Annotated in this window: 46 protein-coding genes and 1 pseudogene (1 of these 47 running past the window's edge); 33 read left to right on the top strand and 14 right to left on the bottom strand. The window is 52.7% G+C overall.

Going from position 1 to position 57,671, the window contains the following annotated elements:
• From FE845_RS00235 to aroC, 3 genes are all read left to right on the top strand, one after another.
• Nucleotides 1-535 carry the 3' portion of a patatin-like phospholipase family protein gene (locus tag FE845_RS00235; protein WP_200360663.1) on the top strand. The gene continues 614 nt to the left of window position 1, outside the view, so the window shows 535 of its 1,149 coding nt (coding positions 615-1,149); its start codon lies off the left edge, out of view; it ends in the stop codon at nt 533-535.
• Nucleotides 536-629: 94 nt separating this feature from the next.
• The gene (gene prmB, locus FE845_RS00230) at nt 630-1,532 is read left to right on the top strand and encodes a 50S ribosomal protein L3 N(5)-glutamine methyltransferase (RefSeq protein ID WP_200360661.1); all 903 of its coding nucleotides are present in this window, start codon (nt 630-632) and stop codon (nt 1,530-1,532) included.
• 37 nt (nt 1,533-1,569) lie between these two features.
• Nucleotides 1,570-2,664 carry a chorismate synthase gene (gene aroC / locus FE845_RS00225; protein WP_200360658.1) on the top strand — a complete coding sequence of 365 codons (1,095 nt, stop codon included), beginning with the start codon at nt 1,570-1,572 and terminating at the stop codon, nt 2,662-2,664.
• Nucleotides 2,665-2,818: 154 nt separating this feature from the next.
• Here the strand turns inward: aroC and FE845_RS00220 are convergent, their stop codons facing one another.
• The gene (locus FE845_RS00220) at nt 2,819-3,715 is read right to left on the bottom strand and encodes a LysR family transcriptional regulator (protein WP_200360649.1); all 897 of its coding nucleotides are present in this window, start codon (nt 3,713-3,715) and stop codon (nt 2,819-2,821) included.
• A 175-nt stretch (nt 3,716-3,890) separates the two neighbouring features.
• On the opposite strand from FE845_RS00220, the gene leuC reads away from it, so the two are divergent.
• The 20 genes and pseudogenes from leuC to cobA all read left to right on the top strand — a co-directional run.
• Nucleotides 3,891-5,309 (top strand): 3-isopropylmalate dehydratase large subunit, encoded by a 1,419-nt coding sequence (gene leuC / locus FE845_RS00215; protein ID WP_200360647.1) that lies wholly within the window; start codon nt 3,891-3,893, stop codon nt 5,307-5,309.
• Nucleotides 5,310-5,330: 21 nt separating this feature from the next.
• A complete protein-coding gene (leuD, locus tag FE845_RS00210) occupies nt 5,331-5,978 on the top strand; it encodes a 3-isopropylmalate dehydratase small subunit (protein ID WP_200360645.1) in 648 nt (215 codons plus the stop codon).
• A 125-nt stretch (nt 5,979-6,103) separates the two neighbouring features.
• On the top strand, nt 6,104-7,177 hold the full coding sequence (gene leuB / locus FE845_RS00205; RefSeq protein ID WP_200360643.1) for a 3-isopropylmalate dehydrogenase: 1,074 nt from the start codon (nt 6,104-6,106) through the stop codon (nt 7,175-7,177).
• 112 nt (nt 7,178-7,289) lie between these two features.
• Nucleotides 7,290-8,405 carry an aspartate-semialdehyde dehydrogenase gene (gene asd / locus FE845_RS00200; RefSeq protein ID WP_200360641.1) on the top strand — a complete coding sequence of 372 codons (1,116 nt, stop codon included), beginning with the start codon at nt 7,290-7,292 and terminating at the stop codon, nt 8,403-8,405.
• A gap of 322 nt (nt 8,406-8,727) precedes the next feature.
• Complete coding sequence (locus tag FE845_RS00195) at nt 8,728-12,072, top strand: FimV/HubP family polar landmark protein (protein ID WP_200360639.1); 3,345 nt, start codon at nt 8,728-8,730, stop codon at nt 12,070-12,072.
• A gap of 107 nt (nt 12,073-12,179) precedes the next feature.
• Nucleotides 12,180-13,091, top strand: coding sequence for a tRNA pseudouridine(38-40) synthase TruA (truA, locus tag FE845_RS00190; protein ID WP_200360637.1), 912 nt, complete (start codon nt 12,180-12,182; stop codon nt 13,089-13,091).
• Nucleotides 13,088-13,705, top strand: a complete 618-nt coding sequence (locus tag FE845_RS00185; RefSeq protein ID WP_227713965.1) for a phosphoribosylanthranilate isomerase — start codon at nt 13,088-13,090, stop codon at nt 13,703-13,705. Before truA ends, FE845_RS00185 begins: the two co-directional genes overlap by 4 nt.
• 70 nt (nt 13,706-13,775) lie before the next feature.
• Complete coding sequence (gene trpB / locus FE845_RS00180) at nt 13,776-14,984, top strand: tryptophan synthase subunit beta (protein ID WP_413785069.1); 1,209 nt, start codon at nt 13,776-13,778, stop codon at nt 14,982-14,984.
• 31 nt (nt 14,985-15,015) lie between these two features.
• On the top strand, nt 15,016-15,828 hold the full coding sequence (gene trpA / locus FE845_RS00175) for a tryptophan synthase subunit alpha (protein WP_200360635.1): 813 nt from the start codon (nt 15,016-15,018) through the stop codon (nt 15,826-15,828).
• 52 nt (nt 15,829-15,880) lie between these two features.
• On the top strand, nt 15,881-16,807 hold the full coding sequence (gene accD / locus FE845_RS00170) for an acetyl-CoA carboxylase, carboxyltransferase subunit beta (protein ID WP_200360633.1): 927 nt from the start codon (nt 15,881-15,883) through the stop codon (nt 16,805-16,807).
• Entirely contained in the window at nt 16,791-18,092 is a 1,302-nt protein-coding gene (folC, locus tag FE845_RS00165; RefSeq protein ID WP_200360631.1) for a bifunctional tetrahydrofolate synthase/dihydrofolate synthase, read from the top strand. The genes accD and folC overlap by 17 nt, the downstream gene beginning before the upstream one ends.
• A gap of 110 nt (nt 18,093-18,202) precedes the next feature.
• Complete coding sequence (locus tag FE845_RS00160) at nt 18,203-18,883, top strand: SPOR domain-containing protein (RefSeq protein ID WP_200361824.1); 681 nt, start codon at nt 18,203-18,205, stop codon at nt 18,881-18,883.
• A 91-nt stretch (nt 18,884-18,974) separates the two neighbouring features.
• The gene (locus FE845_RS00155) at nt 18,975-19,511 is read left to right on the top strand and encodes a CvpA family protein (RefSeq protein ID WP_200360629.1); all 537 of its coding nucleotides are present in this window, start codon (nt 18,975-18,977) and stop codon (nt 19,509-19,511) included.
• Nucleotides 19,512-19,545: 34 nt separating this feature from the next.
• Entirely contained in the window at nt 19,546-21,072 is a 1,527-nt protein-coding gene (gene purF / locus FE845_RS00150; RefSeq protein ID WP_200360627.1) for an amidophosphoribosyltransferase, read from the top strand.
• A 26-nt stretch (nt 21,073-21,098) separates the two neighbouring features.
• Nucleotides 21,099-22,334 (top strand): O-succinylhomoserine sulfhydrylase, encoded by a 1,236-nt coding sequence (locus FE845_RS00145; RefSeq protein ID WP_200360625.1) that lies wholly within the window; start codon nt 21,099-21,101, stop codon nt 22,332-22,334.
• Nucleotides 22,335-22,347: 13 nt separating this feature from the next.
• Entirely contained in the window at nt 22,348-24,945 is a 2,598-nt protein-coding gene (locus FE845_RS18745) for a DNA translocase FtsK (protein ID WP_200360623.1), read from the top strand.
• Nucleotides 24,946-24,958: 13 nt separating this feature from the next.
• Nucleotides 24,959-25,618 carry an outer membrane lipoprotein chaperone LolA gene (lolA, locus tag FE845_RS00135; RefSeq protein WP_200360614.1) on the top strand — a complete coding sequence of 220 codons (660 nt, stop codon included), beginning with the start codon at nt 24,959-24,961 and terminating at the stop codon, nt 25,616-25,618.
• Between the two features lies 1 nt (nt 25,619).
• Nucleotides 25,620-26,957 carry a replication-associated recombination protein A gene (locus FE845_RS00130; RefSeq protein ID WP_200360612.1) on the top strand — a complete coding sequence of 446 codons (1,338 nt, stop codon included), beginning with the start codon at nt 25,620-25,622 and terminating at the stop codon, nt 26,955-26,957.
• A gap of 101 nt (nt 26,958-27,058) precedes the next feature.
• Nucleotides 27,059-28,333, top strand: coding sequence for a serine--tRNA ligase (gene serS, locus FE845_RS00125; RefSeq protein ID WP_200360611.1), 1,275 nt, complete (start codon nt 27,059-27,061; stop codon nt 28,331-28,333).
• Nucleotides 28,334-28,428: 95 nt separating this feature from the next.
• Nucleotides 28,429-29,187: pseudogene (cobA, locus tag FE845_RS00120) on the top strand (uroporphyrinogen-III C-methyltransferase); the annotation flags it as partial.
• Nucleotides 29,188-29,190: 3 nt separating this feature from the next.
• On the opposite strand, the gene FE845_RS00115 reads toward cobA, so the two are convergent.
• Nucleotides 29,191-30,258 carry a 3-deoxy-7-phosphoheptulonate synthase gene (locus tag FE845_RS00115; RefSeq protein ID WP_200360606.1) on the bottom strand — a complete coding sequence of 356 codons (1,068 nt, stop codon included), beginning with the start codon at nt 30,256-30,258 and terminating at the stop codon, nt 29,191-29,193.
• A gap of 173 nt (nt 30,259-30,431) precedes the next feature.
• Between FE845_RS00115 and FE845_RS00110 the strand changes: the two genes are divergently transcribed.
• Both FE845_RS00110 and FE845_RS00105 read left to right on the top strand, forming a co-directional pair.
• Nucleotides 30,432-32,255: a DUF1631 family protein gene (locus FE845_RS00110; protein WP_200360604.1), complete on the top strand. Its 1,824-nt coding sequence runs from the start codon at nt 30,432-30,434 to the stop codon at nt 32,253-32,255.
• A 31-nt stretch (nt 32,256-32,286) separates the two neighbouring features.
• Complete coding sequence (locus FE845_RS00105) at nt 32,287-32,700, top strand: PilZ domain-containing protein (protein WP_200360602.1); 414 nt, start codon at nt 32,287-32,289, stop codon at nt 32,698-32,700.
• 80 nt (nt 32,701-32,780) lie between these two features.
• Here FE845_RS00105 and FE845_RS00100 read toward each other — a convergent pair whose 3' ends face one another.
• The 7 genes from FE845_RS00100 to gloB all read right to left on the bottom strand — a co-directional run bounded on the left by FE845_RS00100 (nt 32,781) and on the right by gloB (nt 41,909).
• Complete coding sequence (locus tag FE845_RS00100; RefSeq protein ID WP_200360600.1) at nt 32,781-33,566, bottom strand: enoyl-ACP reductase; 786 nt, start codon at nt 33,564-33,566, stop codon at nt 32,781-32,783.
• 66 nt (nt 33,567-33,632) lie between these two features.
• The gene (locus FE845_RS00095; protein ID WP_200360598.1) at nt 33,633-35,249 is read right to left on the bottom strand and encodes an ABC transporter ATP-binding protein; all 1,617 of its coding nucleotides are present in this window, start codon (nt 35,247-35,249) and stop codon (nt 33,633-33,635) included.
• A gap of 26 nt (nt 35,250-35,275) precedes the next feature.
• Nucleotides 35,276-36,301, bottom strand: a complete 1,026-nt coding sequence (locus FE845_RS00090) for an ABC transporter permease (protein ID WP_200360596.1) — start codon at nt 36,299-36,301, stop codon at nt 35,276-35,278.
• A gap of 1 nt (nt 36,302) precedes the next feature.
• Entirely contained in the window at nt 36,303-37,388 is a 1,086-nt protein-coding gene (locus FE845_RS00085; RefSeq protein ID WP_200360594.1) for a microcin C ABC transporter permease YejB, read from the bottom strand.
• Between the two features lie 15 nt (nt 37,389-37,403).
• Nucleotides 37,404-39,245 carry an extracellular solute-binding protein gene (locus FE845_RS00080; RefSeq protein ID WP_200360592.1) on the bottom strand — a complete coding sequence of 614 codons (1,842 nt, stop codon included), beginning with the start codon at nt 39,243-39,245 and terminating at the stop codon, nt 37,404-37,406.
• Between the two features lie 5 nt (nt 39,246-39,250).
• Nucleotides 39,251-40,960, bottom strand: coding sequence for a LysM peptidoglycan-binding domain-containing protein (locus FE845_RS00075; protein ID WP_200360590.1), 1,710 nt, complete (start codon nt 40,958-40,960; stop codon nt 39,251-39,253).
• 154 nt (nt 40,961-41,114) lie between these two features.
• On the bottom strand, nt 41,115-41,909 hold the full coding sequence (gloB, locus tag FE845_RS00070; protein WP_200360588.1) for a hydroxyacylglutathione hydrolase: 795 nt from the start codon (nt 41,907-41,909) through the stop codon (nt 41,115-41,117).
• A gap of 125 nt (nt 41,910-42,034) precedes the next feature.
• Here gloB and FE845_RS00065 point away from each other — a divergent pair, with 125 nt between their 5' ends.
• The 4 genes from FE845_RS00065 to FE845_RS00050 all read left to right on the top strand — a co-directional run bounded on the left by FE845_RS00065 (nt 42,035) and on the right by FE845_RS00050 (nt 45,909).
• Complete coding sequence (locus FE845_RS00065; RefSeq protein WP_200360586.1) at nt 42,035-42,826, top strand: class I SAM-dependent methyltransferase; 792 nt, start codon at nt 42,035-42,037, stop codon at nt 42,824-42,826.
• Between the two features lie 45 nt (nt 42,827-42,871).
• The gene (gene rnhA, locus FE845_RS00060; protein ID WP_200360584.1) at nt 42,872-43,309 is read left to right on the top strand and encodes a ribonuclease HI; all 438 of its coding nucleotides are present in this window, start codon (nt 42,872-42,874) and stop codon (nt 43,307-43,309) included.
• Nucleotides 43,310-43,319: 10 nt separating this feature from the next.
• Entirely contained in the window at nt 43,320-44,030 is a 711-nt protein-coding gene (dnaQ, locus tag FE845_RS00055; RefSeq protein ID WP_200360582.1) for a DNA polymerase III subunit epsilon, read from the top strand.
• 172 nt (nt 44,031-44,202) lie between these two features.
• Complete coding sequence (locus tag FE845_RS00050) at nt 44,203-45,909, top strand: chemotaxis protein (protein WP_200360580.1); 1,707 nt, start codon at nt 44,203-44,205, stop codon at nt 45,907-45,909.
• A gap of 90 nt (nt 45,910-45,999) precedes the next feature.
• On the opposite strand, the gene FE845_RS00045 is transcribed toward FE845_RS00050, so the two are convergent.
• Nucleotides 46,000-46,314: an SCP2 sterol-binding domain-containing protein gene (locus FE845_RS00045; protein ID WP_200360578.1), complete on the bottom strand. Its 315-nt coding sequence runs from the start codon at nt 46,312-46,314 to the stop codon at nt 46,000-46,002.
• 228 nt (nt 46,315-46,542) lie between these two features.
• Between FE845_RS00045 and sohB the strand changes: the two genes are divergently transcribed.
• Nucleotides 46,543-47,607 (top strand): protease SohB, encoded by a 1,065-nt coding sequence (gene sohB / locus FE845_RS00040; protein ID WP_200360576.1) that lies wholly within the window; start codon nt 46,543-46,545, stop codon nt 47,605-47,607.
• Nucleotides 47,608-47,629: 22 nt separating this feature from the next.
• The gene (locus FE845_RS00035) at nt 47,630-48,628 is read left to right on the top strand and encodes a YhdH/YhfP family quinone oxidoreductase (RefSeq protein ID WP_200360574.1); all 999 of its coding nucleotides are present in this window, start codon (nt 47,630-47,632) and stop codon (nt 48,626-48,628) included.
• Nucleotides 48,629-48,772: 144 nt separating this feature from the next.
• On the opposite strand, the gene FE845_RS00030 is transcribed toward FE845_RS00035, so the two are convergent.
• The 4 genes from FE845_RS00030 to metH all read right to left on the bottom strand — a co-directional run bounded on the left by FE845_RS00030 (nt 48,773) and on the right by metH (nt 55,254).
• On the bottom strand, nt 48,773-49,279 hold the full coding sequence (locus FE845_RS00030; protein WP_200360572.1) for a DUF934 domain-containing protein: 507 nt from the start codon (nt 49,277-49,279) through the stop codon (nt 48,773-48,775).
• On the bottom strand, nt 49,272-50,924 hold the full coding sequence (locus tag FE845_RS00025) for a nitrite/sulfite reductase (protein WP_200360570.1): 1,653 nt from the start codon (nt 50,922-50,924) through the stop codon (nt 49,272-49,274). The genes FE845_RS00030 and FE845_RS00025 overlap by 8 nt, the downstream gene beginning before the upstream one ends.
• A 361-nt stretch (nt 50,925-51,285) precedes the next feature.
• Entirely contained in the window at nt 51,286-51,522 is a 237-nt protein-coding gene (locus FE845_RS00020; protein ID WP_200360568.1) for a DUF2970 domain-containing protein, read from the bottom strand.
• A gap of 33 nt (nt 51,523-51,555) precedes the next feature.
• Nucleotides 51,556-55,254 carry a methionine synthase gene (gene metH / locus FE845_RS00015; RefSeq protein WP_200360566.1) on the bottom strand — a complete coding sequence of 1,233 codons (3,699 nt, stop codon included), beginning with the start codon at nt 55,252-55,254 and terminating at the stop codon, nt 51,556-51,558.
• Between the two features lie 241 nt (nt 55,255-55,495).
• Between metH and nfuA the strand changes: the two genes are divergently transcribed.
• Entirely contained in the window at nt 55,496-56,083 is a 588-nt protein-coding gene (gene nfuA, locus FE845_RS00010; RefSeq protein ID WP_216008960.1) for a Fe-S biogenesis protein NfuA, read from the top strand.
• Nucleotides 56,084-56,605: 522 nt separating this feature from the next.
• On the top strand, nt 56,606-57,127 hold the full coding sequence (locus tag FE845_RS00005) for a GNAT family N-acetyltransferase (protein WP_200360558.1): 522 nt from the start codon (nt 56,606-56,608) through the stop codon (nt 57,125-57,127).
• Nucleotides 57,128-57,671: the final 544 nt, after the last annotated feature.

Below are 57,671 nucleotides of genomic sequence, written 5' to 3'. Positions count from 1 at the left end.
TGTGGCAGTGAATCTCAGTGGTGAAGAAGACCGTAGGCAACGGTTACCCGATGCCGCGTTCAACCATAATCAGCAGGGCAGTCCCAGCGAAGATGCTGACGAGTGGGTGGATAGGTTCCGCGATAAGGCATCCCGCTGGTTTGACTGGGACGGGTTAAAATCTCTGGGCGCTGGAAAGCCGGGTGTTGACGACAGCCCTGAGGATAAACTCTCGAAAGAAGTGCAGAAAAAGAGCCGGAATAAACAAGAGGACGATAAGCGTCAGGAAACACACGAAACAATCAATTGGGACAAGTTGGGTCTCGGCAAATTTGATGTGATGAACCTAACCATTGAAACCATGCAGAGTGCTCTGGTGCAATACAAGATTGCCGGTTACCCGCCCGATTTGTTGGTCAACATTCCAAAAAACTCCTGCCGGATTTATGACTTCCATAAAGCTCCAGAACTGATTCAATTGGGTCGCGAGCGCATGAATGCGGCTTTGGATCGGTTTGAAGAAAATCGGAACAGCTCCGGGCCTTTGGCTGTATAAGCCTATAAGGCTGATCCCTAATTTGGTGGCTGTAGCAAGGCCTTGAAACAGCGTATAATCCGCGCTGAATCCGACATGACAGGAAACAGTGTTTGTGACCAGCCCGATTGACGACCTTCAAACCGTTCGCGATTACCTTCGTTATGCGTCTTCACAGTTTGCCGCTTCGCCGGTTTTTTTCGGCCATGGCACGGATAACGTGTGGGATGAGGCCGTACAGTTGGTGATGCGCAGCCTACACTTACCGCTAGAAAACAACACCCTGTTTCTGGATGCCCGGCTGACCCGCGAAGAACGCTTGCTCATTCTTGAGCGCCTCCGCCGCCGCATCGACGAGCGTGTTCCACTAGCATATCTGTTGGGTGAAGCTTGGTTTATGGGTATGCCGTTTAATGTGGATGAACGGGTTTTAGTGCCACGTTCCCCAATTGGGGAGCTGATTGAAAACGGATTTCAGCCCTGGCTTGGCGATAAGCCTGTTGAGCGAGTTCTCGATCTTTGCACCGGAAGCGGCTGCATCGGCATCGGGGTGGCCTCGGTATTCGAGAATGCCACCGTTGATTTGTCGGACATCTCGCCTGATGCTCTGGCAGTCGCGGAATCCAACATTGACTTGCATGAGCTGCATGGCCGGGTGCGAACGGTAGAGTCGGATGTGTTCGCGAATATCACCGATCAGTACGATATCATTGTCAGTAATCCGCCTTATGTTGATGCGGAAGACATGGGTGACATGCCGGACGAGTTTCATCATGAGCCGGTGTTGGGGCTTGCAGCAGGCGATGATGGGTTGGACATTGCCCATCGGATTATTGCCGGAGCAGCGGAGCATCTAACGCCCGGCGGCTTGCTGGTGGTCGAGGTGGGTAATAGCTGGGTGGCTCTGGATGAAGCTTATCCTGAGCTCCCGTTTACTTGGCTGGAGTTTAGTCATGGCGGCGACGGTGTTTTTGCGATTACCGAGCAGGACCTCCGCCAGTGGCAGAAAAATCGTTAATCTAATTTCTTACATCACCTTTACAAGATATTGAATTATGTCAGGAAATACTTTCGGAAAACTGTTTTCTGTTACAACGTTTGGTGAGAGCCATGGGGCTGCTCTGGGCTGTATTATTGATGGCTGCCCGCCGGGGTTGGAGCTTTCAGAGGCCGATATGCAGGTAGACCTGGATCGCCGTAAGCCCGGCACTTCCCGGCACACCACTCAGCGCCGTGAGGCGGATGAGGTTCGCATTCTTTCCGGTGTGTTCGAGGGTAAAACCACGGGCACGCCCATAGGGCTGATGATTGAAAATACAGATCAGCGTTCGAAGGATTACTCAAAGATTTCAGAGCAGTTCCGCCCGGCCCATGCCGACTACACCTATATGCATAAGTATGGGGTGCGGGATTACCGTGGCGGTGGCCGTTCTTCGGCCCGTGAAACGGCTATGCGGGTTGCAGCCGGTGCGGTGGCTCGGAAGTTTTTGCAGGAGCGTTTGGGTATTCGTATCCGTGGGTATTTGTCGGAGCTTGGGCCGGTACGAGCAGAGAAGCTCGATTGGGATCAAGTGCACCAAAATCCGTTTTTCTGCCCGGATGCCGATAAGGTGCCGGAGATGGAAGCCTATATGGATGCTCTTCGCAAGGAAGGCGATTCTATTGGCGCACGGATTAATGTGGTAGCTGAAGGTGTGCCGCCGGGGTTGGGTGAGCCGGTATTTGATCGGCTGGATGCGGATTTGGCGCATGCTCTGATGAGTATCAATGCGGTGAAGGGCGTTGAGATTGGTGCGGGCTTTGGGTGCATTACGCAAAAGGGTACGGAGCATCGGGATGAGATGACGCCTGAGGGCTTTTTGTCGAATCATGCTGGCGGTGTGCTTGGGGGGATTTCGTCGGGACAGCCGCTACTTGCGAGTATTGCTCTGAAGCCGACGTCGAGTTTGCGTTTGCCGGGGCGCGGTATTGATGTGCACGGTAATCCGGTGGAGGTTATTACGACTGGTCGGCACGATCCTTGTGTGGGTATTCGGGCTACGCCGATTGCTGAGGCGATGATGGCGATTGTGTTGATGGATCATTATTTGCGCCATCGTGGTCAGAATGGCGATGTTTCTGTTGCTACGCCGGTTATTGGGCAGCTTTGATCCTGAGGCTTTGGTGCAGACGCTTGGTGCTGGCTCGGCCATTCAAAAAGCGCCCGTGAATACTTCCATGTAGGGCTCGGTCGCGCCATCCTTGGCGCTCCACGTTTTTGAATGGCCGAGCCAGCACCAAGCTACCGATCTTCGGTGAGCGGCCTCAGAGTTCCTCTTCTTCTTGAACAATCCTCAGCAACGCCTTAGCGGCGTTACCCGGTTGCCGGCCGGTTAGTCCAATGCCGCCAAGAACCCGTGTAACCGAGTTTCCAGTTTCTGTTCCTTTCGCCAGTACGCCTTCAAGCACTTTCAGGCTTTCATCTGCCATGCGTAGTGGTAATACGCTCCAGCCGAGGCCGACGCTGGTCATCATTTTTAGGGTTTCTAGGTAGTTGGTGGGCATTTGTGGGTGCAGGGGTAGGTTTGCCTCCAGAAATAGACGGCTTACTACCCGATAGGTTGAAGTTGAGGTATCCGGGAGTAGGGCCGGGTGCTGTGCCAGATCAGCTAGCTTGGGTGCTTTTATTGAAGTCAACGGGTGGTCGGTGCCCACGACAAAGGCCATGGGGTCTGGCCACTGGGCGAATACGTGGAAGCTGGCGGGCATGCTGTCGCTGAGTGTTACGAAGGCCAGTTCGGCGTTGCGTTTTCGCATCTGTTCGTAGGCGGCGTCGGATTCCATGAACTGTAGGTTTATGGTTACCTGAGGGTATTCACGTTTGAACCGTCTTAGCCATTTGGGTAGGTGGTGAAGGCCTATGTGGTGGCTGGCGATGATGTGCAACTCGCCTTCCAGCAAGCCGGAATCTGGCGAGAGGGCGATGCGGGCGTTGTGGATTTCGTCGAGGATTTTGCGCGCGTGGGGTAGCAGTCGGCCTCCGGAGTCGGTGAGGCGGATTTGTCTTTGGCTTCGGTCGATCAGTGTTTCGCCAAGTTGGTTTTCTAGAGCCGCAAGGCGTTTGCTGATGGCGGGTTGGCTTAGGTGCAAGAGCTCGGCAGCTTCTGAGAAAGAGCCTTGGTCGACAATGGTAATGAAGGCTTTGAGTGCGTTTGAGTCCACGATTTATGTTCCCGCTATGTTTGTTAGCAAAGGCTAACGTATAACCAAACGGAATGCGATGAATGATAAACATGAATTGCGGTTATGTTTTCTGTGGCTGTATGATAGGTGCAAGATTTAGGCTGAATAGCCATAGATAGCACTAAAAACTGAACCTCCAGAAAGTGAGAGAGTCATGGCGGGTAAGACCTTATACGATAAGTTGTGGGACGATCATTTGATCAAGCAGCGGGATGATGGTTCTGCGCTGATTTACATTGATCGTCATTTGCTGCACGAAGTAACGTCACCGCAGGCCTTTGAGGGGCTGCGCTTGGCCAACCGCAAGCCGTGGCGGATTGATGCCAATTTGGCAACACCGGACCATAACGTTCCTACTACGGATCGCGAGAAGGGCATTGAGGGTATCGTTGATCCTGTTTCCCGTATTCAGGTAGAAACGCTGGGCAAGAACTGCGATGAGTTCGGTATTCTTGAATTCAAGATCATGGATCAGCGTCAGGGTATTGTGCATGTAATTGGGCCGGAGCAGGGCGCCACTCTGCCGGGCATGACCATTGTGTGTGGTGACTCCCATACGTCTACCCACGGTGCATTTGGTTGCCTTGCCCATGGCATAGGTACATCCGAAGTTGAGCATGTGCTGGCAACCCAGTGTTTGGTGCAGCAGAAGATGAAGAACATGCTGGTGAAGGTAAACGGCCAGCTTGGTAAAGGTGTTACCGGTAAAGATGTTGTACTGGCCATCATCGGTAAAATAGGTACCGCTGGCGGTACTGGCTACGCGATCGAGTTTGGTGGTGAGGCAATCCAGAACTTGAGCATGGAAGGTCGGATGACCATTTGTAATATGGCCATTGAAGCCGGTGCTCGGGTGGGAATGGTTGCTGTAGATGGCACGACCATTGAATATGTGAAAGGTCGGCCTTTCTCACCTACGGGCGATGCGTGGGATGCCGCGGTTAAATACTGGCGCACCTTACACAGTGATTTGGACGCGGAGTTCGACAAGGTTGTTGAGTTGGACGGCGCGGACATCATGCCGCAGGTAAGTTGGGGTACGTCTCCTGAGATGGTTGCGGACGTGACCGGTAATGTGCCTGACCCAGCCAAAGAAGAGGACCCCATTAAGCGCGAAGGCATCGAACGCGCCCTTAAATATATGGGCCTGCAGGCAAATCAGGCGATCACAGATATAATGCTCGACAGGGTATTTATCGGTTCCTGCACCAACAGTCGCATTGAAGATCTGCGTGAGGCCGCGTCTGTGGTGAAAGGGCGTAAGGTGGCGAAGAGCCTGAAGCAGGCGATGGTGGTTCCGGGTTCCGGTTTGGTGAAGGCGCAGGCGGAAGCCGAGGGTCTTGATCAGATTTTCATGGATGCTGGCCTTGAATGGCGCGATCCGGGCTGTTCCATGTGTCTGGCTATGAATGCTGACAAGTTGGGACAGGGGGAGCACTGCGCTTCTACGTCTAACCGTAACTTTGAGGGCCGTCAGGGCTTTGGGGGCCGGACGCACTTGGTGAGCCCTGCCATGGCAGCCGCCGCCGCAATCGCCGGTCACTTTGTTGATGTTCGCGAATTGCTGAACTGAGCCACAGGAGAGAACAGAACCATGCGCGCATTTACGCAACACCAAGGCCTTGTTGCCCCCATGGACCGTTCCAATGTGGATACGGACATGATTATTCCCAAGCAGTTTTTGAAATCCATCAAGCGCACGGGCTTTGGCCCCAACCTGTTTGATGAGCTGCGCTATCTCGACGAAGGCAAGCCCGACCAAGACAGTTCCCAGCGGCCGCTGAACCCGGACTTTGTGCTCAATCAGCCCCGTTACAAGGGCGCTAGCGTACTTTTGGCCAGAAGCAATTTTGGTTGTGGCTCAAGTCGCGAGCATGCTCCTTGGGCACTTGATGATTACGGTTTTCGGGTTATTATCGCTCCGAGCTTTGCGGATATTTTCTATAATAATTGCTTTAAGAATGGGTTGTTACCTATTGTTCTTGAAGAAAAAATTGTTGATCAGTTGTTTCAGGAAGCAGAGGCTTCTGAAGGCTACAAGCTGACCGTAGATCTGGAGGCGAAAACCGTGGTCACGCCGTCTGGTGAGTCTTTCGGTTTCGATGTGGATGATTTCCGTCGCCATTGCTTGTTGCATGGTCTCGATGATATTGGCGTAACTCTGGAAGACGCAGAGCTGATCAAATCCTATGAAGATCAGCGCCGCCAAACAGCTCCTTGGCTATTTGGCGCTGGCCAGTAGGCTGCGCTCCGGTGAGCAGCTGAGATATATAGTGCCCTTACCAGCCGGGTGCGTGAGTCGTCACCCGGCGATAATTAATTCGCCGTGCCAAAGTGGCCCGGTTTACCAAGATTTGGAAGCTCATCATGTCCAGAAATGTACTTCTTCTGCCGGGTGACGGCATAGGTCCTGAAATCGTTGCAGAAGCCGAAAAAATCCTGCACGCCATTAATGAAAAATTTGACCTGAAGCTTACGTTTAATACCGGCCTCGTTGGTGGAGCTGCGTTGGACGAAGCTGATAACCCCTTGCCGGACGAGACACTGGATATGGCCCGCAAGGCCGATGCGATTCTGTTGGGCGCCGTAGGTGGTCCAAAGTGGGACAGTCTTCCTATGGCAAAGCGCCCGGAGAAGGGGTTGCTTGGCTTGCGCTCGAATCTGAAGCTGTTTGCCAACCTGCGTCCGGCTATTCTTTATCCGCAACTTGCGTCTGCATCCTCCCTCAAGCCCGAGGTGGTTTCCGGTCTGGATATCATGATTGTGCGTGAGCTCACAGGCGGTATCTACTTTGGCCAGCCGCGCGGTGTTCGTCAGCTCGAAAGCGGCGAGCGTCAGGGCTACAACACCTATGCCTACACGGAGTCTGAAATTCGCCGCATCGGCCGGGTTGCGTTCGAGGCTGCGCAGCAGCGTGGCAAAAAACTGTGCTCCGTAGACAAAGCCAATGTTCTCGAAGTGACCGTTTTGTGGCGTGAGATCATGAACGAATTGAAGAGTGAGTATCCGGACGTAGAACTCTCTCATATGTACGTGGATAACGCCGCAATGCAACTGGTTCGTGCTCCCAAGCAGTTCGACGTGATTGTGACTGGCAACATGTTTGGTGATATTCTTTCAGACGAAGCAGCCATGCTCACAGGTTCTATTGGTATGTTGCCGTCAGCATCTCTGAATTCTGAAAAGCAGGGTATGTATGAGCCTTGCCATGGGTCGGCACCAGATATAGCGGGCAAAGGCATTGCCAACCCGCTGGCTACAATTATCAGTGCTGCCATGATGTTGCGGTACAGTCTTGATGAAGAAAAGGCTGCGGCGGCCATAGAGGCAGCTGTGAACAAGGTACTGGATCAGGGGCTGCGCACGGCAGATATCATGTCGGAAGGCGGTACCCGGGTTTCTACTCGCGAAATGGGTGATGCGGTACTGGCTGCTCTGTAAATTACGATAATCCCCGACAGCAACACGACGCGGTTGCTGCGGGATCATTCACCCTGTCCCTGCCAGCGATAAAGGTTGAGGGCGGGCATAACGCGAGGTTCAAAGGTCGCACATGAAGCGAGTTGGACTTGTAGGTTGGCGCGGCATGGTGGGCTCAGTGCTCATGCAGCGCATGCGCGAAGAAAACGATTTCGCTGATATCGAACCGGTATTTTTCACCACATCTCAGGCTGGTCAACCAGCTCCGGATGTGGGCAAAGACGGCGTGCCGCCTTTGCAGGATGCTTTCGATATCGAAACCCTTAAAACTCTGGATGTGGTTTTGACATGTCAGGGTGGTGATTACACAAGCGCGGTTTACCAGAAGCTGCGTGATGCAGGTTGGCAAGGTTACTGGATTGATGCGGCATCTTCGCTTCGCATGGCGGATCATTCCGTTATTGTGTTGGATCCAGTGAACCGCAATGTGATCGATGCAGCTCTCGATAAAGGCGTTAAAGACTACATCGGTGGCAACTGCACTGTAAGTTTGATGATGCTGGCTCTTGGTGGTCTGCTCGAGCAAGACCTGATCGAGTGGGTATCGCCTATGACTTATCAGGCGGCTTCTGGATCCGGTGCGCAAAACATGCGCGAACTGCTTAACCAGATGGGTGAGCTGAACCGCAGTGTTAGTGACGAGCTGGCTAGCCCGTCCTCTGCGATTTTGGACATCGACCGCAAGATTACTGAAACCATGCGTTCTGATGGATTTCCCACCGAGCATTTCCAGGTTCCTCTAGCTGGTAGTCTAATACCGTTTATCGATAAGCAACTTGATAACGGCATGAGCAAAGAAGAGTGGAAGGCGGGTGTTGAGACCAATAAAATCCTTGGTCGCTCAGACAATCCGATTCCAATTGATGGGATCTGTGTGCGAATTGGCGCCATGCGTTCCCACAGTCAGGCGCTGACCATCAAACTCAAGAAAGACCTGACGGTTGCAGAAATCGAGTCGATTCTGGCAAAAGCCAACGACTGGGTAAAAGTCATACCGAATGATCGTGATGCAACCATCGAAGAGCTGACACCTGCCAAGGTAACAGGCACCCTGAGCGTGCCCATAGGGCGCATCCGAAAGCTCGCTATGGGCCCAGAGTACATTTCTGCGTTCACCGTGGGTGATCAGCTGCTCTGGGGCGCTGCTGAGCCCCTACGCCGTATGTTACGGATATTGCAGGCGCGTTAAGAAATGTTACACAGAGGCAATTAATGCCAACTGTGTCCGGTTTCAGAAAGCCGGTTAGGGGGCGGAGGCTGATTTCAGGCTCCGCCCCTGTTATTTTCAGGAACACTAGGGAGTTCCGTGCAACTGATAAAAAAATGGTGCAAGGAATGCGGCTGATTGATTGATAAAAGAGGTTTTATCAACAATACTTGCCGAACTGAACGTTAAAGTTTCGACAGCTTCGACACATTAAATCTGAAGTATCCAGACGAAAGTCACCTCACCTCGTTCGGTGCTGTGTAGAAAAACGGTATCGGATAACGGAGACTGGAAAGGAAAAAGCATGAAGGTACGCAAGCTTGCGGTTGCACTGGCTCTGGCGGGAGGGCTCGGGTCCGGGGTTGCTCAAGCCCTCGGGCTGGGTGAAATTGAACTTCAGTCCTATCTGAATGAACCCATGGAAGCAGAGATTGTTCTGCCGCAAAGTCGGGGCGTAGATCCCGGTGATGTGTTTGTGAACATAGCTCCGGAAATGGCTTATCAGAGACTGGGGCTGCAGCGAAGCCCATTTGTAGGCAAACTCCGTTTTAGCGTGGTTACGGGCGCCGATGGTAGTCTGATGGTGAATGTAACCTCGCAGGAGCCCTTGCGAGAGCCATATCTCAACTTCTTGCTGGAACTGACCTGGCCTAACGGCCGGCTAATGCGTGAATACGCAGTATTAGTAGATCCCCCCGTTTACGCCGAAGAGTCCGGTGTGTCGGAGCAGGTTCGCGCCCCTTCCGCGCAAGCCCGAACAACTGCACCGGCCCGAAGTGCCGAATCGGCTCGTCGCCAGACTAGTGCAGGGCAGGTGCAGAGTCGTGGCTATGGGTCGGATACTTTTGGCCCTACGGGGGCAAATGACACGCTTTGGACCATTGCCTCTGCAGTTCGGCCAGACAACAGCCTCTCGATGCAACAGGTTATGCTTGCATTGCAAGACCTGAATCCCGATGCATTCATTGGCAATAACATCAACCGACTCAAACGAGGTCAGGTGCTGCGTGTTCCAACCGCAGATCAGATCCGCAACCGCAGCCGTGCAGAGGCAACCCGTGCGGTAGCCCAGCAGAATCAAGAATTCCAGCAGCCCAAGCGCACAGTAGATGCTACGCCCGCCCAGCCGTCTGGAACCGGCGCGACTGGCCAAGCTTCCGCGGGTGGTGATGAGCTCAAACTTCTGGTTGCCGATGATGCCGGCAGTCGCAGTGAGGCCGATGGCGGCTCTGCTGGTGGTGACGGCAAGCTTCCCGGTGGTGTCGATGCCGGTACCGCAGTTGCTATGGAAGAGCTCGAAAGCGCCCGGCGTGAGAACGAAGAGCTCAACACACGGGTTGACGATCTTCAGGATCAAGTACAAACACTGCAACGTTTGCTGGAGCTCAAAAACAGTCAGTTAGCAGAAATGCAGCAAGGCGCCGGAACGGGCAGTGTAGCGACTGATCAAGCAGCGCCCGGTTCTGATCTTGCTGATGCCACTGCAAATACAGGTGAAAGCACAACAGATTCCGAACTCGCGGAAGCCGCTCCTGATACTGCGGATCCTATGGCAGAGACGGAACCTAAAGAGACTGGTGACTTCTCTGTTGAAGATGGAGCCGAGGAAACAGTAGAGGCGCCCGCCGAGTCTGGCACTGAAGAGGTCCCACCTGACGAATCTGATGTCGCTGGTATGGAAGCTATCTCTGATGCAGAGATAGCCGGTGAAGAAGCTGAAGTTGCAGAAACGGTTCCCGGCGCTCAGCTTGCTGACGACATGACCGATGCCGAGCAGGATATGGACTCTGCAGGAAGCGACGCTGCCCCGATGGCAGCCGCACAGCCAGAGCAGCCCGAAAAATCAGAGGCACCTGAAGCCAAGCCTAAGCCTGAGCCAGTTGCTGATAAGGGCTTCCCGGGGAACGTGATTGACGCGATTGCCAATAACACCCTGTACCAGATCGCTCTTGGGGGTGGTTTGGTTATTTTGTTGTTGGTTCTTTTGCTCCTCGCTCGCCGCAATGCGAACCGCGAGAAAGAGTTTTATGAGCAGCTCAATAGTGAGCCTGGCGGGTCTGACGATACCTTCGATCTGAGCCTGGATGACGATGAGCCAGCGCAGAGCGATGGTAATAGCGACGCTCTGGAAGAAGCTGATACATACATAGCCTACGGTCGTTATGATCAGGCGACGCAGGTTCTGGAAGCAGCTATCTCCCGTGAGCCAAGCCGCACAGATCTGCGCCTGAAACTTCTAGCTGTCTACGCTGACAACCAAGAACGCGACTCCTTCGAGAAGCAGTTCGGCGAAATCGAGACACTGGGCGATGACGAAGCGCTTGCGCAGGCGAACGAGCTTCGAACCCGCCTAGAGGAAGCTGAATCAATGCCAAGCATTGATGACTTAGAGTCTCAGCTTCGTTCCGGTTCGTCCTTATCTGACGAACTCGTGGCGGATCAATATGACGCTGGCCGCGAAGAGCAGGTTGAGAACGAGTTCGGTGATTTTGACTCCGATTTGTCCGACTTTGATTCCGATACCGTTGAAGGTGCAGAAAGCGCTGCTGACGCCAAGGCCGACGACGAAACGGGCGAGGGAGAAAAGAACGAGTCAGACGATCTGATTGAATACGATCTGTCAGGGCTAGAGCTTCCGAAAACTAAAGACGAAGCGGCAGACCCGCTGGAATCCGATGTTACAGGCTCGGAGCAAACTCCGGAATCTGACCTTTTGGACGAGGAGAGCGACTTTTCTTCTCTCGAGATAGACCTTGATGACCCGGAAGACTCTCTTGAGGAATCTCTCGAAGGATCTGATCTGGACGAATCGTCAGAGAAATCGCTGGAAGAATCCCTCGGAGAGCTCGATGAGCTATCAGGTTTCGAACTAAACGATGAGTTTGAATCCGAGACGTCACTCGATGAGCTAGAGAATGAATTAGAAAGTGACGTTGAGAGCAAGCTAGAGAGTGATCCGGAAGCTGAGGATGCACTTAGCTCAGACCTTGACGCGCTGGATGAGTCTTTCTTGGATGAACTCGATGCGGAGCTGGATAAGGTTGCTGGCGAAGAGGAAGAGCTTGGCGGGTCGGAGATGGAAGAGTCCACTTTGGATGATCTTGAATTGGATGTCTCCGATGAAGATCTTGCCCTGATGGAAGAGTTCTCGGACTCGGCAGACTCAGCCAATGCTGGCCTAGAAGATAAAGAACCATCTCTGGATGATCTGGATGATCTGGATGATCTGGATGATCTGGATGACGACCTGGAACTTGGCGATGCGCTCTCGGAAGACGCTGACGGTTCTTTGTCTGACGTTGACGAGTCTGTACCGGACGTAGATGGTTCTCTTGCCGACGCTGATGGCTCTCTTGCTGACTCTGACGACGCTCTCCCGGATGAAGATTTGCCCGTAGCGTCTGATGAAGTGAAGGACGAGGCGTCAAAATCACCGCTTGCGGATATCGATGAAGATGATATCGGTGACGATGATGACTTCGATTTCCTCGCCGGCACTGATGAGGCCGCAACTAAGCTTGACTTGGCGCGAGCCTACATAGAGATGGGCGACAGTGATGGAGCCCGTGACATTCTGGAAGAAGTGGCCCTTGAGGGTGATGACGGACAGAAAGCCGAAGCTCAGGATCTGCTTAAAAAGCTGTCCTAATTCGTTATAATCAACCAATTAAGGCAGCAAGCGCTGACTGACGCCGGGAGTTTCCCGGTAGCAGTCGGCGCTTTGTTTTTACAGCAACATACTTTCCGGATTTACATTTGTTTCTCTATCCTCAGGAACTCACAACGGATAATGCCATCGGCGCCGGGCGTGTTGCGTTAGCTTTCGAATACGATGGCCGGGGTTTCCATGGCTGGCAGCTGCAGAAATCCGGCGTTCGTTCGGTAGAAGCAGAGCTTACAAAAGCTGTTGAGAAAGTGGCCAATCATGACGTTAACCTTGTGTGTGCAGGCAGAACGGATACCGGTGTGCACGCGAGTTACCAAATCGCGCATTTTGAAACTTCAGCCGTTCGACCGCTCCGTTCATGGGTTATGGGCATCAACACCGCTTTGCCATTTGATATCGCTGTGCATTGGGCTGGGAATGCCCGCGAGGATTTCCATGCGCGCTTTTCTGCTGTGTACCGACGCTACCGCTACGTTATCTATAACAGCCCTGTGCGCCCCGGCATCCAGAGAGGTCAGGTAAGCTGGACGTTTCGCGAGCTGGATGCCGAGCTAATGCATGACGCCGCCCAAGCATTGGTCGGGGAGCATGATTTTTCATCGTTCCGTGCTGCGGGCTGTCAATCCCGAACGCCGATACGCTTTCTTGAGCAAATAAAGGTAACCCGGAAAGCGAACTTCGTCGTAATTGATGTGCAGGCCAATGCGTTTCTGCATCACATGGTTCGGAATATCGCTGGGGCTCTTATGGCTGTAGGTGCTGGACATCAGTCGTCATGCTGGATTCATGACATACTGCTTGCAAAGGATCGCAGGCTGGCTGGCGTAACCGCACCGCCCCACGGCTTGTATCTGGTGGATGTTGGTTACCCTGATGGTTTCGGCATTCCTGCCGCCGAATGCGGCCCCGGTTTCCTGAGGCCCTGGTTCAGCCCGCCTGAAAACAGTCCGGTTCGCCCGACTCACATTCACCCGAAACAGAAGCCGGTAGACGTATCATGAAAACACGAGTCAAAATTTGTGGTTTGACCCGTGTTGAGGATATCAAAGCGGCGGTGGCGAGCGGAGCGGATGCGATAGGCCTGGTGTTTTATGAGCCCAGCCCCCGCGCCGTGACCATAGAGCAAGCAGAGATACTTGCCCGGCATATTCCTGCGTTTGTGTCCCTTGTTGGCCTGTTTGTTAATCCTCTGGAAGCGCAGGTGCGAGATGTTCTGAAGCGCATACCATTGGATTTGCTGCAGTTCCACGGGGATGAGTCATCAGGCTTTTGCGGGCAGTTCGAACGGCGCTGGATCAAAGCAGTGAGAGTTCAACGAGCCGGGCAAATTGAAAAGGCTTTCAATGATTATCAACTTGCCTCCGGGCTCTTGGTCGATGCTTGGGATCCAGTGCGATTTGGTGGCACCGGGCAGTCGTTCAACTGGGATTTGATTCCGCCTGAGCGCACCTTGCCGCTCATATTGGCTGGTGGGTTGTCATCTGATAACGTATTCGGCGCCGTAAAAAAGGTAAGGCCTTGGGCTGTTGATGTCAGTGGTGGTGTTGAAAAGAGCAAAGGTATCAAAGACATCGAGAAAATGTCTGAATTTATTAAAGAAGCTCACCGAGTTTGAGACAAGAACTCATCGTGGCTAACAGAGAGGTTCACCGTGTCTAACAGAGAGGTTCACCGTGTCTGTAAAACTGACTGAAGAAATGTTGACAGCACTGCCGGATGCGCGAGGGCATTTTGGTGCTTTTGGCGGACGATTCGTTTCCGAAACGCTCATGGATTCCCTAATGACTCTTGAGCGGGAATATTTGCGGCTCAAGAAGGATCCCGAGTTTCAAGCAACGTTTGACAAAGACCTCGCAGATTATGTTGGCCGACCAAGCCCTTTGTACTTTGCCGAGCGACTGACCCGCGAAACCGGCGGCGCGCAGATTTGGTTGAAGCGGGAAGATCTAAACCACACGGGTGCGCACAAGGTAAACAACACCATTGGTCAAGCTTTGCTCGCCAGCTTTTTAGGCAAAAAGCGGATCATTGCGGAAACAGGTGCCGGGCAGCATGGCGTTGCGACAGCGACAGTGTGCGCTCGTTTGGGTCTGGAATGCCACGTTTTTATGGGTGCTGAGGACGTTCAAAGGCAATCGTTGAACGTGTACCGCATGAAGCTGCTTGGTGCAAAAGTTCACGCTGTCGAGAGCGGTAGCCGCACACTCAAAGACGCAATGAACGACGCCATGCGTGACTGGGTTACCAACGTTGATGATACGTTTTACATTATTGGTACCGTCGCCGGTCCACACCCTTATCCCTTGCTGGTGCGCGATTTCCAATCGGTTATCGGGCGTGAAACCCGTAGCCAGTCGCTGGAAAAGACCGGAAAACTGCCGGATGCGTTGGTTGCCTGTGTGGGTGGTGGCTCTAATGCGATCGGTATGTTTTACCCGTTCCTTACCGACGAGTCTGTGCAACTCTATGGCGTAGAAGCCGGTGGGCTTGGTATTGAAACCGGGCAGCATGCAGCGCCTTTGTGTGCCGGGCGGCCAGGGGTTCTCCATGGCAATCGCACTTACCTTATGGAAGATGAGAATGGCCAGATCGCGGGCACGCACTCCGTCAGCGCCGGTTTGGATTATCCGGGGGTAGGGCCGGAACATAGCTGGTTGAAAGATATTGGCCGGGCCAACTACGTGTCGGTCACCGACGACGAAGCCCTGCAAGCGTTCCGCATGTTGACTCTGGTTGAAGGTATCATGCCTGCGCTGGAAACGGCTCATGCGGTTGCTTACGCTGTTAAACTTGCGGCCACGATGGATAAAGACCAGATGGTCGTCATTAATATATCCGGTCGCGGCGATAAAGATATTCATACCATTGCGCAGTTGGATGGTATCGAACTGTAATTAATGGTCTGATTAACCGACAGGAGCAGGCATGAGCCGAATCGAAGGGGTTCTCCAGACCCTCAAAGGACAGGGCCGCAAGGCACTTATTCCCTTTATTACCGCCGGTGATCCACATCCCGACGAGACTGTGGGTCTGATGCATACCATGGTGGATGCCGGTGTTGATATTATTGAACTGGGTGTGCCGTTCTCCGACCCAATGGCCGATGGACCGGTGATTCAACTGGCCTGTGAGCGTGCACTCAAGCATGGCACGTCTTTACGCCGTGTTCTGGCGATGGTGAGCGAGTTTAGAAAAACCAATAACACCACTCCGGTGGTATTGATGGGCTACCTTAACCCTATCGAAGCCATGGGTTATGAAGCGTTTGCAGATGCGGCAGTAGAGGCAGGTGTTGACGGGATTCTCACGGTGGATTTACCACCAGAAGAGGCTGAGCAGATTGCTCCGTTATTTGCGCAGCGGGGTTTGGATCCGATTTTCTTGCTGGCCCCAACCACAACCGATGACAGAATTCGGGCAATTGCCGACCACTCTTCCGGATATGTGTACTATGTTTCATTTAATGGCGTAACCGGTGCTGCCAAAATAAATGTGGATGAAGTTGCCGCCAAGGTAGCCCACATCCACAAATTGACAGCTCTGCCCGTTGGCGTTGGTTTTGGTATTCGCGATGCAGATACAGCGGCAGCCGTAGGGCGGGTATCCGATGGTGTAATTGTTGGCAGTGTTCTGGTGGATACAATAGCCAGAAATCAGACCGATATCGAAGCGCTTAAAAGGGCGCTGACGGATCTGCTCAACCCTATGCGTGAAGCGCTGGACAGTCTGGCTTCCTGAACCGAAAGGTGAAGGGTGAGGGCAGACCGGAATCAAAGGACAGGATGAAACCATGAGTAACTGGCTGGACAAGATAATGCCGGGCAAAATTCGCTCGGAATCCAATCGCAGAACAGGTGTGCCTGAAGGGCTTTGGAAAAAATGTCCCAAATGTGGAGCGTTTCTCTACAAGCCGGAGCTGGAGAAAAATCTGGATGTTTGCCCCAAGTGTAATCATCACCTGAGAGTGGCTGCCCGCCGCCGCCTAGACATTTTCCTTGACGAAGATGGCCGGGAAGAAATTGGAGAAAATCTCGAACCCTGGGATAGACTCAAATTCAAGGATTCCAAGCGCTATAAAGATCGCTTGGTGCAAGCCCAGAAGGCGACAGGCGAGAAAGACGCGCTGGTTGCCATGAAAGGTAAAACGTTGGGCGTTCCCTTGGTGGCTTGTTCTTTTGAGTTTGGCTTTATGGGCGGCTCCATGGGGCAGGTTGTAGGTGAGAAGTTTGTGCAAGCCGCTAATGTTGCGCTTGAAGAACGTATACCGCTGGTCTGTTTTTCTGCTAGTGGTGGCGCCAGAATGCAAGAAGCCATTCTCTCTTTGATGCAGATGTCCAAAACCGCAGCCGTGCTGGAGCGCATGAAGCAAGAAGGCTTGCCGTATATCTCGGTAATGACCGACCCGGTGTTTGGTGGTGTGTCCGCAAGTTTGGCCATGCTGGGTGATCTCAATATTGCGGAACCCAACGCATTGATTGGCTTTGCGGGTCCGAGGGTGATCGAGCAAACGGTTCGTGAGAAATTACCCGAGGGCTTTCAGCGCAGCGAGTTCCTGCTGGAGCACGGGGCTATCGACATGATTCTGCATCGCCACCAGATGCGTGAGCGCATTGCCCACGTATTGGCGAAGTTCACCGGGCAAGAGCGGCCGGGAACAGACGAGCCCATTGAATTTGAGATAACGGAAAAGCCCGACGTTGATGTCCCAGCCGAGTAATCCGAAACCACAGCCCCCGAAAGCACCGGGGGCTGGTGCTAATCTGAACGAGTGGCTGTTCTGGCTAGAATCGATCCACCCTACCGAAATTGACCTCGGGCTTGACCGAGTGCTTCTGGTGCTGCGCAAGCTGTTCCGGCGTAAGCCTAATGCGCGAGTGATTACTGTTGCAGGAACCAACGGGAAGGGCAGCACAGTCGCTACGCTTGAAGCGCTTTTGCAAGCTTCAGGGCGAAGCACCGGCGCCTACACGTCACCGCACCTCCAGAATTACAACGAACGCATCCGTATTGGTGGCAAGGATGTTGACGACGCGACTCTCATTTCCGCGTTTGAAAAGGTTGAATCTGTCCGTGGTTCCGTAACACTGACCTACTTTGAATTTGGCACCTTGGCAGCGTTTGTTGTTCTTGCAGAAGCAGGTGTTCAGGACTGGATTCTTGAGGTGGGCCTTGGCGGGCGACTTGATGCCGTAAACGTCATTGATGCGGATCTTGCGATTATTACCTCTGTGGATATCGATCATGTGGCTTTTCTCGGCGATAACCGTGAGGTTATCGGCTTTGAAAAAGCCGGCGTCCTTCGTCCAGGCATACCGGCTATTGTTGCCGACATGGACCCGCCTCGTTCCGTTATTCAGCAGGCAACCGCCCAGAAGGTGGTGCTTCAAAGAGTCGGCAAGGACTACACCATAGAGGAAACGACCTCTGACGCAGGTGGGTTATCTGTCACCCTGCATACTCAGGGACAGACTATTAGTATGCCCAGAGGACCTTTACCGATTCAAAGTGTGGCAGCGGCAGTTATGGCTATGCGTACCCTTGCGCCCGACATGCCAATATCTGCAATCGAAACCGCTCTGAACAATGTTAGTGTGCCGGGGCGTTTCGAGCACCTTCGGCACGAACCTGATGTGTATGTTGATGTAGGGCATAACCCCCATGCCGCCCGTTGGCTTTCAGCGCAGCTGCAGGTTCTTAAGCGCGGGAGCCGAAAGGTTCACGCTGTGTACGCGGCGCTCGCCGATAAGGACGTGGTGGGCGTGGCTCGCGCTATGGCACCGGTTGTAGATTGCTGGCATCTTGCCGGGCTTGATGTGCCCCGTGGGCTAAGTTCGGAAGCCTTGGCCGAAGAACTAGATTCCTGTCCATTGAATAAGGTGTTCACCCACAGTTCTGTGACAGCTGCGATTACTGCCGCACAGGGCCAAGCGGCTTCGAACGACATCATTATTGTTTTTGGCTCTTTTTTTACCGTTGCCGAGACGCGCTCGTTACTTGTATAAGCGAGGTTACCCCGTCTTAAACTTTGTCCATAGCAAGGTGCAGAGCTTTGAGTTATGGCAAGCAGCCAGTTAGTATGATTCACGAAAAAATGAGCGAGGAGCCAAGACACGTGGATGGACTGAAGCAAAGAATCATTGGGGCGCTGGTTCTTATTTCGCTGGCTGTTATCTTTGTTCCTATGGTTTTCGACGAGCCCCACTCTGAGCGCACATCCACCTCCATCAAAATTCCCGAAGAGCCCCCGTTCCCGGAAGTGGAAGCGCCGGAATCCGATCTGGTAACTCCGCCCACGTATCAGCAGAACGCTTCGCCATCTGAAGATCAAGACAGTCAGGGTTTTCGGATTCTAGAAGGTGATGCGCCAGTTACAGAGTCTGTGGCAGGCAATAACAGCAAAGCCGAAAAGGCGGTGGAAAAACAAGCACCGGCTGAAAATGGCCCGCAAGAAACTGCGGTGTCGGTCGCTAAGGACGCTCAGTCACCCGCGCCGGAGCCGAAAAAGCCCGAAGTGGTAGCTGAGCAGGATCGAGCGGAATTTACGCGGTCGCTGGAGGGCGCGTGGGTGGTGCAGTTAGGTAGCTTTGGCAATGGCGACAATGCCCGGCGTCTTCGTGATAAGGTTCGTGACAAGGGGTATAGCTCCCACCTTCAGGAAGTTGTTCGGGGTGATGTGACGCTTACACGGGTGTTCAGTGGGCCTTTCGCTGAAAAATCGAAAGCAGAAGCCGCTAAGCTTGCTTTGGATGAGGCGTTCAGCCTTAATAGTTTGGTTACTTCCGGCGATAAATAACGCTTTTGTTCTGCTTTATATCATTCAGGCGGTTTGGCGAACCGGGGTTTCCTGATAGAATTCGCGCTTCCTTTTCTTCACCGGGACTTCCATGGAAGCGCTGATCTGGATTGACTGGGTCATCATTGCCCTCATTACAGTTTCCACTCTCATCAGTCTGAAGCGAGGCTTTGTTAAAGAAGCCTTGTCTCTGGTGACCTGGGTGGGCGCCTTCATACTTGCCCGTACTTTTCACCCTCAAATGCAAGCATTGCTCGAGAACACGGTAGAAACGCCGTTAGTGCGACTGATCGCAGCCTTCGCCATTCTCTTTTTCGGAACCCTCATTGTTGGCGCTATTATCAACAATATGATCGGCCACCTTGTCCGTGCTACGGGGCTATCGGCCACTGACCGGGTTTTAGGTATGGGCTTTGGCCTGTTGCGTGGGCTTGTTGTGGTCATTGTCGCGATTGCATTTGTCCGTTACACCCCTTTGGCTCAGGATACCTGGTGGAGGACGTCCGTCATGATTGATCGTCTGGCGGTAGTTGAAGATTGGTCCCGGCGAACATTCGGTGACGAATTTGCCCGTTTTCTCGAACCGGAACCCCAAACGGCCGTGGAACCCACGTCCGCATCCCGCTAACATTCAGAATTAACACCCGGAGATTACTCTATCCATGTGTGGCATTGTCGGCATCGTCAGTACTTCCAACGTCAATCAGTCGCTCTATGATGCGCTGACTGTACTTCAACACCGGGGCCAGGATGCGGCGGGCATAGTTACGTTTCAGGATGATCGCTTCTACCTGCGCAAAGATAACGGATTAGTAAGGGACGTATTCCATACCCGCCACATGCACCGGTTGGTAGGCAACGTTGGTATCGGCCACGTGCGCTATCCCACTGCAGGTAGCGCCAGTTCTGCCGAATCTCAACCTTTTTATGTAAATAGTCCTTACGGAATTACTCTGGCCCATAACGGCAATCTTACTAACGCCGACGAGTTGAGCCAGGATCTGTTTCGAACCGACCTGCGCCATATCAACACCAATTCAGACTCGGAAGTGCTGTTGAACGTTTTTGCCCACGAGCTGCAAAAACTGGGCAAGCTCGACCCGACAAAAGAGGAAATATTCTCAGCTGTGCGTGCCGTGCATCAACGTTGTCGTGGAGCCTATGCGGTTATTGCCATGATTACGGGTTACGGCATTGTGGGTTTCCGTGATCCTAACGGCATTCGCCCCGCGTGTTATGGCGAGCGAACTTCTGAAAGCGGCCGCAAGGAATATATGATCGCATCTGAGAGTGTTGCACTTAGTGCTGCAGGGTACACTCTGGTAAGGGATATAGCTCCGGGTGAGGCGGTCTACATCGAGACTGACGGCGCGCTCTATACCCAGCAATGTGCTCAGCAGCCTAAGCTTTATCCCTGTATTTTCGAACACGTTTATTTTGCGCGTCCTGACTCCATAATCGATGGCGTTTCGGTATACAAAGCACGGCTGCGCATGGGTGAAACTCTGGCGGATAAGGTGTTAAGGGAACGCCCAAATCACGATATCGACGTGGTTATGCCAATTCCTGACACCAGTCGTACATCAGCCATGCAGATGGCCTACCGATTGGGTGTGAAGTTCCGCGAAGGCTTTATCAAGAATCGCTATATCGGTCGCACGTTTATCATGCCCGGACAAACCATGCGCAAAAAGTCTGTGCGCCAGAAACTGAACCCCATTGATCTGGAGTTCAAAGGTAAAAACGTGATGTTGGTGGATGACTCCATTGTTAGAGGCACCACCTGCAAAGAAATCGTTCAGATGGCTAGAGATGCGGGCGCTAGAAACGTGTACTTTGCATCGGCAGCGCCCCCGGTTCGTTACCCCAACGTGTACGGTATCGACATGCCGTCTGCCAGTGAACTGATCGCGCATGACCGGACAGTTGACGAAATTGGCGAGCTTATAGGAACCGATTGGCTGCTGTATCAGGATCTTGAAGATCTGGTGACCTGTGTAAGCGACGTGAATGACAACATCGATGGTTGGGAATGTTCGGTGTTTACCGGCGAGTACATAACCGGAGATATTGACGCGGCATACCTCAATCGCCTAGATGAAGCCCGAAATGACTTAAAACGTTCTGGAGGCGTTGAAGCTGTCTCTGGCGATAACGGCATTATTGACCTACACAACGACGAAGACTAATTACCGAGCCTTACCAGGAGACGCTCATGACTTTTCATCGCGAAGAAACTGTCCAGATTCCCGAATCGGATCTTGAGGGTATGTCTCTGGATACCTTGGCGGTGAGGGCAGGGCAGCTGCGTACCGCCCAACTTGAGCACAGCGATGCTATTTTTCCCACATCAAGCTTTGTATACGGCAGCGCGGCTCAAGCGGCGGCTCGCTTTGGTGGCGAGGAGCCGGGCAACATCTATTCTCGGTTTACCAACCCTACGGTTCAAGCGTTCGAAGGCCGTATAGCTGCGATGGAGGGCGGCGATCGAGCGGTTGCAACATCTTCAGGTATGGCTGCCATTCTCAGCACTTGTATGGCACTGCTGAAAAGTGGTGATCATGTGATTTGCTCACGGGGTGTATTCGGAACCACCAATGTACTGTTCCAGAAATACATGGCTAAGTTTGGTGTTGAAACCACATTTGTGAGCCTGACGGATACGCAAGATTGGGATGCGGCAGTGCGTTTAAACACTCGTATGCTGTTTATCGAAACCCCGTCTAATCCACTTTGCGAAGTGGCCGATATGGCGGCGTTGGCAAAGCTTGCCCATGATAATAACGCTTTGTTTGTCGTCGATAACTGCTTCCTGACGCCGGTCTTGCAGCGGCCTTTAGAGCACGGTGCGGATATTGTTATCCACTCGGCGACAAAGTATTTGGATGGCCAGGGCCGTTGCGTAGGTGGTGTAGTGGTCGGCCCTGCGAAGCTCATGGACGAAGTGTATGGCTTCTTAAGGTCTGCAGGCCCCACGATGAGCCCGTTCAATGCCTGGGTATTCCACAAAGGCTTGGAAACCTTACCAATCCGTATGCGAGCCCACTGTGACAATGCGTTAGAGTTGGCTGAGTGGCTAGAGCAACAACCGGAAGTAGAGCACGTTTACTACGCCGGACTCGAAAGTCATCCGCAGCACGCCCTTGCAAAAAAACAGCAGAAAGGGTTTGGTGGGGTACTGTCATTTTGTCTGAAGGGCGGTCGGGAAGAAGCCTGGGCGTTTATTGATGCCACCCGAATGATTTCAATTACCGCGAACTTGGGCGACGTTAAGACCACGATTACACACCCGGCGACCACTACCCACGGGCGCTTGTCTCCGGAAGACAAAGCGAGAGCTGGAATAACCGAAAACCTCTTACGGGTTTCGGTGGGAATTGAAGCAGTCGAAGATCTGAAAACAGATTTGTACCGAGGTTTTCAGGCTCTTCAGAACGCAAGCAACACTTAACGTTTGAGCATTCATGGCCGAATCTGCAAAAGCGAAGCAATCACCACAACAACTTACAGATAAGCAACTGCGTTTTCGCCGCCTTGCCGCACAAGGTGCCCGTGAAGGTGCGGTCATTGGGCTCATAGCCCTTTGCATTTATCTGGCTATGGCACTGGTTACCTTCAATCCTGCAGATCCGGGTTGGGCCAGCATTGGCCACGAGACGAGTGTGCTTAACGCGGCAGGACGATCCGGTGCTTGGCTCGCAAGCCTGTTAATGGATTTTTTCGGCCATGTTGCCTATTTGTTTCCGATGATGGTGGCAGGCTATGCCGTCATGCTGATTCGCCTTCGGAATGAGTCTCTGGATCTGCATTGGCCGCTGTTTCTGATGCGCTTTGGCGGTTTTTTGCTAATCCTACTCTCCGCTACAAGCTTGCTTTCGCTTTATTCTGTTTTTGGCTTGGGTGCTTCCTCGGGCGGGGTGCTTGGTACTGCCGTTTCGGACGCTATGGTTCGGTTTTTTAACCTGCCTGCGACTACGTTACTGCTTATTGCCATCTTTCTGTTTGCACTCACTGTAACGGTCGGGCTCTCATGGTTCTGGCTTATGGACCAACTCGGCGGGCTAACATTGCGGTTTGGGCAATATCTTAAAAACCTAGTGCGATCTGATAAAGCAAAGCCTGCGCCCGAGAAGGTCCCGGAACCGTCGCAGAGCCCACCGGCTCAAAAAGCAAAACCTACCCCGCCATTAGCTTCATCGAGTACGGATAACAGCACGGGCAAGCCAAAAAGACGCTGGTGGCATAGTCTCCCGGGGTTCGGGTCAGGTAACAAGGCGAAAGCCAAGCCTGCAAAACCTGCGGATGAGCGTTTAGAACCAGCGCTTGAAGGTTTCTCTGCGGAAGATGAACCAGAACCGGCACGGCTCGAAAGCTTCAGTTCTCGGGATGAGGCGCCCGTGAAAGCCCGTGATCAGAAGCCGTTAGCCGATAAGGGTACAACCTCGGAAGCCTCGGCCGGTCGTTCGCTGAAAATATCGCCTTTCAAGAAAGACGAACAGCCGGGGCAAGTAAAGACCGGGAAAAATGCTCAACCGTCTCTTCTTGAGGACATAGAAAGCCCCATTCCTCCTATCTCGCTGCTCGATCCGCCTGAAGAGCACAAAGAGAGTGGCTACTCCGAAGAAGCTTTGGAGCATATGTCGCGCCTGCTTGAGGAAAAGCTGGGTGATTTCGGCGTTTCCGCGGAGGTGGTGGAAGTAAACCCCGGCCCGGTTATCACGCGCTTCGAAATCAAGCCTGCCGCGGGCGTTAAAGTTAGTAAAATTTCCAACCTTGCCAAAGATTTGGCCCGCTCTCTTGCGGTTTTGAGTGTGAGAGTTGTAGAGGTTATTCCGGGCAAGTCGGTGGTAGGTATCGAGATTCCCAATGAAAAGCGGGAAATAGTTCGTCTCAGCGAAGTGCTCAGCGCAAGAGTGTTCAGTGAATCCAGTTCGGCGTTAACCATGGCGTTGGGTAACGACATCGGCGGCAACCCCATGGTTGCGAATCTGGCAAAAATGCCGCACCTGTTGGTTGCCGGTACCACTGGTTCCGGTAAGTCGGTCGGGGTTAACGCCATGCTGTTGAGCATGTTGTTGAAGGCCGGGCCTGAAGATGTTCGTTTTATTATGGTGGACCCGAAGATGCTGGAACTCAGCATCTACGACGGCATTCCTCATCTGTTGGCTCCGGTTGTTACCGATATGAAAGAGGCCGCAAATGCACTGCGTTGGTGTGTGGCCGAGATGGAACGCAGGTACCGACTGTTGGCAAGCTTGGGCGTGCGTAACCTTGCGGGCTATAACCGCAAGATAAAAGACGCGGCAGAAGCGGGCGAACCGCTGCTTGATCCCCTCTGGAAGCCCGACGAATTTTTGGCTAATGACGAACAAGAACGCCCCGAACTTGAGCATTTGCCTTTCATCGTTGTAGTGATTGACGAATTTGCCGACATGATGATGATTGTGGGCAAAAAAGTTGAAGAGTTGATTGCCCGAATCGCCCAGAAGGCGAGGGCGGCAGGCATTCATTTAATATTGGCAACCCAAAGACCTTCGGTGGATGTGATTACCGGCTTGATCAAGGCCAACATTCCGACCCGTATGTCATTTCAAGTGTCTTCCAAGATTGACTCACGCACCGTGCTTGACCAAGGCGGGGCAGAACAACTTCTAGGGCATGGCGACATGCTTTACCTGCCTCCCGGCTCTGGGCTTCCTGTGCGTGTTCACGGCGCCTTTGTGGACGATGATGAAGTCCACCGGGTGGTGAGTGCCTGGAAAGCCCGGGGTGAGCCTGTGTATGTGGATGATGTTCTTAACGGCGCTGAAGGCGAACATCTGCCTGGGGTTCCTACCTTATCTGAGGGCGGGGACAGTGAAGGTGATGCACTTTTCGATGAAGCCGTTGCGTTCGTAACGGAAGGGCGCCGGGTTTCCATTTCCTCCGTACAGAGAAAATTCAAGATAGGTTATAACCGGGCGGCCAATCTGGTCGAAGCTATGGAAGCATCCGGGGTAGTCAGTTCAGCGGGCCACAACGGCGCCCGTGAAGTACTGGCACCACCCCCACCGAGAGATTAGGAGTCGTAGTTTTATGCAACAGTATTTATTAAAGCACCTATCCACTCTAGTGACGGCATTGGCCTTTGCACTGGTGTTCAGCAGTTCAGCTGCGGCAGTCGGACAAAACGGTGCGACGGCGGAATTGGCCTCTTTGCTGGGTAGTTACGAAACCTACCAAGCGGACTTTATTCAAATAGTGGTTAACGAGAACGGAAGTAAAGTTCAGGAAACCCGTGGTTCCTTAAAAGCCAAAAGGCCGGGTTTGTTTTACTGGGAAACCAGTGCTCCGCTATCACAGTTTATCGTCAGTGACGGTAACAGTGTTGAGGTCTATGACCCTGATCTGGAACAGGTAACCGTTCACAATCTCGACGACCGGGTTCAAACTACGCCAGCATTGCTACTGAGTGGCGAGGTCGACAATCTGGAAGATACCTACAGGGTGTCCGGTCGCGAAGTCAGTGATGACATTCGGGAGTTTACACTTGAACCGAAAAGCGAAGATTCGTTGTTTGTGTCTTTGCGCCTGACATTTTTCAAGAACGAGTTGCAGGAAATGCGCATGCAGGATTCTTTGTCCCAGCTGAGTGTGCTGAGCTTTGATCATATTCGGCTTAACGAAGCGGTGGAAAAGAGTGCCTTTACTCTTGAGTACCCGGAGGGCGTTGACGTAATTCGGGACGAAAGCTGAAATGCAAAGCAGCCTGTTCACAGAGCAGGTCGGGTTCCGGCCTCTGGCGGCGCGGATGCGCCCCGAAAGTCTTGAATACTACGTTGGGCAGGCTCACCTTGTGGGCCCGGGAAAACCTCTTCGCAGGGCAGTGGAGCAGGGTCAGCTCCATTCGATGATTCTGTGGGGGCCGCCGGGAGTTGGCAAAACCACCTTTGCACGGCTCCTTGCCAGCGTTGGCGATCTCAGTTTTGAAACAGTTTCTGCAGTGCTTAGCGGCGTTAAGGACATTCGCGCCATCGTAGAGCGTGCCCGTAATCGCAAGCAATCGCAGGGGCAGGACACGCTGCTATTCGTGGATGAAGTTCACCGCTTTAACAAAGGCCAGCAAGACGCTTTTTTGCCGCACATAGAAGACGGCACGTTTATTTTTGTTGGTGCCACCACGGAAAACCCCTCGTTTGAGCTCAACAGCGCTCTGCTGTCCCGTACCCGTGTCTACGTGCTCAAAAATCTGGACGAAGCGGATGTTCTGCGTTTGCTCAGCCGCGCGCTCAGTTCAGAGGAGGGCTTTGGCGGCCAGCTTGCTGTCGCTGATGATGTGCTGAAGGTTATGGCAGCTGCATCTGGCGGCGATGCTCGCAGGGCATTGAATATTTTAGAGATATCGGCTGATTTGGCCGAGCCGGATAGCCATGGAGTGAACCGGGTAAATGCAGAGCACCTTGAGCAGGTAATGCAAACCAGTTTACGGCGGTTTGATAAAGGTGGGGATGTTTTTTACGACCAGATATCAGCACTGCACAAGTCGGTTAGGGGCTCAGATCCGGACGGCTCGCTATATTGGTTGTGCCGGATGCTCGATGGGGGCTGCGATCCACTCTACGTGGCCCGCCGTTTGGTGCGTATTGCAAGCGAAGATATAGGTAACGCAGACCCGAGAGCACTGCAGCTAAGCATGGAGGCCTGGGATGTTCAGGAGCGCTTGGGCAGCCCGGAAGGTGAGTTGGCACTCGCGCAAGCGGTGACGTATCTGGCGTTATCACCGAAAAGTGATGCGGTTTATAAGGCCTACAATGAATGTATGGCCGATATACGCAAGGATCCGGATTACGAGGTGCCTGTGCATTTGCGCAACGCGCCCACCAAGCTGCTGAAAAGCATGGGCCATGGCGACTCTTACCGCTACGCCCATCATGAACCGGATGCTTTTGCTGCCGGGGAGTCCTATTTGCCAGAGGCCATCCACCAGCGCCGTTACTATGAGCCTGTTAACCGTGGTTTGGAAATCAAACTCGCCGAGAAGCGCCAGAGGCTTGACGCCCTCAACGAACAAAGCCCAAGAAAACGCCATACCTGAAACCCGTGTAGGCTTGCGCCAACGCTAGCCACAAGCGCCCGCACAGGTATAATGGCTAGTTATTCTAAACACATCGTAAACCGTAAAAACTCAGGATAACCATGCTCGATCCCAAGCTCGTCCGTACCCAGACTGAAGAGATCGCCCGCCGGCTGGCCATCAAAAACTTTGTATTTGATGTTGCCGCTTTCGAAACCCTTGAAGAGCGCCGCCGAGCCCTTCAGGTGAGTACGGAAAACCTGCAGAGCGAGCAGAACAAAAAGTCGAAGCTGATTGGTAAAGCCAAGGCTGCGGGTGAAGACATACAGCCGTTACGGGAAGAAGTAGAAAACTTGAAATCCCGCAAATCGGAGGCTGAAGAACAGTTGCGCGTTCTTCAAGAAGAGCTTAGCGGGTTTCTTGCTGGCATTCCGAACCTGCCGGACGAGAGCGTAACTCCGGGAAAATCCGAAGAAGATAACGTTGAAGTCCGCACCTGGGGCACACCAAAGAGCTTTGATTTCGAGCCAAAAGACCATGTTGCTTTGGGTGAGCATCTTGGGGGCTTGGATTTCGAAACAGCCACGCGTCTTGCGCACTCTCGCTTTGCCGTTATGCGTGGACAACTAGCGCGTCTGCACAGAGCCCTTGCCCAGTTCATGTTGAACCTGCACACAGACGAACACGGCTACTCCGAAACTTATGTACCTTATTTGGTAAATGCCGATGCACTCTACGGCACTGGCCAGTTACCCAAGTTTGAAGAAGATTTGTTCAAGATGCAGGGCGAGCCTTCGCTCTACCTGATTCCGACAGCAGAAGTACCCGTTACCAACATGGTGTCAGACTCGATTCTTGGTGCGGATGAGCTACCCCTAAAAATGGTTTGTCACACGCCTTGTTTCCGTAGCGAAGCGGGTTCCTATGGCCGCGATACCCGTGGAATGATTCGTCAGCACCAGTTCGATAAGGTTGAGCTGGTTCAGGTCGTTCGTCCTGACGAATCCGATGCAGCCTTGGAAGCGCTGACCGGCCATGCGGAAAAGGTGCTGCAGTTGCTTGAATTGCCTTACCGACTGGTGGCTCTGTGTGGCGGTGATATGGGCTTCTCTGCCGCAAAAACCTACGATATTGAAGTTTGGTTGCCGGGGCAAAACAAGTTTCGCGAGATTTCTTCTTGCTCCAATACGCGCGATTTCCAAGCCCGGCGCATGGGTGCTCGCTGGCGCAATCCTGAAACCGGAAAGCCTGAGCCTGTGCACACGTTGAACGGTTCTGGTCTTGCCGTTGGCCGCGCTCTGATCGCAGTGATGGAAAATTATCAGCAAGCAGATGGCAGTATTCTTATTCCTGATGTTCTTAAGCCTTATATGGGTGGTGCCGAGCGTATTCAATGAGTGATAAATCCCCGAAACAGGTTGGAGTAGGCGTTGGTGCGAGGCCAGCGCCGGTTCGTTATAGAACAAACCCGGTTACCTCTAACCCGAACAGCTCCGCCGGTGAAGTGGCGCTGGTAGGCGCTGGTCCCGGTGACCCTGAGCTTCTGACGCTGAAAGCCTGGCGGCTTATTACATCAGCAGAGGTGGTGCTTTACGACCGACTGGTATCACCGGAAATTCTTTCTTTGATTCCGGATACCGCGGAGAAAATCCATGTTGGCAAACAGCGAGCAAACCACGCTTTGCCTCAGGACCAAATCAACCAGAGGTTGGTGGATTTGGCCAAACAGGGCTATCAGGTTGTTCGGCTGAAGGGAGGCGACCCCTTTATTTTTGGTCGGGGTGGCGAGGAAATCGAAACGCTTGCCAGTGCCGGTATCCGATTTCAGGTTGTTCCGGGTATTACAGCGGCTTCTGGGTGTGCAGCCTATGCGGGCATTCCTTTGACCCACCGTGATTATGCTCAGTCGGTGCGGTTTGTGACCGGTCATCTCAAAAACAATACCTGCGATTTACCCTGGAAAGACTTTGTCCAGAACAATCAAACGCTGGTGTTTTATATGGGGCTAGTTGGCCTACCTATTATATGCCAGCAACTCATAGAGCACGGTATGGCACCGGACATGCCAGTTGCCTTGGTTTCCAAGGGCACGACTAGGGAACAGCAGGTAGTCACTGGTGACTTGAAGACTATTGTGCCACGGGTAAACGAAGAGGGGGTGCAGGCGCCAACTCTGGTGATTGTGGGCCACGTGGTTGGCCTAAGGGACAGACTGGATTGGGTAGGTGGTTTACCAACCCAGCCTGTCTGAGTGTTAGCGCTTAGGAAGTACGTCTTTTAGCTTGTCGCGCATCTCGCGAATCGCTTTTTCCGTGGTATCCCAGTCGATACAGGCGTCGGTTACAGACACGCCGTATTTCAGATCTGCCAAGTTTTCAGGAATAGGCTGGTTACCCCAGTTGATGTTGCTCTCAATCATCAGGCTCTGGATTGACTTGTTGCCTTCGAGGATCTGATGGCTGACGTCCTGCATAACCATCGGCTGGATAGCCGGATCCTTGCTGGAGTTGGCATGACTGCAATCGACCATGATGGATTTGCGCAAGCCAGCCTTCTCTAGTGCTTGCTCGCAGAGGGTTACGCTAACCGAGTCATAGTTCGGTTTACCACCACCGCCACGCAGCACTACATGCCCGTATTGGTTACCTTTGGTGCGGATTATTGCAACTTGGCCCTGCTGGTCGATGCCCAAAAAGCTATGGGGGTAGGCGACAGACTTCATAGCATTCACAGCGACGTCCAAGCTGCCATCTGTACCGTTTTTGAAACCGATCGCCATAGATAGGCCACTGCTCATCTCGCGGTGTGTTTGGGATTCAGTGGTGCGGGCACCAATCGCCGACCAGGCAATCGAGTCTTGAAGATACTGAGGTGAAATCGGGTCCAGAGCTTCGGTTGCAACCGGCAATCCAAGCTCGTTGATGTCAAGTAATAGGCGCCTACCAAGGTGCAGACCACGCTCGATATCAAAGGTGTCATTCAAGTGCGGGTCATTGATAAGACCTTTCCAGCCAACAGTGGTTCGTGGCTTTTCAAAATACACCCGCATAACAATGAGCAGAGTATCGCTAACTTCGTCTGCAAGTTTTTTGAGGCGGTTGGCATAATCCCTTGCTGCGTCAATATCGTGAATGGAGCAGGGGCCCACCACGAGGAACAACCGGTGGTCTTTACCGTCAATAATGTCGTAAATAGCCTGACGGCCGTTTGCAACAGTTTGCGCAGCCTTGCCGGTTAGCGGCATATCCTGTTTGAGTTTTTCAGGGGTAATCAGTGCTTCTTGGCTCGCCACGTTCAGATTTTCAAGTTTATTGCCGGACATTTTTTGCTGTTTCCCCGATTCTTATCGTGCTGCCCGGCTGAACTGTGCAATATTCAAACAGGGCTACAAATTAACGCGAATAGCACCGGACCCGACTCTGGCCAACCCCGGCGAGTTGGTTATACTGCTTTATTTACTGGGCCTTTTCAACGCTTCTTGAGCATGGGGAATGGATGTCACAAAACAGGCCGAAGACTAATCAGGTGGCCTCGCGGAAGGCAGTTGCCAAGAAAATTGATGAAGTTCTCGCAGGCATTCGGGTTCCTGACCTTCCTTATCCCGCCGGTAAACTGTCGCCCGAAACGGCAAGCGACTGGCAACCGCTGCTGTCTTCATGCTGGACAGAGCAGCGGGACGAGCGAGTTACCCATGTACTCCGTTCAGTAGACCTGGATTGGTCGGTACGACAGATCAACGCAGCCTACGTAGCTGACCGCATCATGGATGTCTTCCTAAAAACCAGTGGGCTACATACACAGATCGTGCGCCGTATTGCCCGATTGAGGTTTTATCTTGCCTGGCGAATGAATCTTGATGGGCATCGAGCGTTCAACGACACATTATTGGTATGGCTAGACAGTTTTCAGGAATGGCGTGGTTGGAGTGATTCCGGCGGGCGCTCCTCCAAAGCCCTCTTGGATCAGCTGGATGCCTTGGTTACCGCAGTTTCTACCAGTTTTGAGTCTGGCTCCTCGACCGCGGTGGATACCTTTTGCAGTCAGTGGCAGGAGGATTCATTCAGACGCAGCGCCCAGACCGGCAAGCTGCGCCAACGACTGATGGAAACCGAACAAGGAGCTGCCCGCCAAAGGCGGGCCGATCAAACGTCCAGAGCCCTTATCGGCCGTGCGCTGCAGGGTAGAAAGCTGCCGCAGCCGGTTCTTAGTTTTATTTTCGAGCACTGGCAAGGCCTGCTCAAACAGGCGGTGTGGGATTCCGGGGTTACTGGCGAGGCCTGTCGGCATGGCAGTAAATTACTGGAATGGCTTGTGTGGGTAGGAGACCCGTCACTGTCAGATAAAGACCGGGATCGGCTTTACCATGTTGGGGAACAGCTAGGTGACCGTTTGGTGGATGTTTGGGGGCGGGTATTTGATCGCCCCTTAACGCCAAACTCGCTAGCGGGCATTGGGGCAGTTTTGATGTCCCGGCTGCGGGGTGAAACGCCCGAACTGGTTGATGCGTTACCAGATGATGGCGGCTTCTTATGGAGCCCGGCCTGGCTTAATTTCGTGCCACCACTGCACAAAGAGTTTGAGCCCTTCGAGGGCAGTTGGTTTGTTAAAGGTGAGGGGGCTGAGGAACAACGCCGTTATTTTTGTGCACTACTTGAAGATACTGCGGAAATCCTTTGGACAAACGGTACAGGTGTAAAGTTGGGACTTCAGCCTTGGCAAGCCTTCTGCCAGTCCAAGGAGGAAGGGAGCATCCGTCCACTGCCGGATCCAACCCCTTTTGGTGATGTGCTTGAAGCCACCGTCCAACTGCTGGCAACCGCCTGTGAAAAGCAGCGAAAACAAAGGGAGCAAGCGGCGGCCGCTGCTAAGGCTCAGGCCGATGCCCTAAGAAAAGAAAGAGAAGCTGCCGAGCTAAAACGGCAGCAGCAGGAAGCCGAGAGACTGGCGGTTTTGGAGCGTGAACGCCAGAAGCTGGAAGACCAGCGCTTAGCAGACGCTCAAGCAGAGCAGGAGCGTGTGCACATTGAAAAAACACAACTGGCGCAGAAGCAGGTAGATGATCTAGGCCTTGGTGCCTGGATTGCTGTGGAATCCGGGCAGCCAGCCGTTGCAGCGACAAGGCTTAAGCTGGCTGTTAGAACCAATGCATCCCGAAAACTGATCTTCGTCGACAAGCTAGGACTCAACCGGCGCGAGTTTATGGACGATGAGCTGGTTCAGGGTATCGTGGAGGAAAGAATTCGTATTTTGGGTGGCGCCTCTGAATTTGATGACACGCTAAGCCGAGTGGTCGGCCGTATTCGTGTCGGGCGCAGCTGATCGCATGGCAAACAAAAAGCCAGGAATAATAATGCAAGACACTGACTATACGTTTGGAACGCCAGACGATCCTGCCAGCGGTCAAGACAAACGCATGCAGTATCGCTTAACTGCTCGGGCCCAGGTAATGCTGGAGTTGGAAGCTGGCTACCCTGCATCAGAAGGCGTTGTTGCTTCACCTCTGCGGAAAATGGTTTGCGGCGTGCGTGACATTTCAGCCAGTGGGCTTTGTTTGCTTACCGAACATGAGCTGTCAGTGGGTGCCCTATATCCGATATCCGTTAAATTGGTAAATCATGTGGAACCCTTTGTTCTCATGGTGGAAGTCAGCTGGTGTCGACCGGCTGAGGATGGTTTTCGCGTGGGTGTGAGAATCATCCAGTCGGATCAGACGGCCTATGTGGAGTGGGCGGAGGCAGTGGCGAGCGCTATTGAGCCGCCATAGTTAAGCGCTTACGAGGGTAAGGGGTAGCAAAAAGCCAGCGTTGCGCTGGCTTTTTGCCTAAATACTGACTGTTTTAAGCGTTACTCTTCCAGTTCGCCCATGCCGGTAATATTGAACCCGGCATCCACGTACATAATCTCACCGGTAATCCCGCTGGCCATGTCAGAAGCCAGAAAGGCCGCTGCATTACCCACTTCGTCTGTAGTCACGTTACGGCGCAGGGGCGCGCGGCGGGCATTTTCAGCCAGCATTTTCCGGAAACTCTTGATTCCCGATGCCGCCAGAGTCCTGATCGGTCCTGCGGAAATGCCGTTTACGCGAATGCCGTCACGGCCCAAACTTGCAGCCATGTAGCGTACGTTTGCTTCCAGTGAGGCCTTGGCAAGGCCCATCACATTATAGTTTTGCAGAACCTTCTCTGCGCCCAAGTAGCTCAGTGTTAGCAGCGAGCTGCCCTCGTGCATCATGGAGCGTGCACCCTTGGCCAGAGCAACAAAACTGTAGGAACTGATGTCGTGGGCGATTTTGAAGCCCTCGCGAGTGGTAACGTCCACATAGTTGCCATCGAGTTCATGGCCAGGCGCAAAACCAACAGCATGAACGATGATGTCGATATTGTCCCAGTGCTTGTTTAGCTCTTTGAACACATTTTCGATTTCTTCATCGCTGGCAACGTCGCAAGGGAAGATGAGCTTGCTGCCCCAGCCCTCGGCGAACTTTTCAACTCTGGGTTGCAGTTTTTCGTTCTGATAGGTAAATGCCAGCTCCGCGCCTTCGCGGGCAAAGGCATCGGCAATACCGTACGCAATGGACAGTTTGCTGGCTACGCCAACGATAAGTGCTTTCTTGCCACTGAGTATTCCCATGGGTTGTTCTCCCTGTGTTCCTGATTTTAGTGCATTATCCCCGAAGTTTGCTGGCAGGAGTAACGCTCAAATAGTCGTAGTGAGGTTTGCATCTTTCGGTTGATAGAAAAACGCCGCATGAAGCAATTCTTGTGTGTATTCTTGTGCGGGCGCCCGGAAAATCTGGCCAGCATCACCGTATTCCACAATCGTACCCTGTCTAAGCACTAACAGTTGATGACTGAGTGCCCGCACAACGGCCAGATCGTGGCTTATAAAGATATAGCTTAGACCATAGCGTGCCTGAATATCCCGAAGCAGTTCGATCACTTGCTTTTGTACCGTGCGATCCAGTGCCGATGTGGGCTCGTCAAGAATGATTAGGTCTGGTTGAAGCACCAATGCCCGAGCAATCGCTATGCGTTGGCGCTGGCCACCGGAAAATTCATGGGGGTAGCGATGTCTCGCCTCGGGATCCAAGCCTACGTCTTTGAGTGCCGCAACCACTTTTGTGTCGTGGCTATCACGGTTGTCAGAATCATGTATTTCCAGACCTTCCCGAACGATTTCTGCAATAGACATACGCGGGCTCAAGCTACCAAAAGGATCCTGAAAAACAATTTGTACCCGCCGACGCCAAGGCCGGAAGGCGCTTTGGTCTAATCCGGAAAGCTCTTGGTCATCCAACTTGATGCTGCCGGTGCTTGCAGTAAGTTTGAGTAGGGCGTGGCCAATGGTGGTTTTGCCACTACCACTTTCACCTACAATCCCGAGGGTTTGCCCGCGATCCAGAGTAAAGCTGACCTGTTTTACTGCATGAAAATGCTCTTTTACCTTGCCGAATAGCCCCTTTCGGGTCGGAAAGCGCACATCGAGTTTGTTAACGTCTAACAGGGGCTTGTCACTTTTTGCGACGGCCAAGGGTGCGCCTGGAGGTTCTGCACTTAGAAGTTTGCGCGTGTATGGGTGGCTAGGCGATGCAAACAAAACCGAGGTTTCGGCTTGCTCTACCAGCTTTCCGTGTTCCATTACCGCTACCCGGCTGGCGTAGCGCCGCACTATGGTAAGGTCGTGGGTAATCAGCAAGATGGCCATTCCCAGCTTCTGCTGTAAGTCTTGCAGTAGCTCCAATACCTGTTTTTGAACGGTTACATCCAGTGCGGTGGTTGGCTCGTCAGCAATCAGCAAATCCGGCTCATTTGCTAACGCCATGGCGATCATCACGCGCTGCTTCTGGCCACCGGACAGCTGGTGTGGGTAGGCGCCAAGTCGGCTTTCCGGGTTCTCGATACCGACGAGTCGTAAAAGCTCCAAACACCGTTCCCGGGCCTGAGGGCCACGCATGCCTTTATGAAGCTCCAGAGTTTCGCAGATTTGCTTTTCAATGTTATGCAGAGGATTAAGTGAAGTCATGGGCTCTTGAAAGATCATGCTGATCTCCCGCCCACGAACCTGACGCAAACGTTTCTCTGGTGCTTGCAGAAGGTCTTCACCGCAATAAAGGATCTTACCAGTGGGGTAGCTGGCGTGGCGCTCATTCAATAGGCGCAGCACAGACAGCGCAGTAACGGATTTTCCCGAGCCACTCTCTCCAACCAAGGCCAAAGTTTCACCTTTTTGCAGGCTAAGAGATATGGAATCTACGGCTCTCTGGGCCTGATTGAAGCAGACAGAGAGATTGTCTATCTCAAGCAGTTTGCTCATATAAGTACGCTCATATCAGCTCACTTTTAACCATTCTTGCGGGGATCGAAGGCATCCCGCACGGCTTCGCCCACAAAAACTAGCAGGGTGAGCATCAGTGACAGGGAAACGAAGGCTGAAATACCCAGCCAAGGTGCATGCAGATTGGCCTTGCCCTGCGCAATCAACTCCCCGAGGGAGGGTGACCCGGATGGCAAGCCAAAGCCCAAGAAATCGAGGGAGGTAAGGCCGGTAATAGCGCCTGTCAGGATAAACGGCAGAAAGGTTAGCGTAGCCACCATGGCGTTGGGAAGAATGTGCCGGAACATGATTTTCCGGTTATCCAGCCCCAGTGCTCTTGCCGCTTTTACGTATTCAAAATTGCGCGCCCTCAAGAACTCAGCACGAACCACGTCTACCAGGCCCATCCAGCTAAACATCAGCATTATGCCCAGCAGCCACCAGAAGTTTGGTTGCACTATGCCTGAGAGGATAATCAGAAGGTACAGCACCGGCAGGCCCGACCAAATTTCGATAAAACGCTGCCCGACCAAATCAATTTTACCGCCGTAAAAGCCCTGAATGGCGCCCACTATTACACCCACAATACAGCTGGCGATGGTGAGGGTCAGGCCAAACAGAACGGAAATGCGAAAGCCGTAGATGACCCGGGCAGCCACATCTCGACCCTGATCGTCCGTACCAAGCCAATTCACGGTACTTGGCGGTGCAGGTGACGGCTCTTCCAGCTCGTAGTTAATCGTGTCGTAACTGAAACGAATGGGGGGCCAGAGCATCCAGCCATTGGCGAGAATCTCTTCGGCGATGAACGGATCGCGATAATCTGCGTCGGTCGGTAAAAACCCGCCAAAGGTTTCTTCTGAAACTCGCTCCACTATCGGAAAGTACAAGGTGTCCTGATAGGAAATCACAAGGGGTTTGTCGTTAGCGATCAGTTCAGCTGCCAACGTGAGCCCGAAAATGGCCAAAAACGCCCATAAAGACCAGAACCCCCGGCGGTTTTTGCGGAAGTTGCGTAAACGACGCTGTTGAATCGGGGTGAGCGCCTTCACGTTACGCACCCTCCCGGCTTTCAAAGTCGATGCGTGGGTCCACCAATACGTAGGTAATATCGGAAATCAGCTTTAGCACCAGCCCCATGAGGGTGAAAATAAAGAGGGTTCCGAAAATGACTGGGTAATCCCGGTTGAGCGCGGCTTCAAACCCTAGCAAGCCCAGACCATCAAGGGAAAAGATAACCTCAATCAGCAGTGATCCGGTAAAGAACAGGGAGACGAGCACACCCGGCAAACTGGCAATAACAATCAACATGGCGTTGCGGAACACGTGCCCGTATAGGACTTGCTTCTCGTCCAAACCTTTTGCTCTGGCAGTTACGACATAGTGTTTGCCGATCTCGTCCAGAAACGAGTTTTTGGTCAGTAGGGTCAGCGTTGCAAAGCCACCAATCACGTTGGCAGTCACCGGTAGTGCAAGGTGCCAGAAGTAGTCTCCAACTTTTTGATACCAGCTAAGCTGGTCGAAGTCGGAAGAGGTTAGTCCTCGCAGCGGGAACCAGTCGAAATAACTGCCTCCTGCAAACAGGACAATCAGCAGTATCGCGAACAGGAAGCCGGGAATAGCGTAACCGATGACAATGGCAGAACTGCTCCAAACATCGAAGCGGGAGCCGTCTGAAACCGCTTTTCGAATGCCTAAAGGTATGGATATAAAGTAGATAATTAGCGTAGACCAAAGCCCGAGGGATATGGAAACGGGCATCTTATCCACGATAAGTTCAATGACGCTTTTTTCCCGGAAAAAAGAGTCCCCGAAATCGAAGGTGGCGTAGTCTTTGAGCATTTTGAAAAAGCGCTCATGGGCGGGTTTGTCGAAGCCGTACATCACTTCGATCTCCTTGAGCATTTCATCGGGGATGCCGCGGGAGCCCCGGCGGTCGCCGGAAGCAACAGACACCTCGCCCCCTGTATCACCACCGGAGGCGCGGGCCAACGTGCTGCCGCCGTGGCCTTCCATTTCCGCAATCAACTGTTCAACCGGACCGCCGGGGGCAGCCTGAACAATCACGAAGTTCAGCAACAGAATGCCGATTAGTGTGGGAACAATCAGCGCAAGGCGCCGGAGTATATAGATGCCCATTTAGCGGCTACTTCCTCAGGGCTCTGCCCACCAATCATCGAGGTCTGTGCCGTTTTTAGGAGTCTTCTCCGGGTGCTTCAAGTGGCTCCAATAGGCAACGCGATCCTTCGCGAGGTGCCAATGGGGTACCACGTAATGTCCTTGCAGCAGAACCCTGTCGAGGGCGCGGGTACGCTGTACCAGCTCTTCGCGATCCGGAGCCTGAATGACCAAGTTCACCAGCTCATCCACCACCGGATCGTTCACACCTGCGTAGTTGCGCGAGCCGTTCGCGTCTACTGTTGATGAGTGCCAGTACTCCCGCTGCTCGTTACCGGGAGAGTCGGACTGGCCAATCGCCTGTGTAATCATGTCGTAATCGAATTCCCGCACTCTCTGGACATACTGATTGCTGTCTACCAGACGAACAGAAACGTCAATTCCAAGTCGGGCGAGGTTGTTCTTGAAGGGCAACACGACGCGCTCAAAGGTTTTCTGGAACAGTAAAACCTCAAACTTCAAAGGGTTGCCTGTTTCAGCGTGTACCATTTTTCCGTCACGAACTTCGTAGCCGGCAGAGCGCAGCAACTCCATAGCTGTTCTCAGGTTACCCCTGAGGCCTTGCTTGCCGTCGGTGGAAGGGGCTTCAAAAGGCTTGGTAAAGATGTCCTCGCCTAGCTGATCCCGGTACTTTTCAAGAATTTCCAGCTCCCGACCGGTTGGTAAACCGGTAGCTGCCAATTCGCTGTTTTCAAAGTAACTGTTGGTGCGAGCATATTGGCCGTAGAAAAGGTTCTTGTTCGTCCACTCGAAATCAAACGCGTAGGTGAGCGCCTCTCGCACTTTTGGATCACTGAAAACGTGCTTGCGGGTATTGAATACGAAACCCTGCATACCCGTTGGTCGGTGATGTTCAATAGCTTCTTTAATAATCGTGCCGTTATCAAACTTGTCGCCGCTGTATGCTGTGGCCCAGTTTTTCGCAGAGGTTTCTACTCTGAAATCAAAACTGCCCGCTTTGAAGGCTTCCAAGGCTACCGTATCGTCGGTGTAGTAGTCGTAGCGAATGTTATCGAAATTAAATCTGCCTTTGCGGACCGCAAGGTCTTTTGCCCAGTAATCCTTCAGTCGTTCGTAAACAACAGAACGTCCTGCCTCAAAGCTATCAATGCGGTAGGCACCGCTACCCACTGGTGGGGTTAGGCCATTTTTTCCAAACTCGCGATCTTCCCAATAATGGGCCGGCAGAATAGGCATTTGCCCAAGAATCAGAGGCAGTTCCCGGTTGCTGGTTTGCTGGAAATCAAAGCGAATGCGGTGAGGACTTTCTATGGTTATCTTGCTTACATCCGCATAGTAATTCCGGTAAAACGGATGTCCCTTGGTAGTCAGGGTTTCAAACGAGAATTTTACGTCTTCTGCGGTAATGGGCTCGCCATCCTGAAAGCGGGCTGATTGTCTCAAGTTATAAGTAACGTAACTGCGGTCTTCCGGCGTTTCCAGTGACTCCGCAATGAGGCCGTACATGGAAAAAGGCTCATCGGCTGAGTATTCCAACAGGGTATCGTAAAGGTAGTTGTTGACCCCTGCTGCCGCTACCCCGCGAATAACAAAGGGATTGAAGGAATCAAAGCCGTTGGCCACAACGGCCATCTTCAGGGTGCCACCTTTAGGGGCTTCGGCATTGATGTAATCGAAATGACTAAACCCTTCCGGATATTTCGGCGCGCCATGCATGGCCATGCCATGAACCGCGTCTGGCGCTAAGTTGGACGCGTCGGTTGCCTGATCTTTGGCTGACACAAGTCCGGTGGCGGCCAACAGGCCCAGAAATGAAAAGAGCGAGGTGAGGCGTGAGATATTGTAGGTTTTTGTCATGATTCTCAGGGGCTGTTCCGTATGTCGACGTAGAGTATCAGACTTTGTCCCGGTTGCAGATAACGCGAGGTGTTCAGATCGTTCCAGCTTGCGATGTCCCGCACATTTACTGAGAAACGGTTTGCAATGAGCGCTAGAGAGTCACCTTTGCGAACGCGGTATCCGACTTTGCGAACCATCGCTTTGCCACGGGTGCTGCCGGATGATGCGAGAGCAGGTTGTGCGGTTTTTGACCAGATAACCAACTCTTTACCGGGTATTAGTGGGTCTCCGGGGGCCATGCCGTTCCAAGCAGCTACCTGTCGCACGGAAACTCTATGTTCACGGGCTATATCCCAAAAGGTGTCGCCGCGACGCACGGTGTAACGCAACTTACTACCGCTACGTTTTTTTTCTTGTTTGCGTTCAAGCCGTTTGGATGCACTTAAAGCGTAAGCATCGGAGTTTTTCGATGCCGATGGAATCATCAGTCGCTGGCCAATGCGGATAAGATCGCTGTTGAGATTATTGACTTGCTGAAGTACCGCGGGCGTGGTGGAAAACTTGCGGGAGATAGTGTTCAGGCTGTCGCCGGATCGGACCACATAGTTGCGCCATGACACGCGCTTACCCGGTGCAATGTTCGCAAGGGCAGTGCGGAAGGCGTCCGCGTTTTGATGGGGGACAAGCAAGCGATGTGGGCCATCGGGCGATGTCGCCCAGCGGTTATACGAGGGGTTTAGAAGGTATATCTCGTCAATATCCACGCCTGCGAGCTCCGCAGCCTGAGCCAAATCCAGCTGGCCGCCTGTGTCGACAATATCGAAATAGGGTTCGTCTTTGAGAGGGGGCAAGGTAATGCCGTAGGCTCCAGGATCGTCAAATATTTTTGCTAAAGCAATCAGCTTAGGGACGTAGTGGCGAGTTTCTTTCGGTAGTTGCAGCGACCAGAAATCCTGCGGTTTATTGCTTTTCCGGTTGCGGCGCATAGCGCTGGACACTGTGCCTCCGCCACTGTTATAGGCCGCCAGAGCCAGCGTATAATCACCACCAAAGCGGTTGGAAAGGCGGTCGAGGTAGGTAAGGGCAGCGTCGGTAGCGGCGATTACATCTCGGCGGTCATCGTGCCACCAGCTCTGCGTAAGGCCAAAATACTTACCGGTTGAAGGTATGAATTGCCACAGGCCCGCAGCCCGGCCGTGGGAATAGGCAAAAGGGTCAAATGCACTTTCAACGATCGGCAGCAGAGCAAACTCCGCCGGCAGGCCTCGTTTCTCGGTTTCGTTAACAATGTGATACAGATACCGGCTTCCGCGCTCGACTACTCGGTTGATGTACCCCGGATGCTTTGCGTACCAGTTCAGCTGATCTTTAACCCGTTTATTGTCAACGTCGTGATCAAGCAAAAAACCGGCCCGCAGGCGGTTCCACATATCCGTTTCTTCGGCGCTGTCCTTGGTTAGTTTCTGTAGTGGGTCGTCGAGCTTTTCACGGGCTTCCCGCGCGGCCGCCTTGAGCTCGGGGGCCATAGCGTCGTCCAGAGGTTCATTTCGCACCGCGTCGCTGTTCTTCCCGGCTTCCACGGACTCCTTGAGTCCTTCATCACCGGCTGCGACAGTTACCTCTTGTGTATCAAGAGGGCTTTCAGATTCAGCTTCTTGAGATACATAAAGAGAACTGCAGCCAGCTGCCAGGGCACCAAGAACTAAGAGCAGCGGCAATCTATTAACCGACATAGGCGTCTTCCGACTCTGTATTGTCGCCGACTTTGTGTCTAAAAACCCGGCATATTTAATGAGTTACGAGCAAAAGTTTAAGCGATTCTATGGGAGCCCGTTTCAAATGGTCAAGAAACCTCTCGTTACGACGATGAGAGGAATTGTTAATCAGTCAGAAGTTATCTTTGCCGTGCCGTATGGCTGCAAAAATGTCACTGTCTGAATCCGCGGGCAGACCTTGCTCAGCGCAGTACTGCTTTGCCACGCCCACAACGTCGGGGTCGTCCCAGCGTAGAAACGGATTAAGCTGCGTTTCATCTTCTAGTATAGATGGCACGGTTGGCTCGCCCGCTTGCCGCTTTTCTTCACACTGGCGCTCAAACGCTTCGAGTTTGCGGTCGTCTGGCAGCCAGCTACGAGCGAACCGAAGATTCGCGAGCGTGTACTCATGGGCACAGTAGACGGCGGTGTTGCCGGGGAGTTCCCGAAGGGATCTGAGTGATTCCATCATTTGGGATGGCGTGCCTTCAAATAGACGACCACAGCCAATAACAAAAAGCGTATCGCCACAAAACAGGGCGGGGCGCCCGGAAATTTCTACGTCGGTAAAGAAGGCAATGTGGTCGAGCGTGTGGCCGGGTACACCCATCACTTTAAATGTAATGTTTTCCCAAATGACCTCGTCGCCAGGGTGAACCAAGTTGGTGCTGCCTTTGAAGGGGGATTCAGCCGGCCCTGTTACGCGGCAGTCCGGATTGTCCTGAACGAGCGTTTTGACACCACCTACGTGGTCCGGGTGATGGTGGGTGACAAGAATTGTATCGAGCGTTAGCCCCTGCGCAGCCAGATATTCCTGAACCGGTTTCGCCTGTCCCGGGTCCACAATCAGGGCTTGACCTGTATCTGTGTCTGCAAGACACCATATATAGTTATCACTGAATGCCGGAATGGCAGAGATGGTGAGCATCAGATGTCCCCGTATATGCTTGGCAAGTATGGCTGATATGATAGAGCATTAAGCCCATAGCCCCAACAGCCTGTATATTTTCGGCTTCCTTGCCGGTTCTTATAGAAAGCGGGAGTAAAGGCAGTGTGAAGAAAAGTCATAACGTTGATTATTCATCCCGGAGCGAGAGCTTTGAAAACTGGTTTCAAACGCCGCTTGGGCGTAGCTTGCTGGCAGATCAGCGGGGTTTTCTTGATCGCCGACTCGAAAAGCTCACAGGCGCAAGACAGCTGCAGGTTGGCGTGAGCCACCGGCTCCCTCTGGCCAACGGCACAGACTTTTCCCAGAAGATAATGACCACGCCAAAGTGCTTTTCGGGCACACCCGACGGGGTGGTCGTCTGCGATGCAGATGAGCTACCTTTCCCCGGAGACTCCATGGATTTGGTTGTGCTTCATCACACGGCGGATTTCTCTCCGTACCCCCATCAGGTTTTGCGGGAGGCGGCTCGGGTATTGCGGGGTGATGGCTCCATCGCCCTTATTGGCTTTAATCCGGTCAGTGTTTGGGGGCTTCGCAGGCTAATTTCGCGACACCATGCTGGCCCTTGGGGCGGGCGCTTTCTTTTCCGCGGTCGCATGGAGGATTGGCTTCATCTGCTGGACTTTCAGGTTGAAACCTCGATGACCCGTTTTTTTCGCTTGCCTCTTCAACGCAGTGGCCGCAAGACTTCCGGGCGGCTTGATGAACGCATGTCTGGTTACGGACTCCTTCCGGTCGGGGCGTATTACTGTATCCTTGCGAAAAAACGGGTGTGTGCTCGAATTCCACGGCGAAATGTCTGGCGCCAGAGTAAGGTGATGGGCCTCTCGGGAACAGGTACAGTGAGTGCCGCTAGAGGTTGCCAACCACACAATTTGAACCACCCCGAAGACTGATGGCCCCTTGGGCCACCAAGTGAATCTACAGAAACGGGAACTTGAATGTCTGGAAAGGTTATTCTTTATACCGATGGTGCCTGCAAGGGCAATCCGGGTCGCGGTGGTTGGGGTGTTGTGCTGCGTTACGGGGATGCGGTAAAAACCATGCATGGTGGTGAACACCATACCACCAATAACCGAATGGAGCTTATGGCTGCCATACAGGGGCTAAGGGCGCTCAAGCGCGGTTGTGAGGTTGAGCTATATACGGATTCCCAATATGTCCGTAAAGGGATTACCGAGTGGCTATCTGGCTGGAAACGCAATGGCTGGAAAACCTCCGCGAAAAAGCCGGTAAAAAACGACGACTTGTGGCGTGAGCTGGATTTGGAATCGACCAAGCACAAAATTAACTGGCACTGGGTAAAAGGTCACGCGGGCGTGCCAGATAACGAACTCGCAGACGAGCTTGCGAATAAGGGTGTTGAAGAACTGGGTTAGTGTGGGAATTATGAGACAAATTGTACTGGATACAGAGACAACCGGTATTGATCCGGCAGAAGGGCACCGGATTATTGAGATTGGTTGTGTGGAGATGATGGAGCGTCAACTCACCGGCCGAAACTACCATGTGTACGTAAATCCTGAGCGGGAAGTGGAAGCGGAAGCTATTACCATTCACGGGATTACCAATGAATTTCTTGTGGATAAACCCAAGTTCGCAGATATCGCTGATGAGTTTTTTGAGTTTATAAAAGGCGCAGAACTTGTTATTCACAACGCCGCGTTCGACGTGGGCTTTATGGATTCGGAATTTGGCCGGATCAAACCAGTGCGCAAAACCGCGGATTATTGCGGGGTTGTGGATTCTCTAGCGCTGGCACGTGCAAAGCACCCTGGCCAGAAAAACAATCTTGATGCGTTGTGCAAACGCTATGGCGTTGATAACAGCAACCGTGAGCTGCACGGCGCTCTGTTGGATGCGGAGATTCTGGCCGAGGTTTACTTGCTTCTCACCGGCGGGCAGACAGCTTTGTCTCTGGATGCGGGGTCTGAGAACGGAGGAATTAACGGGGGAATCCGTCGGCTAAGCCCAGACCGCCCGGCACTCCCGGTGGTAAAAGCCTCCGATGCGGAACGTGAGGCCCATCAGGCCTTCATGTCTGCTTTGGAGAAAAAAGCTGGCGCTACGGTATGGAGCAGGCTCGAAGGTGCAGAATGAGAACTGTGTCGGCCTGTACTAATTGTTACAAGCCTGCTTTATTGAGGTACTTGAGTTTTATGTTATAAGTAATGATAAGTACGTCAGTTTTTTGATCACGCACAGGGTGTCATGCCCGACCACAGCTCACTAGGAAGGTGCGGTAGTTTCCGCAGATTAACAGGAAGCGTTTATGGTCCAATCGTCTCTTGCGACGAAATCGCAGTCGTTTGATCTGGTCAAAAGTGAAATTGAGCAGACCATCAAGCAGGCAGAATCCAGTCTTGAGCGCTTTCAAGAGAACCGCGAGAGCGGTGAGGATTTGCAGAACTGTTTGGATTTTCTCAATCAGCTTCGCGGCATTTTCATTCTGGTAGAGCTTCGCGGCGGTACATTGCTGTGCCAGGAAGCGGTCACCATGGCTAACGATGTTCCTGTCGGCGCTAATGACGACAAGAACATTCTGCTTACGACTTTGAGTAATGCGCTGTTTATTCTCCGTCGCTATGTAGAGTATTACCACCAACAACGTGCAGACCACCCTGAACTGTTGTTGCCAGTAATCAACGAGCTACGTGAGGCCCGCCGGGAAAAGCCCTATCCCGAGTCTTGCTTTTTCGACGTAGACCTTATTGATCCGCCGGATTTTTGTGCCGGTGTGTCGGTCCCCGCTTTTGAAGGCAACGAAGCCGACTATGAAATTGTGGCCCGGAGGATGCGCCTGACGTATCAAGTTGCACTTCTGGGGATTCTCAGGGACCGCAACCCCGTAGTAAGCCAAAAGCTCATAAGCCGTGCCTCGCGCGGTTTTGTGCGTTTATGTCAGGGAGCCCCAATGGGTCAAATGTGGTGCCTTGTTGCGATTGCTGCAGACACCATGCTTGATCGAGCTATGCCATTCACCAAAGCCCGCAAGCGCACGTTCATGCGTATTGAAAAGTATGCCCGTGAACTGGTTTATGTAGGAAAGGTGGCCACCGCAAAAGATGCTCCGGACTCGCTTATTCGGGATCTTGTTTACCTGCTCTATCGCAGTGGCTCCGGCAACCCCGAAGTCATGCGCGTTCTTTCCGAATTTAAGCTCACTCCTGCGGAGTTCCCAGATTCTATTTTGGAAGCGCACGCGCGGCGCCTATATGGCCCCGGCACAGATGTGCTGGAATCTTTGTCTGAAGCTTTGCAAGATGAGCTCAATCAGCTGAAAGACAAGCTCGACATAATCGAGCGAGGTATCGAGCCGGATCTGGCAGAGCTCTCTTCTATTGCCGATGCTCTGGAACGACTATCCAATACTCTGGTTATGCTTGACCTCAATCGGTTGGCGACCACTGCCCGGGAAGAGGCGGGCAGGTTGCGCGACTGGGAAGCTGAATCCCGTTTGCCCGGAGAAGACGAGCTTTTCCGTCTCGCCGACTCGGTGCTGGGCATAGAAGACGCGGTTATGCAGATTGTAAGTCGGGGCATCACCTCAGAAACAGACGCTCTAGCAGGCAGCGAGCGCAGCCGTGAGGAGTCAACCTACCTAAGAGAAGCTGTATACGTGGTTGCTGATGAGGCACGTAGCGCGTTGACGCTTGCTAAGCGGGCGATTACGGCTTTTGTGGAGTCTGACTACGACAAACTTCACCTCGCGAACCTACCTGCAACCTTGCACAGCATTTGGGGGGGGTTGCAGATGGTAAACGACCCTGGCGCCGCCCACGTACTTGAGCGTGTTGCCGCCTCGATACAGGAGCGTTTATTGGATGCCCGTGAGGCACCAGAAACGCAGGTTCTGGAAGCGCTTGCGGATGCGCTTACATCCCTTGAGTACTACATTGAGGGCATCGGAAATCGTGAAGAAAGCAACGCCGATCTTCTGCGGCTGGCAGAAACCTCATTGGATGATGTTGAGTTGTAAAAGTCGGCTGTAAGGCTCGGTTCCAAAAACAAAAAACCCGCGGCAAGCGCGGGTTTTTTCATGAGCTGGTATCAACTCAACAAGGCACAATCAGCCCATGTTGAAAAGCTCACCTAGCTTGGTAGCTAGCATCATGTCGCCTTCAGCGCGCAGCTGGCCAGCCATAAAGGCCTGCATGCCGTCGGTTTCACCTGAAACAATGCCTTCCAGAGTTTCGGAGTTCATGATCAGAGTTACAGAAGGGTCGTCGTGAGGGCCTTCGTGCAGCTTGCATGTTCCGTCTTTGATGACTAGGTGGTAGGTCTTGTCATCTTCGATATCAAACTGGAACACCAGGTCCAGGCCCTGAGCTGCGTCTGCGTTGAAGTTCTGCTCGAGTTTTTCAAAGATTTGATCTACAGACATTGTTTTACCCTTTTTGATGGTTGTCTTGTCATGATAACGGCTTTGTATGCTTGGCCTTACAAGCCTTGGCAGCTGCCGGATAGAGCCGACCTCGCTTTCCGACTTTATGGTGAGACGGAATCACTGTCAAGCTCGATCGAACGCTTGTTTTAATTATTTTGCTCTGCTTATCACTAGAGTTTCGGTAAGTTACACTCTCGTGCTTGCTTAACTGGCTGGAGAAGCGATTTGGAGTTCCTGACTGAATACGGTTTGTTTTTGGCCAAAGTGGTCACCTTTGTTATTGCCGCGGTGGTGGTAGTGTCCATTATTGTCGCCTCTACTCAAAAAGACAGAGGGGATGATGAGGACGACGGCGAGCTGCAAATCCGCAAGCTCAATGAGAAATACCGAAAATTGCGCGAGTCGATTCAGGCGCGCTTGATGTCTGAGCATGAGCGGAAAACCTGGAGTAAGGCGAAAAAGAAGAAAGAAAAAGCCGAAAAGAAAGCGGGGAAAACGAAAAAAGCGGATGTGGACACACCCGAGGAATCGCCTGCACGCATTTACGTGCTGGATTTTGATGGCGATATAAAAGCCAGTGATACCGACCCGCTCCGCAGAGCCATCTCTGCTGTACTCAGCGTTGCAGAGCCGGGCAAAGATGAGGTGGTTATTCGGCTGGAAAGCGGAGGAGGGCTGGTGCACTCCTATGGCTTGGCTGCAGCGCAACTTGATCGAATCCGGAACAAAGGCATTCATCTCACCGCTTGTGTCGATAAGGTGGCCGCAAGCGGAGGCTACATGATGGCCTGCGTGGCCGATCGAATAGTCGCTTCCCCCTTTGCCATACTCGGCTCAATTGGTGTGGTGGCACAACTGCCGAACTTTCACCGCCTTCTGAAGAAAAACAACGTTGACTTTGAAGTGCTGACCGCAGGTGAGCACAAGCGCACCATGACCATCTTTGGCGAAAATACCGATAAAGGTCGGCAGAAGTTCCTTGATGATCTTGAAGATACCCATGACCTTTTCAAAGACTATGTAAGTGAGCGCAGGCCCGAACTGGACATTGCTGCGGTGGCGACTGGCGATATTTGGTTTGGCAAACGAGCGCTTGAGGTAAAGCTCATTGATGAAATTAAAACCTCCGACGAATATCTCATTGAAGCCTGCGAGCGGGCAGACGTAGTCTCTGTATCCTTCGAGCGCAAACGAACCTTGCCTGAAAAACTTGGGCTGGCGACCAGTGCCGCACTCGAACACACGGTATGGAAAGTTCTGAGCGCATTCCGCAACCAGAAAATCCAATAACTGACAAAAAACGGGGAAAGCCATGACGAGCGATACACAATTTAAAGCCTGGCGCGTAGAAGAACAGGATGGCGACTATAAAGGTTCCGAGCAGACCCTTGATATCAAAGAGCTACCGGCGGGAGACGTACTGATCAAAGTCAGCCACTCCTCCCTGAACTACAAAGACGCACTCTCAGCCTCCGGCAATAAAGGAGTCACCCGCTCGTTCCCCCACACCCCGGGCATCGACGCCGCTGGCGAAGTTATCGAATCCGCCACTGGAACACCTGCCGTCGGCAGCCAAGTCATCGTAACCGGATACGACTTGGGCATGAACACAGACGGAGGTTTCGGAGAGTACATTCGAGTACCCTCCGAGTGGTGTGTAAGCATGCCTGCTGGCTGGAATGCAGAAACCGCCATGACCTATGGAACAGCGGGCCTCACAGCAGGCCTATGCGTGCAAAAAATCCTGACCATGGGTGCCAAGCCAGAGCAGGGCAAGGTAGCCGTTTCCGGAGCCTCAGGTGCCGTTGGCAGCATTGCCGTGGAACTGCTAGCAAAACTCGGCTTTGACGTAGTCGCAATCAGCGGCAAAACCGACCACGCACAGAGCCTGAAAGAACTGGGTGCCACGGAAGTAGTCGGGCGCGACGCACTGGCTGAGGGTAAAAAGCCAATACTAAAGCCCGTTTTCGCCAACTCGGTCGATACGGTAGGCGGCACACCTTTGGCGGAGCTGCTAAAACAGATCCAACCCGGCGGTTCCGTCTCCTGCTGCGGCCTAGTGGCAGGCCCCCAACTCCAAACCACGGTTCTCCCATTCATCCTCAGGGGTGTAAACCTCCTAGGTGTGGATTCGGTAGAAATCCCGCTGGCGGAGAAAGAAGCGATATGGAAAAAGCTTGCGGGTGACTGGAAATGCCCGAAGGCAGAAGCTTCTGCGAAACGCATTGGGCGCGTAGAACTGGATGCTGCGTTAAAAGCGTTCCTGAAAAGCGAATCGGCTGGGAAAATCGTTTTGGATCACGCGGTCTGAAATGCCGTAGTTTGAACAGTCAGGGCCGGAAGGCCTGTCAAAACCGTGCGGAGCCATGGATGGCGGAGCCGAGCGTACACGGATGTATTAACAGCGTGTTTTGACAGGCCTTCCGGCCCTGACTGTGGACTCAAGCGTTTAAGGTTAAGAGGCCCGACGCCTAAACAAGGGCAAGTCGGTATCCGTAGCCGCCTGATACCCCTGACTAAAGAAATTCAAAGCCCGAGCCGCCTTGCGAATATCCTTATCCGGCCGCAGCTCATAGGTATCAAAACCACAACGCTTCATAAACTGAAGTTGATCCAACAGCACATCACCAATCGCCCTCAGCTCATTTTTATACCCGAACCGCTCCCGCAACAACCGGGCAATACTGTAACCACGGCCATCACTGAACTTCGGAAAATTAACCGCAATCAAAGGTAACTGGTTTACATACTCCGCCAGAACCTCCGGTTCATCATGGCTATCTAGCCACACACCAACATTCTCATTGCCCGCAAACTGCTCACGGTTCGCAATCCACAAGTCAGCAGGAATCAACACCCGCTTCTGCTCAGGAATATCCAGTGCCTCACCGCTCTCAGGGCGGGAAACCACAAACCACTGATTCTGACGGATGCTGCCATCCCGGAAAATAATGTCAGGCATAAACCCGCTCCTTGAAAGGATCAATTCCTACGCGACGATAAGTATCCAAAAACGATTCCTCATCCGTGCGCTTGTTAACATACACATCAATGATCTTAGCGATCACATCCGGCATATCATCTCGGGCAAACGAAGGCCCCAGAATTTTGCCGATGGTTGCATCGTGCTGCGAAGCGCCACCAAGGCTTACTTGGTAGAACTCCTGACCTTTTTTATCAACACCCAAAACGCCGATGTTTCCTACGTGGTGATGGCCACAGGCATTCATACAACCCGATATGTTCAAATCGATTTCGCCAAGATCGTATAGGAAATCCAGATTGTCGAAACGGCGCTGGATGGCATCAGCCACAGGAATCGATTTTGCGTTGGCCAGTGCGCAGAAATCACCACCAGGGCAGCAGATAATATCTGTTAACGTGTTCAGGTTTGCAGTGCCAAAACCCATGGGACCGAGCTGCTCCCAAAGCTCCAGCAAGCGATCCTGACGCACATCCGCTAAAACCACGTTCTGCTGGTGGGTTACCCGCACTTCACCAAAACTGTACTCATCGGCCAGATCTGCAATCTGCTCGAGCTGCCGGTCAGTAACATCGCCTGGTGGCGTTCCGGTTTTTTTCATGGTTAGTGAAACAATGGCGTACCCGGGCTTTTTGTGGGTATCTACATTGTGCTGCAGCCACTGATCAAACGCTCGGTTCTCGAACCGCTGGCGTGCAAGCAAATCCGTTGCATTATCCAACGCCGCATAGGCAGGCTCAGTGAAGTAGGCCTGAATGCGGGCGATGGCCTCAGGCGTTAGGCGGCTAGGGGAGTCCTTGATGTGTGCCCACTCAGCTTCGACTTTCTCTGCGAACCCCGCCGGGGTTAAGGCCTTAACCAGAATCTTGATGCGGGCTTTGAATTTATTATCGCGGCGACCGTAACGGTTATACACCCTGAGAACGGCTTCCAGATACGTTAGCAGGTCAAGCTCCGGCAGGAATTCACGAATAACCGGCGCAACCATGGGTGTGCGGCCAAGGCCTCCACCTACGTGTACCCGGAAACCCAGTTCCCCGGCGTCATTACGAACGATCTGAAGGCCTATATCGTGGACCTGTATCGCTGCTCTATCGGTTTTTTCGGATGCGTTGACAGCAACCTTGAACTTTCTCGGTAGATACGCGAATTCCGGATGGAACGTAGACCACTGGCGAATGATTTCGCAATAGGGGCGCGGATCTGTAAGTTCATCGGACTGCACACCCGCAAACTGATCCGTTGTGGTGTTTCGAATGCAGTTGCCACTGGTTTGGTTGGCATGCATTTCCACTTCCGCCAATTCGGCTAAAATGTCAGGTACATCTTCCAGATTTGGCCAGTTTAGCTGCACGTTCTGGCGGGTTGTAAAGTGCGCATAGCCTTTATCGTAATCCCTTGTAATACGTGCCAGACGACGCAGCTGAACAGAGCGCAGCATGCCGTAGGGCACACAAATACGCAGCATGGGTGCAAGCCGCTGAACATAGAGCCCGTTCTGCAGGCGCAGGGGCAAAAATTCATCTTCTGCCAGCTCTCCAGCCAGTGCGCGTTCGGTCTGGTCACGGAATTGTGCAACCCGCTCGGCAGCCATCTGCCGATCGTGTTCGTCATATACGTACATAGAGGAAAGTCCTAAAAATAGCGTCGTAATGGCAGGCGCCAGAACATCTGTGCCTTATATCTGAAACGAAGGATAACAGGCACCCCTTATTCTAGAAACGATTATTTCAAGATATGTTTATCGATTAAGGCGATAAGGCAGTTCATTGCGGGCTGGACGAATATCAATTTGCTGCTTTACTGATAAGGAGCGACCGAGGTGGGAGCTTATTTCGGGTAATGCATAATTGGCAGACTCTGCACAAGGAGTAGGTAATGAAGAACTTAATGCGGTCAGACAGCAGTGCTGATGCAATAGCATCTGTAGTGATTATTGCGCTGGTTGTTACATTTGCAGTGGTTTGGGTAGCTGGCCAGTAAGATTACTGGCCGGATAAAACCACCTGTACAACCAAAACGAGTGTGCCTATGAAAAGGCCTGTGAATAACAGGCCTCCAATGATGTAGGGCCAAGGGCTGTGACTGCCAAAGTCCTCTTCGCGGCGCTTACTGGACTGAACGCCCAGAGCGCCGGCAGCTACGCTTTGCATGACTTTTAAAATGCCGGGCCCCTGTGGGTTTTTCTTTTTATTGCTCTCTATGTTCGGCGAATTTGTCATATACCCCATCCTGTCCGCGTGTGAGCCTTGTCTTTACTCCGCAGGATCGTAGGCAAGGCTCGGTGCCAGCCAACGTTCAGCTTCCGCTTTGGAAAGACCTTTACGCTCAGCATAGTCTTCAACCTGATCCACGCCAATTTTACCGACTGAGAAAAACTTCGACTCAGGGTGGGAGAAGTACCAACCGGAAACCGCGGCAGTCGGAAACATTGCAAAGCTTTCTGTAATTTCGATGCCTGTTTGTGCGGTGGCATCAAGGAGCGTAAACAGGGTCGCTTTTTCAGTGTGATCCGGGCAGGCAGGGTAGCCGGGAGCCGGTCGAATTCCGTGGTACCGCTCTTTAATCAGGTCTTCGTTTGCGAGTTGCTCATCGCGGTTGTAGGCCCAGAACTCTTTACGAACCCGTTCGTGCATGCGCTCTGCAAAAGCTTCTGCCAAGCGGTCGGCTAGCGCTTTAACCATAATCGCGTTGTAGTCGTCGTTGGCATTTTTGTATTCCAGCGACATTTCTTCCGCGCCAATGCCAGTAGTTACGGCAAACCCGCCGATGTAATCGCAGTGTTCTGACCCTTCTTCCGCCACAAAGTCCGAGAGGGCCATCATCGACTTGTTCGGAGCCTTGTCGTCCTGCTGTCGCAAATGGTGCAAGGTGGTTAGCTCTTCGCTGCGGCTTTCGTCTTTGTAGACGACAATATCATCACCGCGGCGATGTGCGGGCCAGAAACCTATTACGCCAGAAGCAGTTACACGCTTCTCATCAATCATTTTGCGAAGAATAATCTGGGCGTCATCAAATAGATTGTGGGCTGCCTCTCCACGTTTTGGATCATCAAACACCTGTGGGTATTTGCCAGCAATATCCCATGAGATAAAGAACGGCGTCCAGTCGATGTAGGGCTCCAGTTCACTCAAATCGTATTCTTCAAACAACCGGGTGCCTGTAAACGTGGGCTTGGGTGGCACGTAGTTTTCAAAGTTGATTTCCGGCGCCCGGGCGCGAGCCTCTTTTAAACTGACAAGCTTGGTGCGATCACCACGCTGTTTGCGGCGCTCCCGAATCATGTCGTATTCCTCGCGCGCGTCGCTCACCAGCTTTGCCTTGGCGGTTTTACTCAGCAGTTGCGAGGCCACATTCACACACCGGGATGCATCCGAAACATACAGTGCAATGTCGTTCTTGTAATGAGGCTCAATTTTTACGGCGGTATGCGCCTTGGACGTGGTTGCACCGCCAATCATTAATGGCAGGTGGAAATCCAAGCGTTGCATTTCGCGGGCAACATGCACCATTTCGTCCAATGATGGTGTAATTAGGCCGCTCAAGCCTATGATGTCCACGTTATGTTCCTTGGCTGCGGCCAGAATTTTATCGCTGGGTACCATAACGCCAAGGTCGATGACTTCATAGTTGTTGCACTGCAGTACCACGCCTACGATATTTTTCCCTATATCGTGCACATCACCCTTGACCGTGGCCATCAGGATTTTACCTTTGGCTTGCTGGTCTTCGGATTTTTCTGCTTCTATAAACGGAATCAGGTGGGCCACGGCCTGTTTCATCACTCGGGCACTTTTAACCACCTGAGGCAGGAACATTTTGCCGTCGCCAAACAGGTCGCCCACCACGTTCATCCCGTCCATTAGCGGGCCTTCAATAACGTGAATGGGGCGCTCGGCCTGCTGTCGGCATTCTTCTGTGTCTTCAATAATAAAGTTGGTGATGCCCTTCACAAGCGAGTGCTCTAACCGCTTGATGACTGGCCACTCGCGCCAGGCAAGATCTTCTTCCTGGGTTTTGCCGCCTTTGCCTTTATAGCGTTCGGCAATCTCCAACAATCGGTCCGTAGCGTCGTCGCGGCGGTTTAGCACAACGTCTTCAACCAGTTCTTTTAGTTCTGGTTCAATCTCATCGTAAATAACCAGTTGGCCAGGATTTACGATGCCCATGTTCATGCCAGCTTTAATTGCGTGGTACAGGAACACCGAATGGATGGCTTCCCGAACGACATCATTGCCGCGGAAGGAGAAAGACACGTTGCTCACGCCACCTGAGATGGAAGCATGGGGTAGGTTCTCGCGAATCCAGCGACAGGCGTTTATGTAATCAACCGCGTAGTTGTTGTGTTCTTCGATGCCTGTTGCGATGGCAAACACGTTGGGGTCGAAAATAATGTCGCCCGGATTGAAGCCAATGCTGACCAGAACATCATAGGAGCGCTTACAGATTTCCGTTTTACGCTCAAACGTATCTGCCTGACCGTCCTCGTCAAAGGCCATCACCACGACAGCGGCACCGTACCTCATGCAGTCGCGTGCGCGCTTGATGAACTCCTCTTCGCCTTCCTTCAAGCTGATAGAGTTCACTACTGCTTTGCCTTGGATGCAGCGCAGCCCTGCTTCGATGACTTCCCACTTGGACGAGTCGAGCATGATCGGCACACGGGAGATATCCGGCTCCGATGCGACCAGATTCAAGAAGGTGACCATTACCTCCTTGGAATCCAACATGCCTTCATCCATGTTGATATCAATAATCTGAGCGCCGTTTTCGACCTGATCCCGCGCAACGCTTAATGCTTCTTCGTACTGTTCCTCTTTAATGAGGCGGAGGAATCGCTTGGAGCCGGTTACGTTGGTGCGCTCACCAACGTTGATAAATAGGGTGTTTTCATCACCGGTAAAAGGCTCCAAACCTGAAAGCCGCAGGGCTTTCGGGCGTTCTGGAATTTTGCGGGGAGGGTACTTTGATACGGCTTTGGCTATGGCTTCGATATGCTCCGGACGGGAACCGCAGCAGCCACCTATAATGTTAAGAAATCCGTCACGCGCGAAACCTTCAATGATTTCGGCCATTTCTTCGGGTGTTTGGTCGTATTCGCCAAACTCGTTAGGTAGGCCAGCATTAGGGTGGGCACTTACGTAGGTTTCAGCTTTGCCTGACAGCTCTTCCACATAGGGGCGAAGAGCGTCTGCCCCCAGAGCGCAGTTAAGCCCAACCGAAATTGGCCGTGAGTGAGCTACGGAGTTCCAGAAAGCTTCGGTGGTTTGGCCCGACAGTGTGCGGCCAGAGGCGTCGGTTATGGTGCCCGAAATCATGATGGGCAGCTCGACACCGCTGTCTTCAAAGTACTGCTGGGTAGCGTAAATGCAGGCCTTTGCGTTAAGCGTATCGAAAATGGTTTCGATGAGGATAATATCGCAACCGCCTTCCACCAGACCCTCTACCGATTCATAGTAGTTGTCTACCAGGCTTTGGAAATCTGTGTTGCGATAACCGGGGTTGTTCACATCCGGTGAGAGCGATGCCGTTCGCGAAGTGGGACCAACAGCGCCTGCTACAAACCTCGGCTTGGAGGGGGTTTTAGCGGTGTATTCATCCGCAACCTGTCTTGCCAGCTTTGCGGCGGCCACGTTTAGCTCTTTGGAAATTTCCTCAAGACCGTAGTCCGACTGGGACACGCGAGTTGAGTTAAAGGTATTGGTTTCGATAATATCCGCACCAGCGTCCAAGTAGTCCGCGTGTATGTTTCGCAGCAGGGAAGGCTGGGTGATGTTAAGAAGGTCGTTATTACCTTTTACCTCACGGTCGTAATTGGCGAACCGATCGCCCCGGAACGCTTGTTCGTCCAGTTGCAGGTTCTGGATCATGGTTCCCATGCCGCCATCGAGTATCACAATGCGCTCTTGCAGGGCTTTGTGAAGTTGTTTCAGGCGAGTGTTGCGATCGGTCATAGTCAGTATTCCGGATGTCGTCATTAACGGCGTATTAGGTTCAATGGCGCGGGATCATAGCAAAAATGCGAGGGCCAGTCGTAGTGCGTGCCCAGCAATTCTTTACTTGGGTCAAGTTCGTGAGCCCGGCTTATAGTAGGTGAAAATCACTAGTCTGTGAAAGACCAACTAAATTACTTGGTCTTTCATGTTGCCACAAACTCCCTTAAAATGAAGTCAAACTTACCAACGGGTTGAAAACATGGCATTGGTTACTGTGACAGATCCCGCACGGGATTATCTTGCACAACTTATCGAAAAGCAGGATGTGGAAGGCATGGGAGTGCGAATTTTCGTAACCCAGCCGGGCACCAAAAATGCTGAAACCTGCTTGGCTTACTGCCCGCCTAATGAGATTGTGCCCACGGATGAGCAGGTGGACCTCCAAAAGTTCACGCTGTATTTGGATCACAACTCCGTACCTTTCCTTGAAGAAGCCTACGTGGACTACTCCAAGGATCAAATGGGCGGCCAGCTGACCATCAAAGCACCGAACGCAAAAGTACCGAGCGTAGACGAAAACGCGCCTTTGCCCGACCGGGTGAACTATGTGCTGGCTTCGGAAATTAACCCGAATCTAGCCGCTCATGGTGGCGATGTATCACTGGTAGAGATCGTTGACGAGTCGGTTGCTGTACTTCGCTTTGGTGGCGGCTGTCAGGGCTGTTCAGCTGTTAGCCTTACTCTTAAGCAGGGTGTGGAAACCACACTTAAAGACAGAGTGCCCGAAATTACGGCGGTTCGTGATGTGACGGATCATACCCAAACCGAGAACGCCTACTACCAGTGATGTCCACCGGCCTATTCAGGGTCGTTTATCACTAGACTAGCTTTGCATTGTAACCCGAGATAGCTGCTGTGAGTGTGGTGGGGATCTCGGGTGCATCCAATTCGTTATTTCAACTGTACCTTCGAAACCCTCCTAATTTTGCCTGTGACGTTGCTCGGGTAACAAACAAGTGGCTGTTGTCGGACGCACCTACGCTGGCGCTCCGGCATACCGCAGAGCCAAGCGTTAATGCTGTAGTGATCTACGCGGATAACTGCGCGAACTTGATCGCGGAGGCGCGGCTGCTTTCCTTGCATTTTAGGCTCCTTGCCAGATAAAGCTGTATATTTGAACAGTATTATTGTTGGCGTGGATCACAGAAGTCAAATGATTACGTAGTAGAACGATGAAAACTGGGCTAAGCTTTTGTTTTATGGGTTTTTGATTGGTGTACCCGGATTCGGAAAGTCCGTAATCATGCAACGGTCAAATTTCTGCAATCACTGAGGCATCAGTCTAATTGCTGTTAGCAGGAAGTAGCTCATGGACATAGCGAAAGCTACAAAAAGCAGTGACTGGACCAACGCTTCAGAAATTCTGTGTCGAGTCGTCGATCGTCTAGCGCATTTAGGTCGGCATTTGTGGACGATGGATCAAGTATCGATGCAGGGTCTGAAAGAGTCCTACAGTCTGGAGGACCTTCACTTTTTGATGCTAAATGATAGGCGCATTGGAGTGGTCTTCCTTCAAAAGTCCGATCCAATGTTTTGGCCTGAAATCAATGAGAATGATAGTTTGTTCGTACACAAACTCGCTCTCGATCCAACTTTTCAGGGCAAAGGAAACGGGATAATAGCGGTCTCAAAGGTTCTTCGAGCTGCCGATGCTAGAGGCCTTAGCTGGCTTCGCTTGGACTGTGACGACCGGTCAGAACTCCATCGCTTCTACCAGCAGTGCGGCTTCGACTTTGTAGATTTAAAAGAAATGCCGAACTTTAAGGTGGCTAGATATCAACTGCTAACAAGTACAGGCAAGCGACGCCAAAAAGCGGCGCGCCTGCTGTAGGCGTTAGCTGGTAGTGCTTTGTTCCTTTTTGGTGGTTTGGTGCCAGTGGCCTTGGCCGCAAATGGGTAGCAAAACCGACAGCACGGTGATGCTGCCAAGGCCCGCAAGTTTGGCGTCATGCTGGCAGCTCAATTGATCGCAAATGTTTGTTTAAAAATCGGTGTTAGCCGTGTGGGGCCGTCCACGAAAATCTGGTTCCGGATCTGCTAATCTCAAGTTCAGGTTCATTCGGCGCATCGTTTGCGGTGGTTTTAATTACGGCGTACTGGCAGGTGCTGGTGTAAGGGCAGCGGAGTAGGTCGTCATGTTGGTTGCCAGGGAATGGTCTTCACAATTACCCCCAGCTAACCAGACGGTCAACCGGACACCAAAAGCTTACTGCTTTTGGTTCCCTTCGCTGCGCTTCGGTGCCGGTTACCTTCAGCGTTAGGTGAGACAGTCGTGAGAATCGAAGCAAGGCAAATGTTCCGGCCAAATGGATTGATTGATGACTTTGTTGTCTATGGCAAGTCAGAGGACTATTTGCTGTTTGCAGATTATGTCG

This window comes from Marinobacter sp. 1-4A (assembly GCF_016597725.1).
GTDB lineage: Bacteria > Pseudomonadota > Gammaproteobacteria > Pseudomonadales > Oleiphilaceae > Marinobacter.
This window is presented reverse-complemented; position numbering and strand designations above follow the sequence as displayed.

Excerpts from the sequence above, each read along its gene's own strand:
- aroC (WP_200360658.1), top strand. The coding sequence starts at position 1,570 with ATGTCAGGAAATACTTTCGGAAAACTGTTTTCTGTTACAACGTTTGGT.
- leuC (WP_200360647.1), top strand. The coding sequence starts at position 3,891 with ATGGCGGGTAAGACCTTATACGATAAGTTGTGGGACGATCATTTGATC.
- leuD (WP_200360645.1), top strand. The coding sequence starts at position 5,331 with ATGCGCGCATTTACGCAACACCAAGGCCTTGTTGCCCCCATGGACCGT.
- leuB (WP_200360643.1), top strand. The coding sequence starts at position 6,104 with ATGTCCAGAAATGTACTTCTTCTGCCGGGTGACGGCATAGGTCCTGAA.
- asd (WP_200360641.1), top strand. The coding sequence starts at position 7,290 with ATGAAGCGAGTTGGACTTGTAGGTTGGCGCGGCATGGTGGGCTCAGTG.
- FE845_RS00195 (WP_200360639.1), top strand. The coding sequence starts at position 8,728 with ATGAAGGTACGCAAGCTTGCGGTTGCACTGGCTCTGGCGGGAGGGCTC.
- FE845_RS00185 (WP_227713965.1), top strand. The coding sequence starts at position 13,088 with ATGAAAACACGAGTCAAAATTTGTGGTTTGACCCGTGTTGAGGATATC.
- trpA (WP_200360635.1), top strand. The coding sequence starts at position 15,016 with ATGAGCCGAATCGAAGGGGTTCTCCAGACCCTCAAAGGACAGGGCCGC.
- accD (WP_200360633.1), top strand. The coding sequence starts at position 15,881 with ATGAGTAACTGGCTGGACAAGATAATGCCGGGCAAAATTCGCTCGGAA.
- folC (WP_200360631.1), top strand. The coding sequence starts at position 16,791 with ATGTCCCAGCCGAGTAATCCGAAACCACAGCCCCCGAAAGCACCGGGG.
- FE845_RS00155 (WP_200360629.1), top strand. The coding sequence starts at position 18,975 with ATGGAAGCGCTGATCTGGATTGACTGGGTCATCATTGCCCTCATTACA.
- purF (WP_200360627.1), top strand. The coding sequence starts at position 19,546 with ATGTGTGGCATTGTCGGCATCGTCAGTACTTCCAACGTCAATCAGTCG.
- FE845_RS00145 (WP_200360625.1), top strand. The coding sequence starts at position 21,099 with ATGACTTTTCATCGCGAAGAAACTGTCCAGATTCCCGAATCGGATCTT.
- FE845_RS18745 (WP_200360623.1), top strand. The coding sequence starts at position 22,348 with ATGGCCGAATCTGCAAAAGCGAAGCAATCACCACAACAACTTACAGAT.
- lolA (WP_200360614.1), top strand. The coding sequence starts at position 24,959 with ATGCAACAGTATTTATTAAAGCACCTATCCACTCTAGTGACGGCATTG.
- FE845_RS00130 (WP_200360612.1), top strand. The coding sequence starts at position 25,620 with ATGCAAAGCAGCCTGTTCACAGAGCAGGTCGGGTTCCGGCCTCTGGCG.
- serS (WP_200360611.1), top strand. The coding sequence starts at position 27,059 with ATGCTCGATCCCAAGCTCGTCCGTACCCAGACTGAAGAGATCGCCCGC.
- FE845_RS00115 (WP_200360606.1), bottom strand. The coding sequence starts at position 30,258 with ATGTCCGGCAATAAACTTGAAAATCTGAACGTGGCGAGCCAAGAAGCA.
- FE845_RS00110 (WP_200360604.1), top strand. The coding sequence starts at position 30,432 with ATGTCACAAAACAGGCCGAAGACTAATCAGGTGGCCTCGCGGAAGGCA.
- FE845_RS00105 (WP_200360602.1), top strand. The coding sequence starts at position 32,287 with ATGCAAGACACTGACTATACGTTTGGAACGCCAGACGATCCTGCCAGC.
- FE845_RS00100 (WP_200360600.1), bottom strand. The coding sequence starts at position 33,566 with ATGGGAATACTCAGTGGCAAGAAAGCACTTATCGTTGGCGTAGCCAGC.
- FE845_RS00095 (WP_200360598.1), bottom strand. The coding sequence starts at position 35,249 with ATGAGCAAACTGCTTGAGATAGACAATCTCTCTGTCTGCTTCAATCAG.
- FE845_RS00085 (WP_200360594.1), bottom strand. The coding sequence starts at position 37,388 with ATGGGCATCTATATACTCCGGCGCCTTGCGCTGATTGTTCCCACACTA.
- FE845_RS00080 (WP_200360592.1), bottom strand. The coding sequence starts at position 39,245 with ATGACAAAAACCTACAATATCTCACGCCTCACCTCGCTCTTTTCATTT.
- FE845_RS00075 (WP_200360590.1), bottom strand. The coding sequence starts at position 40,960 with ATGTCGGTTAATAGATTGCCGCTGCTCTTAGTTCTTGGTGCCCTGGCA.
- gloB (WP_200360588.1), bottom strand. The coding sequence starts at position 41,909 with ATGCTCACCATCTCTGCCATTCCGGCATTCAGTGATAACTATATATGG.
- rnhA (WP_200360584.1), top strand. The coding sequence starts at position 42,872 with ATGTCTGGAAAGGTTATTCTTTATACCGATGGTGCCTGCAAGGGCAAT.
- dnaQ (WP_200360582.1), top strand. The coding sequence starts at position 43,320 with ATGAGACAAATTGTACTGGATACAGAGACAACCGGTATTGATCCGGCA.
- FE845_RS00050 (WP_200360580.1), top strand. The coding sequence starts at position 44,203 with ATGGTCCAATCGTCTCTTGCGACGAAATCGCAGTCGTTTGATCTGGTC.
- FE845_RS00045 (WP_200360578.1), bottom strand. The coding sequence starts at position 46,314 with ATGTCTGTAGATCAAATCTTTGAAAAACTCGAGCAGAACTTCAACGCA.
- FE845_RS00035 (WP_200360574.1), top strand. The coding sequence starts at position 47,630 with ATGACGAGCGATACACAATTTAAAGCCTGGCGCGTAGAAGAACAGGAT.
- FE845_RS00030 (WP_200360572.1), bottom strand. The coding sequence starts at position 49,279 with ATGCCTGACATTATTTTCCGGGATGGCAGCATCCGTCAGAATCAGTGG.
- FE845_RS00025 (WP_200360570.1), bottom strand. The coding sequence starts at position 50,924 with ATGTACGTATATGACGAACACGATCGGCAGATGGCTGCCGAGCGGGTT.
- FE845_RS00020 (WP_200360568.1), bottom strand. The coding sequence starts at position 51,522 with ATGACAAATTCGCCGAACATAGAGAGCAATAAAAAGAAAAACCCACAG.
- metH (WP_200360566.1), bottom strand. The coding sequence starts at position 55,254 with ATGACCGATCGCAACACTCGCCTGAAACAACTTCACAAAGCCCTGCAA.
- nfuA (WP_216008960.1), top strand. The coding sequence starts at position 55,496 with ATGGCATTGGTTACTGTGACAGATCCCGCACGGGATTATCTTGCACAA.
- FE845_RS00005 (WP_200360558.1), top strand. The coding sequence starts at position 56,606 with ATGGACATAGCGAAAGCTACAAAAAGCAGTGACTGGACCAACGCTTCA.